Consider the following 55,853-nt stretch of genomic DNA (forward strand, 5'->3'; position numbering starts at 1 on the left):
GGATTCGACGAGTACGGCGCGATCAGCACCCAGCGCCAGAGCAGTACGCAACTGCTCTTGAGCAGTGGATGGCCCTACGGAAACGACGACGATTTCAGTCACAACGCCTTTTTCTTTCAGGCGTACGGCTTCTTCCACGGCGATTTCGCAGAAAGGGTTCATCGACATTTTGACGTTAGCCAGATCGACGCCGGAATTGTCCGCCTTGACGCGAACTTTCACGTTGTAATCGACAACGCGTTTGACAGCTACAAGAACCTTCATGGATTCCTCGTTACTCTCCGGTGAAAAGGAAGCCGCCCGGATAAACCTGGCGGTAGATGCTCAACGGCGCACAAGGGCACCTCTAAAAACGCAGGCCGTCATGACAGGTAACGTTGCACGTACTCAATAATAAAGACCGTTCGTCAGCGGTGACTGACAAGTCATTCATCGTCGCAACGTGTAAACTGCGCGCCTGCATTACGTGCGCGTCAACCTGTCGAAGCAGTGCCTTGTCTTTGGACGTGGCCTTGAAACCGGCAGTCCGCCTACGAGAAGCGCAAAACCGACCGTATATTGACCGGAACACCTTTTCCGGTCAATACAGCAAAATGGTCAGATATAAGCCGCGTTGCTTTGATTTACCTAGCTCGCGGGCAATTCAAACAAACGTTTGTATTGGACGCTGAGAGTGGTGTAGATATAATGCGCCACCTAGAGAGAAAGGTGGGTCGTCCCCTGCCCTTTTGTAAGAAATTGGCGCAGAAGACGACAGATAAAACACCGAACCTCCACCCATTAGAAAAAAAACTGTTGAGCCTTGAGTAGGAGATAGCCTGTGGAACGCGAATACATGGAATTCGACGTGGTCATCGTCGGCGCAGGGCCGTCGGGCCTGTCTGCCGCCTGCCGACTGAAGCAGAAGGCCGCCGAAGCCGGTAAGGAAATCAGCGTCTGCGTGGTCGAAAAAGGCTCCGAAGTCGGCGCACACATCCTGTCCGGTGCCGTGTTTGAGCCACGCGCCCTGAATGAATTGTTCCCAGACTGGAAAGAGCTGGGCGCCCCGCTCAATACCCCAGTCGTGCGCGACGACATCTATGTACTGCGCAGCAGCGACAGCTCCACCAAGGTTCCAGATTTCTTTGTGCCCAAGACCATGCACAACGAAGGCAACTACATCATCTCCCTGGGCAACCTGTGCCGCTGGCTGGCCCAGCAGGCCGAGAACCTGGGCGTGGAAATCTACCCAGGCTTCGCCGCCCAGGAAGTGTTGTTCGACGAAAACGGCGTAGTGCGTGGGATCATCACCGGCGACCTTGGCGTGGACCGTGAAGGCCAGCCAAAAGACGGCCTGTACACCCCCGGCATGGAACTGCGCGGCAAGTACACGCTGTTCGCCGAAGGCTGCCGTGGGCACCTGGGCAAGCAACTGATCCAGCGCTTCAACCTGGACAGCGACGCTGACGTGCAGCACTACGGCATCGGCCTCAAGGAAATCTGGGAAATCGACCCGGCCAAGCATCAGCCAGGCCTGGTGGTCCACACCGCCGGCTGGCCGCTGGACATCATGAGCAACGAGAACACCGGTGGCTCTTTCCTCTATCACCTGGAAAACAACCAGGTGGTCGTAGGCCTGATCGTCGACCTGTCCTACAGCAACACCTTCCTGTCGCCGTTCGATGAGTTCCAGCGCCTCAAGCATCACCCGGTGCTGGCCCAGTACCTGGAAGGCGGCAAGCGCATCAGCTACGGCGCGCGCGCCCTGGCCAAGGGCGGCATCAACTCGCTGCCGAAGATGATATTCAAAGGCGGCGCCTTGATCGGTTGTGACCTGGGCACCATGAACGTGGCCAAGATCAAGGGCAGCCATACCGCAATGAAGTCCGGCATGCTCGCCGCCGACGCCGTGGCTGATCGCCTGTTCGCCGAGTCTGAAGGCGGCGATGAACTGACCGCCTACGTCGACAGCTTCAAAGCCAGTTGGCTCTACGAAGAACTGTTCGCCACCCGCAACTTCGGCCCGGCGATGCACAAGTTCGGCCCGATCATCGGTGCTGGCTTCAACTGGTTCGACCAGAACATCCTCGGCGGCAAAATGCCGTTCACCCTGCATGACACCAAGCCGGACTACGCCTGCCTCAAGCTGGCCAAGGACAGCCAAAAGATCGACTACCCAAAACCCGACGGCAAGTTGAGCTTCGACAAGTTGAGCTCGGTGTTCCTCTCCAGCACCAACCATGAAGAAGAACAGCCGTGCCACTTGAAACTCAAGGACCCGAGCATCCCGATCGGCACCAACCTGCCGCTTTACGATGAACCGGCGCAGCGTTACTGCCCGGCCGGCGTGTACGAAGTCATCACCAAGGAAGACGGTGAGAAGCGCTTCCAGATCAACGCCCAGAACTGCGTGCACTGCAAGACTTGTGATATCAAGGACCCTTCGCAGAACATCACCTGGGTGACACCGGAAGGCGCGGGCGGGCCGACATACCCGAATATGTAAGCCATCTGCTTGAACATGAGGCTCTCCACTGGAGAGCCTTTTTTTATGGCCGACACAAATCTAATGTGGGAGCGAGCAAGCCCCCACATTTAGATAGAGGCATCTACGGGATTTATGCGGCGCGTTCTTCACCCGGGTTACGCTCGAAATAGCGTTTATATTCCCGACTGAACTGCGACGTACTCTGATACCCCACGTTGTGCGCCGCCTGCGCCACGCCCATGCCGTCCACCAGCAACAGCTGTTGGGCCTTGAGCAGGCGCAGACGCTTGAGGTACTGCACCGGCGACAACAAGGTGCAACGTTTGAAGTGCTCATGGAACGTCGACGCACTCATATGCGCATAACCGGCCAAGGTCTCGATGTTCAGGGGTTCGGCGTAATGGGCATGCAGGTGGTTCAAGGACGTGGCAATCCGCGAGAACTGCCCCTGCTGCTCCACCAGGGCGCGCAGTACGTCGGCCTGAGGCCCACGCAGCGCAGTGAACAACAACTCCCGCACCCGCGCCGGCCCCATGATCCGGGCCTCCAATGGATCGTGCAGGCACTGCAACAGGCGCTCGACGCAACCGCGCATCGCGTCATCCAGTACCACCGAGCTCATCGACTCCAAGGTCTGCGCCGTCGGCGGTGGGCCAGCCTGCATGCCCATGGCCATCACCAACTCGCCCAACACCACCCGATCAATACCCACAGTCACCCCGTACAGTGGGGCATCGGCGGCCATGGCAAACGTCTCGCACTCGAACGGCACCGGCATTGCCTGGATCAGGTAATGCCCGGCGCCGTACTCCAGCGTCCTGGGGCCCAGGTAGGCGACCTTGCTACCCTGGGCCACGAACATCAGGCTCGGCTCGTAGATCTGCGGGCCGCGTGCTACGTCGCAACTGGCGCGCAACACCTTCACACCCGCCAGGTGAGTCGGGGAAAAACCATCGCGGGGCGTCAGCCCCTCAATCAAGGAAACCAGCGTGGCGTTGGCATCAAGATGGCGAGTCAACAACATGGCAAAAACTTCGCGAAAAAGGGATGAGAACATCATCGCAGGTCTGGCGGCCAATGAATCCAATCCAGGGGCACTCCCGGACGAATAGGCATGAGACTCGGAGCATTTGCCATGTTCGCCCACCGGGTCCGCGCGCAGAATTCGCCACCTTTCCCGTCCAAGCTTTTGCGAGGTTTTCACCATGTACACCGCCATCGGTTACGCCGCCCAGTCGGCCACCACTCCCCTCGCCCCCATGTCTTTCGAACGCCGCAGCCCGCGGGCCGATGACGTGGCAATCGAGATTCTGTACTGCGGCGTCTGCCACTCCGACATCCACCAGGCTCGCAACGAATGGGGCATCGCCGTCTACCCGCTGATGCCGGGCCATGAGATTGTCGGCAAGGTCACGGCCGTCGGCGCCAGCGTCAGCGCGCATAAAGTCGGCGACCTGGTCGGCGTGGGCTGCATGGTGGACTCGTGCCGCCACTGCGAAGCCTGCAAATCGGACCTGGAGCAATACTGCCTCGAAGGCCCGACCATGACCTATGCCACCCCGGATCGCGTGGACGGCAGCAACACCATGGGCGGCTACTCCGATAGCATCGTGGTCAGCGAGCACTTCGTGGTGAAGATTCCGGCCAAGCTCGACCTGGCCAGCGCCGCACCGATCCTCTGCGCAGGCATCACTACCTACTCGCCGCTCAAGCACTATGGCGTCAAGGCCGGCGACAAGGTCGGGATTCTCGGCATGGGCGGCCTGGGCCATATGGGCATCAAGTTCGCCAAGGCCATGGGCGCTGAAGTGACGCTGTTCACCCGCTCCGCGAGCAAGGCAGAAGAAGGCCGGCGCCAGGGCGCCGATCACGTGATCGTGTCAACCGATGCCGAGCAGATGAAAGCCGCCGCCGGGCATTTCGATTTCCTGCTGGACACCATTCCGGTGCAGCACGACCTCAACCCCTACCTCGATACCCTGCGCTTTGACGGCGTGCATATCCTGGTGGGTTTGATCGAGCCGGTAGACCCTCCGGTCAACGCCGCCAAGCTGGTGCTGGGCCGTAAAGTGCTGGCCGGCTCACTGATCGGCGGCATTGCCGAAACCCAGGAAGTCCTGGATTTCTGCGCCGAGCATGGCATTACCTGCGACATCGAAATGCTCGATATCCGCCAGATCAACGAAGCCTATGCACGCATGATTGCTGGTGACGTGAAGTACCGCTTCGTGATCGACATGACCACCCTGAAGGCTTGATCAGGCCTTCGCCCCCAACTCCGCTGACAGCCGTGCTGCAACCTGTTTGACCACAGGAATCAGCTCGGCCATTTTTTCCAGCGGCATGTAGGGCACCGTACTGGCGATGCTGATGCCGGCGACAATCCGCCGGCTGGCATCGCGCACGGGCGCGGCCACACAGCGGATCGACGGCTCGTTGTCTTCCAGGTCGAACGCATAGCCGCCCGCGACATATTCGCGCATGCGTTGCTCGAATTGCTCCCAGGATTGTTCCGGGTGCTGCGGCCAGTGCAGGTTTTTCCCGCCTACCGGCAAGCTGGCCTGATACAGGCGCTGCCATTCCTCTTGCGAATCATCGAGCAACAAGGCCTTGCCGATCCCGGTACGTGCCAGGGGCATGCGGTGGCCGACCCGCGAGCGCATTTCCGGGCCGTTGCGCCCAGGATTCTTGTGCAGGTACAGCACATCGTCGTATTCACGGATCGCCAGGTGGATGGTGTCGCCAGTCAGCGCCGACAGCTCATCCAGATAAGGCATCGCCAGCGTCACCAGCGGCAGTTCTTCCCGGGCCTGGAAGCCCAACTCGATCAGCTTGGGGCCCAGCAGGTAGCCGACTTGCGGCACTACCCGCAGGTAGCGCTCGTCCACCAGGCAACTGGCCAGGCGATGCGTGGTGCTGCGAGTGGTGCCGATGCGCCGGGCAATCTCCTTGAGATCCCGCGCCCCGGACGCCACCGCCTGCACCACGCCCAGGCCGCGCAATAGGGTCTGGGTGCCCGTGGGCGCGGAGTCTTTGGCGGGCGTCGGTGGGTTTTCCTGCATGTCGGAGCCTATCTGGAAATGCGAAAGCGGCGGCCATTATGGCAAATGCCGGGCCTCATAACAGGGCCGATCTCAGCCTTGGGCAAACTCACGCAACGCATCGCCTTCCATGCGATAGCGCACCCACTCTTCCTGGGGTTGGGCGCCGATGGATTTGTAGAACGCAATGGCCGGTTCGTTCCAGTCCAGCACGCTCCACTCAAAGCGCCCACAGCCATTGTCGTAGGCGATCTTCGCCAGGTGGCGCAGCAACTTCTTGCCCGCCCCACCCCCGCGCTGCTCCGGGTTGATGTACAGGTCTTCCAGATACAGGCAGTTGCTGCCAAGCCATGTGGAGTAGCTGAAGAAGAACACCGCAAAACCAATCGGCAAGCCATCGCGCAGGCAGATCAGGCCATGGGCGGTGGCACCTTCGCTGAACAGGCTGCGCTCGATATCCACCACGCTGGCGATCACTTCGTGGCGGGCTTTTTCGTACTCGGCCAGTTCAGTAATAAAGGTCAGGATCTGCGCAGCATCGCTGGGTACGGCGGGACGGATCTCGATGGTCATGAACAGGCCTGCGGCTAAAAAAGAAAGGACACATACTAAGGCGCTTTGATGACCGCTTGCAGGGATTTATGCACGCGATTACTCCGCTGCGCAGCAATGCTGACGCCAGTAACCACAGAACAAAGCACGGGGTGGCCCGTGGTAAAAAGTCCGCCATAAATCCAACAAACCCCAAGGCTTGCCCATGCGCCCCACTGCTCCAGTTGGCGGAACGCTCTTCGCCCTGTTCTGCCTTGCCAGCTACCTGCTGTCACTGTCGTATGGCTCGACGTTTTTGTTGTCGCTGCTGATCGATTCCAGAGGCGGCAATGAACACGACGCCGGCAGCGTGATTTCCATGGCGATGCTCAGTACGTTTATCGCGGTGATTGCATCCGGGCACCTGGCCGATGCCCTGGGTGCCGCGCGCTCAATTGCCTGCCTGGGGATCCTGCTGGTGGTGGCCTGCCTGGGCTTTGCCCTGACGCCGGGTTTTGGCCAGGGCCTGATGCTGTTCGGCCTGACCCTCGGGCTGGGCTGGGGCGTGTTCTACACCCTGGGCCCGATCATCGTGGCGATGCTGGTGGCGCCAAGCCACAGGGCCAAGTATTTCGCCTGGCTGTCGGGAAGCATGATGACCGGCATCGGTTCGGGCCCCCTGTTGGGGCGGGCGGCCAGCGCCATGGGCCTGCCTCTGGAAAGCGCATTTTATATTGCAGCTCTCGCCAGCCTGGTGGGCGTGCTGATGTTCTGGCGCCTGGGCAGCTATCTCAAGCAGCAACCCAACTTGCTGGGGACTGGCACCGTGTCGAAAATCTCCTGGGCCAGCACCCGGCGCGTACTGGGGTCGAAGGCGGCATTCGCGATCATCATGGTTGGCCTGGGCGGCTGTGTGTTTGGCGGGCTGTCGAGTTTCCAGACCAGCTACGCGGCAAGTCAGGGGCTGGATTACTCGCTGTTTTTCCTGGGTTTCATGGGCGCGGCGATCACCAGTCGATTGTTGATTGCCAGCGTGGTGGTCAAGCGGGATGCGTACTGGTCGGCCTGTGTGTTATCCGGATTGATGCTGGTGTCGATCCTGATGTTCAGCTTCGGCGTGCATGACAGCTTCAGCTACTTGCTGGCGGCTATCACCTTGGGAGTGGGTTACGGCCTGACCTATTCAGTGATCAACGGCCTGGCCGCCAACGAAGCGCCAACTGCCAGCACGCCCCAAGCCTTGCTGCTGTTCAGCCTGTCGTACTTTATCGGGGTGTTCGGGTTTCCGCTGCTGGCGGGCATGCTGATTGTCGAGCATGGCGTGCCAACCCTGCTCGCCAGTGTATTGGGCATCGCCTTGCTCAACTGGCTGATCACAGTGCTGCGCCTGATTTGGCGCCGGGTGTCGAAACACAAAATCTTACAGGTGACCTAGCACCGTTCGTCGTGATCCAGGCACCAACAATAAGAGTGGGCTGACCAACCTAAGGTAAGGACTTTATTCCTATGGAGGCTCCACCATGAATACTTCCAAAGTGACTGCCCTCGCGTTCGCTGGCTTGCTGTCTGCGGTGTCCCTGGCCAGTGTTGCGGCAACCGACCCTTCCACCGGCAAGACCGACCCTATTGGCAGCCCGCCCAACCCCGCCACCCAAGAAACCGAGAACTCCATGGGCACCGGGCTCGATACCAATGGCGGAGCCATCATCCAGGACGGCGCCGACCCACGCACCCGAGGCAATGACGGCAACCGCCAGGGCCTGGGCACCGATGTCGAGAACGGCAAGATCGGCCCCGGCAAGAATGCCACCCCAAGCGGCAACGATGACAACCTGCCCGGCGCGCCAAAACAGCCTTGAGCCACTGGCCGACAGACGAACACTACCCCACCACTGACCCTGAAGAGGTATGCATGAACGTCGATAAAAACCTTGAGAAAGAAGTCCTTACCCGCTTGCTGCACGCGCACCCGAATGGCTTGGGCAAGGAGGTGCTGGATAACTACCGGGGCGAAAAAGTCGTGGCCAGTACCCTGGCGATTCTTCAGGACCGCGGGTTGATCAAGGAAGGCCATGTGACCTGTAACGAGGCCGGCGAACACGCATTGCACCTGCCGATCAAACTGACAGCATCCGGCGTGGACGCGGCGCGCAAGCTCGAAGACGCGTAATAAACGGTTTGCCGGCGATAGCGGTGTACCTGGTGATGATCTAGCGCTAGGCAGGCCGTCATCGCTGGCAAGCCAGTTCCTATAAACATTCCAAACCTATGCAGGAGCCGGCTTGCCGGTATCAGTACCTGGGCTCCAGGCCTATCGGGAAGAACACCCCGCCACTCCAGACGCCCAGCCAACTCTCGCCGTCGATCCGGCGTGTTACTGCCAGTTCCACCAACTGGTAGAACACGTTGCGGTGGACCAGCGCCTCAAGGTTGTTGCGCACCAGCACGTAGGGCGAAGGCTCCTGAGTGTCTGGATCAATCACCACCCGCAACGGATGCGCCGGGCCGGCTTCGATCAGGTCCTCGACATTGGAGGTAAACCGTAGGAGCTGGTTCTCGCCATCGCCCTCGACCTCCAGCGACACGGCCACAAAGGGCGCGTCGTCCACCTTGATCCCGACCTTTTCCACCGGCGTGATCAAGAAGTAATCATCGCCATCGCGACGGATGATGTTGGAGAACAGCTTGACCATCGGTTTGCGCCCGATAGGCGTGCCCAGGTAATACCAGGTGCCATCACGGGCGATGCGCATGTCGATATCGCCACAGAAATCCGGGTTCCACAGATGAACCGGCGCCGGTCCCTTGCCCTTGGGCAACTGCGCCAACAAATCATTGGCCTTGGCCGAATCCGTCATGCTGTTCTCCTCTGAATTACTGGTCGCTCATGCCCAACAGGCTGCGGGCGTACTGGCGCAGCGGTGGGCCAAGCAGATCTTCGGGTTTGTTGTCATGGAACGTCAGTAAACCGCCACGACTGCGAATCCGTGCAGTATCGATCAAATATTGGGTGCTGGTCTCGATCAACATGATCTGGATGACCCCGCTGTCGACGCCCAGTCGGTCCAGGGCTTCCTGATCGGCCCACTCATCTGCATTGCCGATACGATCATCGGCCTTGGCGAACCGCGTATACAACAGGTAATGGGCGCCTACCTCGCGGGCTTCGGCCATGGCCTGCTCCAGCCCTTGCGGGGCGCGGGCGCGGCGGACCATGGGGAAGTATTCGATAAAGCCATTGAAGGCTTCCTCGGCCACCACATTGGGACGCGGATAGGCGCTGCCCGGCGGCGTGAACGCGCCCTGGGCGATGAATACAAACGAATCGGGCTGTATGCGAACCGAGTTGGAACGACGGGTGTCGCTGTGATCCAGCAAACCGGCATCGCTCATCTGATAGCGAGTGCCTTCGGCCATATCGCTGACTGTCATGCAGCCACCCAGCGCGAACGACGCCAGCAACAAAACCAGACTACGCATCCTATCCTCCAGGAGCCGGTGACGGAAAACCGGCGAATGGGCACCAGATGCAGATTTTGCGCCAGCTTGCCTGGCTACCCGCCAATGATCTTCATCACGGTCGCCCCGCCGGAAAACGCCACTTCCTGCTTGTCGCCCAAGGCCTTGACCAGCAGACGCTGCAACGCCGGCAGGGCCTGGTGGCGCGGCTTGTCCAACAGGTCGCCGACATAGTGGCGGTTGCTCGACGACAGGCAGCCGTGCAACCAGCCGGTCGAGGAGAGGCGCAGGCGCGAACAGGTACGGCAAAACGGCACGCTTTCATTGGCGATCACGCCGAAGAAGCCCTGACCGGGAATTTCATAGCGCACGGCCGTGGCATCTACCGGAGCGTCAGCCTGCAGGTATTCGTGATGTTCGCCAATCAGGCTCAACAGTTGCTGCAGGCTGACGAACTGTTGCAGGAACGCGTTGGAGTCACTGGCAAGGTGGCCCATGCGCATCAACTCGATGAAACGCAGTTCATAGCCGCGCTCCAGGCAATACTCCAGCAGGGGCATGACCTGGTCGAGGTTCTGCCCGCGCAACGGCACCATATTGACCTTGATCTTGATTCCCGCCGCACGCGCCTGGTCCATGCCATCGAGGACCGTGGCCAGGTCGCCCCCCCTGGCGATCCCGCGAAAGGCAGCGGCATCGAGGGTGTCGAGGGAAACATTGATACGGCGAATACCGGCATCGACCAGTAATGGCAACTTGCGCGCTAGTAACTGGCCATTGGTGGTCAAGCTGATATCGCTCAAGCCCATCTGCCCGACGGCCTGCATAAAGGTTTCGAGCTTGGGACTGACCAGCGGCTCGCCGCCGGTGATGCGCAGACGATCGATGCCCGCAGCCTCGATCAGGTAGGCCACCCCACGGGCCATGGCCTCGGCCGAGAGCTCGTCCTGCGCAGCCACCAACCGCTTGCCGTTGGGCACGCAGTAGGTACAGGCGTAATTGCAGGCTGAGGTCAGGCTGATCCGCAAATTGCGAAAACGCCTGCCTTGACGATCAACGATCATGGATCACTCCGGCAGCGGATAATTCGGGCGCGCTAAAACCTGACTCATAAATCAGATTTTAGCAAGGTCCTTGCCTGAGTATATTCCTGGGTTACTACATACGGCAGTAAATCAACCGGCCATTGTCCGGATGAATGCCTTATGTGGCAGGCGTCTCGGGGTTCGGCAGGTCGGTGCTGTGCTTGCGCTTGTTGCCCATGCGTACGCCGATGTCCATCAGGAACTGGAAGAAGCCTTCCTGATCTTCCAGCACATTGCTCCAGAATGGCGAGTGGTACAGCGCCACGGCACCATGCACCAACGCCCAGGCGGCGCAGTAGTGGAAGTAAGGCGGCACATCTTCCAGCTTGCCTTCACTGATCCGGCCCTTGATCAGCAGGGTCAGGCGCTCGAAGTTCGAAGCACGGATCTTGTGCAACTCCTCGACCATTTCCGGCACTTGGTGGCCCTTGACCACCTTTTCTTCGAGGCGGTCGAACAGGCGGTAGCGCTGCGGGTCACGCATGCGGAACTCAAAGTAAGCCCGGGACAGCGCTTCCTTGTCTTTGTCGACATCGGCCGAGTGCAGCAGCTCGTTCAAATCGCGCTCGTAATCGAGCATCAGGCGCAAGTAGATCTCGGCCTTGGACTTGAAGTGCTTGTAGATCGTGCCTTTGCCGATACCCACGGCATCCGCAATCATCTCGACGGTGACGCTGTCTTCACCCTGTTCGAGGAACAATTTGAGCGCGGTGTCGAGAATTTCCTGCTCACGGCGGCGAAACTCACGGACCTTACGGGGTTCTTTGTGCATAGAAAGAGGTCTGCAGAGGTCAGTATTGGGAGGGTTGAATGCCCCGATGACGGAACGTTTTACCCGGTGCGAGGGATTATCCCGACTGGGCGGTCGTTGGGCAACGTCTATATGAACAACCCATACACTAAACTTACAGCCCGCCAACGAATCAAGCGATATGGGTCAGAAATAAAACACAGGTTCGCGCAATGTATTGCCGCTCAATGAGAACTCAAGCGAAGCGCACGTATTCCAAATCTGTTTAAAAAACGATCAGATGCGGCTGGACTGCACGGGATACTGATCAATACTTCATCTGTCGGTGTGACATCTCCCCCAAGTGAAACACCGATAGGGGTACCAATGGACCGCGTACCTTTATTTACTCCTAATGGTCTTAACCCGGATTCACCCCCCAGAACCCGGGTTTTTTTTGCCTTGGATTCAGCGAACGTGCGCCAACGGGAACAGGCGCTTGAAGTTCTCGGTGGTCTGCTCGGCAAAACGCTCGACAGACTCGCCGCGCAGCATCGCCAGGTAATCCGCCACATCCCGCACATATTCCGGGAGGTTCGGTTTACCGCGATGGGGGATTGGCGCGAGGTAAGGCGAATCGGTTTCCACCAGCAAACGATCCGCCGGCACCTGGCGCGCCACATCCCGCAGGGCATCAGCATTGCGGAAGGTGACAATCCCCGACAGGGAAATATAGAACCCCAGGTCGAGCGCCGCCTTGGCCATCTCCCAGTCTTCGGTAAAACAATGCAACACGCCCGCCTGGGGCAGTGCCGCCTCGCGCAGCAAGGCCAGGGTGTCGGCACGGGCGCCACGGGTATGGACGATCACTGGTTTACCGGTCTGCTGCGCCGCTTGCAGGTGCAGGCGGAACGAGGCCTGCTGCAAATCGGCGGCTTGCGGCTCGTAGTGGTAATCCAGGCCGGTCTCGCCAATGGCCACCACTCGCGGGTGATTGAGTTCGCCCAGCAGCCAGTCGAGGGCCGGGGCTTCGCCAGGCTTGAGGTCCAGGGGATGGATGCCTACCGAGCAATCCACGTCGGCATAGCGCTCAGCCAGGGCCTTGACGTCGGCGGCGTTCTCGGCGCTGACACCGATGCACAGGAAATGCCCGACGCCACGCTGGCGTGCGGCGTCGAGGGCGGCATCCAGGGAGCCGCCGTGGGCGGCGAGGTCGAGGCGATCAAGGTGGCAATGGGAATCTACGAGCATAAGAAGTTACAACTTGCGTCACAGGAAGTGTCTGGCCAACGAGACATCCGTCGGCCCCGAGAATATCAACGTCGGCCGAGTAACCCGACCCACTGCACCAACAGTGCCTCAAGCAACAGCACCCGGTTCAGGTTGGCCTTGCCCAGGACCTTCTGGCGCTGGGCGAGGATCCAGTCCTGAATGTTCAAAACCTTGTCCTGGGCGCTCTTCTGCGCCAGGTACTGCACGACCTTGCGCATGTCCATCAAGCCCAGGCCGCTCTCGTCCTGGGTCAGTTGATAGCGCAGGATCAAGCTGGACCAATCACAGAACCAGTCAAACAGCAGCAACAGCGGCACGTCTTTCCAGCCCTCGGCCAGTTGCGTGGCAGACTGCTCTTGCTTGAGCAGCTTCTTCACCCCATCGACCACCAGCGCACGCTGCTCGCGTACGCCCTGGGCCTGCAGGCTGACCGCCGCCAGGGGTGAGCCGGCCGCCAGGGTCAGCAATTCAACCCGTTCCTGCTCACTGCACTCCGGCAAGGCCTGGCCCAGCCATTGCAAACTCATGGACTCGCTCGGCAGCGGGCAGGCCTGTTGCACGCAACGACTGCGAATCGTCGGCAGCAAACGGCTGGACTGATGACTGACCAGCAGCAGCACGGTGTCGCCCGAGGGCTCCTCAAGGCTCTTGAGCAAGGCGTTCGCGGCGTTGATGTTCATCGACTCCACCGGCTCGATCAGCACCACCTTGCGCCCGCCCATCTGCGCGGTCTGCACCACGAAGCTCACCAGGTCACGCACCTGGTCGACCTTGATCGCCTTGTCGGCCTCTTCAGGCTCCAGCACGTAGTTGTCCGGATGGCTGCCGGCCTTGAGCAGCAGGCACGATTTGCATTTTCCGCACGCCTCCAGCCCTGCTGGCTGCTGACACAGCAGGCGAGCCATCAAGCGCTCGGCCAAGGCGCGCTTGCCGATGCCTGCCGGCCCATGGAGCAGATAGGCATGGGCATGCTGGGCACGTCCGGCCAATTGCTGCCATAGGCTGTCCTGCCACGGATAGGCTTCAGCCACGGTAAAGCTCCAACAGTTTCGGGAGCAGCGCATCGATCGCCTGTTGCACTTGCTCCAGCGGTTGCGCGGCATCCAGCAAGCAATAGCGCGACGGTGCAGCTTCGGCACGCTGGAGGTACGCCGCGCGCACCGCTTCAAAAAATTCCCGGCCTTCCAGTTCGAAGCGGTCCAGGCGACCACGGGCGCTGGCCCGCGCCAGGCCGACGTCCACCGGCAGGTCGAAGACCAGGGTCAGGTGCGGGCGCAGATCGCCCTGGACAAAGGTCTCCAGGGTCGCGATGCGCTCCAGGGACAAGCCACGGCCGGCGCCTTGGTAGGCGTAGGTAGAATCGGTAAAGCGGTCGCAGATCACCACCGCACCACGGGCCAGCGCCGGCCGGATCACTTCGGCCAGGTGCTGGGCACGCGCGGCAAACACCAGCAACAACTCGGTGTCCGGGTTCATGACCTCGTCGCCAGTGGCCAGCAACACCTCGCGGATCTTCTCCGCCAGGGGCGTGCCGCCGGGCTCGCGGGTCAGCAGCACCTCGATCCCTGCGGCCCGCAAGCGCTCGGCCAGGTATTCACGGTTGGTACTCTTGCCGGCGCCTTCCGGGCCTTCCAGGGTAATAAACAAGCCAGTCACAGGCAGTCCTTAATCAGAGTCATTGCGGGCTTTGCGCGGGCGCAGCTTCAGGCGCGACAGGCTCAACGGTCGCAGGTGTGGCCGGCGCAGGGCTGGAGCGATAATCGGCGCGACGCTTGAGTTGGTACTCGCGCACCGCCGCATTATGGGCATCCAGGCTATCGGAGAAAATATGGCTGCCATCGCCCCGCGCCACGAAATACAGGCTGCTGCCCGGTACCGGATTCAACGCGGCATGGATCGCTTCGCGGCCGACCATGGCAATCGGCGTCGGTGGCAAGCCGCTGATCATGTAGGTGTTATAGGGCGTGGCTTCTTTCAGGTGCGCGCGCGTCAACTTGCCGTTGTAGCGCTCGCCCATGCCGTAGATCACGGTGGGGTCGGTCTGCAGCAGCATGCCGATCTTCAGGCGCCGCACAAACACCCCGGCAATCTGCCCACGCTCTTCAGGCACGCCGGTTTCCTTCTCGACCAGCGATGCCATGATCAGCGCCTGGTAGGGGTCGGTATAGGGCGCATCCGGGGCACGTCGGCTCCATTCCTGCTCAAGTACATCGTCCAGGCGGTTGTAGGCTTTCTTCAGGAACTCGACATCGGTCATGCCGCGCACGAAACGGTAGGTATCAGGGAAGAACCGCCCTTCCGGGAAGACGTCGGGATGGCCGATTTTTGCCATCACCTCGCGGTCACTCAAGCCCGTCAGGGTCTGCTCGATCTTTTCGTGCTTGGCCAGCGCACTGCGCACCTGGCGGAAGTTCCAGCCCTCCACCAGCGTCAGGCTGTACTGCACCACTTCACCGCGTTGCCACAGGCCGATCAGGCCCTGGGCCGTCAGGCCTGGCGTCATGCGGTACTCGCCACTGTGCAGTGGCTGACCCTCAAGATTGAAGCGCCAGTAAAGGCGCAGCCAGAAGGCATCCTCAAGTACACCGTCGTTTTCCAGACGATTGAAAGTACCGGTAGGGGTCGCACCAGCCGCTACATCCAGCAATTGCTCCTGGGACAGATTTAGCGGCTGCTTCAAGGCCGAGTCCAGCTTCCAGGCCGAAAAGCCCAGCAGCAAACCCGCCAGGACCAGACCGATCTCCAGCAGCAATACAATTTTACGTCTCAAATCAAACACCCAATAGCGCGCGAACAATGCCCTGCAGTTTACGGGTGAGCGGCCCAGCCGACCAGCTCATTGGCCCACATCCAAGCACCGGCCAAATGCCATATACGCTGTTGCAGACGAACACTTCATCAGCCTGCTGCAACTGCGCAAGGCTGATATCGGCAACGGTGGTGACAATGCCCAACCCCTCGGCCCTGGCCAACAGCTCGGCACGCATGACGCCGGCCACGCCGCAACGGCTCAGGTCGGCCGTCAGCAACTGGCCGTCATGCACCAGGAACAGGTTGCTGAACACGCCTTCGATGACGCGCCCGGACATATCCAGCATCAATCCTTCCACGTGATCGGGATCTTGCCACTCGGCGCGAGCCATGACCTGTTCGAGGCGGTTTAGGTGCTTGAGACCTGCGAGCAAAGGTTGCTCGGACAAACGGGTAGCGCATGGGAACAGGCGAACGCCTGAAGAACCATGAGCCTGGGGATAGGTGGCAGGCGGGCTGCCTTGCAGAATACGGCGCACCGAGGCGCCAGCGTTGATGCCATAACCCCGCTGGCTATCGCCACGGGTGAGGATCAACTTGAGTACGCCATCGCCCAGGGCTGCGGCAAAGGCCAGCACTTCGCTGCGGACCAGTTCCTGGTCTGCGGCAAGCGCAAGGCGCCTGCAACCCTCGTCGAGGCGTTGCAGGTGACGATCAAGCAGCACGGGCTGCCCGGCCTTGACTGCGATGGTTTCAAACAGACCATCGCCGTAGGCCAGGCCGCGATCTTTCAGCGGCACGGCGTCCGCTGGCTGACCGTCGACCCAGCTGTGCATCACTCGGCGAACCGGCGGAACACCAGGGAACCGTTGGTACCGCCAAAGCCGAACGAGTTGGACAACACCACGTCGATCGGCATTTTCTGCGGCTCGTGAGGCACGAAGTTCAGGTCGCAGCCCTCATCTGGTTCATCAAGGTTGATGGTCGGCGGCGCGACCTGATCCTTGATTGCCAGCACGCTGAAAATCGCTTCGACCGCACCTGCCGCACCCAACAGGTGACCGGTCATGGACTTGGTGGAGCTGACCGCCAGCTTGTAGGCGTGCTCGCCGAATACCGACTTGATGGCCTGGGCTTCCGCCAGGTCGCCCGTCGGCGTCGAGGTGCCGTGGGCGTTGATGTACTGCACTTGATCGACGTTGATCTTCGCGTCGCGCAGGGCATTGCTGATGCAACGCGCGGCGCCCGCACCATCGGCAGGGGGCGAGGTCATGTGGTACGCATCGCCACTCATGCCAAAACCGATCAGTTCGGCATAGATCGTCGCGCCACGGGCCTTGGCGTGCTCCAGCTCTTCGAGGACCAGGGCACCGGCACCGTCGGACAGTACAAAGCCATCACGGCCCTTGTCCCACGGACGACTGGCGCGGGTCGGCTCCTCATTGCGCGTCGACAGCGCACGGGACGCGCCGAAGCCACCCATGCCCAGGCCGCAGGCGGCCATTTCGGCGCCACCGGCGATCATCACGTCAGCCTCGTCATAGGCGATATTGCGCGCCGCCATGCCGATGCAGTGAGTGCCCGTGGTGCACGCCGTGGAAATGGCGTAGTTAGGCCCCTGGGCACCCAGATGGATGGACAGGAAGCCGGAAATCATATTGATGATCGAGCCCGGGACGAAGAACGGTGAAATTCGACGAGGGCCGGATTCGTGCAAGGTACGGCTGGTTTCTTCGATATTGGTCAAACCGCCAATACCCGAGCCCATGGCCACGCCAATGCGCTCACGGTTGGCATCGGTCACTTCCAGGCCGGCGTTACGCACCGCCTGAAAACCGGCTGCCAGGCCGTATTGAATGAACAGGTCGAGTTTGCGGGATTCTTTGATCGAGAGATATTCCTCGACATTGAAGCCCTTTACCGAGCCGCCAAAACGGGTGGAATAGGCAGAAAGGTCCGTATGTTCAATCAGACCAATACCACTGTGGCCAGCCAGAATGCCCTGCCAACTGCTCGGCACATCCGTACCCAGTGGCGACAACATACCCATACCGGTGACTACGACGCGTCTACGCGACACAGCACTCTCCTTTTTCTTGATGACGACACTTGAGCTGACTTTTCATCAGAGCTAATGAAAAAACCGCACGCCGTTATAGCAGTGCGGTTTTTCCATAACAGCAAGCGACGATTACAAACTATTACGCCTGGTGGCTAGTAACGTAGTCGATAGCAGCTTGAACAGTAGTGATTTTTTCAGCTTCTTCGTCCGGGATTTCGGTCTCGAATTCCTCTTCCAGAGCCATCACCAGCTCAACGGTGTCAAGGGAATCGGCACCCAGGTCTTCTACGAAGGAAGCAGTGTTGGTCACTTCTTCTTCTTTAACGCCCAGTTGCTCGGCGACGATTTTCTTGACGCGCTCTTCGATGGTGCTCATACCTTGTTTAACTCCTAATGGACAAATTCAGGCAGCTGGCCAGTGGGTAAGTGTATAGAAAGGCTTTTCAGCTTTTCAACTGAAAGCTTCACCCTCGTACCCTACCGACCACCTGTCTATAAATAGATTGCAGCTTTATAACGGATTTTAGACAGCTCGTATGACATTTTTTTGAAGCGATCCGTCACAATTTAACTCATGTACATCCCGCCGTTCACCGGGATTGTAGCCCCAGTCACGTATGCCGCACCGTCAGACGCCAGGAAAGAGACCACATTGGCGATCTCTTGGGCCTGGCCCAGACGGCCCAGCGGAATTTGCGTCAGCAACGCTTCACGCTGCGCTTCAGGCAATTCGCGGGTCATATCGGTATCGATAAACCCTGGAGCCACCGAGTTGACCGTAATCGACCGCGAGCCGACTTCACGCGCCAGGGCACGGCTGAAACCTTCCAGGCCGGCCTTGGCAGAGGCGTAGTTTACTTGGCCTGCGTTGCCCATGGCACCCACTACGGAGCCAATATTGATAATTCGACCCCAACGCGCCTTGGTCATGCCGCGCAAAACACCCTTGGACAGGCGAAACAGACTGTTCAAGTTGGTATCGACCACGTCGTACCACTCGTCGTCTTTCATGCGCATCATCAGGTTGTCGCGGGTAATACCGGCGTTGTTCACCAGAATGGCTGGCGTCCCGAACTGTGCAGTGATCTGCGCCAGCACGGCAGCCACGGACTCATCGCTAGTCACGTTGAGTTCCAGGCCAGTGCCCTGCACGCCGTTTTCCTTGAGGGTTGCCGCGATACGCTCGGCGCCGGAGGCGGAGGTCGCAGTACCGATCACTACCGCGCCCTGACGGCCCAGTTCCAGGGCAATCGCCTGGCCAATGCCACGGCTTGCGCCGGTAACCAGTGCAACTTTACCTTGCAGACTCATGCAGGCTTCTCCTTAGTTCAGGCCAGTGCGGCGCGGGCGGCTGCGAAGCCATCCGGGGTATTGAGATTGGAAGTCGACACGCCTTCGGCGCAGCGCTTGTTGAGGCCGGCCAGGACTTTGCCCGGACCACACTCAACCAGTTGAGTAGCGCCCTTGGCAGCCAGGGTCTGAACCGACTCAACCCAGCGCACCGGCTTGTACAGTTGCTCCAGCAGGTCACGCTTGAGGGTTTCGAGGTCGGGAGCCACGTCGGCGCTGACGTTTTGTACCAACGGGATCTGCGGCGCCTGCCAGTTGATGGCTGCGATGGACTCGGCGAAACGCTCGGCCGCCGGGCGCATCAACTCGCAATGGGATGGCACGCTGACCGGCAGTGGCAATGCACGTTTGGCACCGCGGGCCTTGCAACCTTCGATGGCACGCTCAACCGCAGCCTTGGCACCGGCGATCACCACCTGGCCAGGGGAGTTGAAGTTCACCGCGCTGACCACGTCGCCCTGGGCCGCTTCGGCACAGGCTTCGATCACCACGGCGTCGTCCAGGCCCAAAATAGCGGCCATGCCGCCCTGCCCGGCCGGAACAGCCTCTTGCATCAGTTGACCACGGCGCTCTACCAGCTTGACCGCCTCAGCGAGGGTCAGGCTGCCTGCGGCGACCAAGGCGCTGTACTCGCCCAGGCTGTGGCCGGCGACAAAAGCCGGGCGTGCGCCGCCTTCAGCTAGCCAGACACGCCACAGCGCGACAGAAGCCGTCAGGATCGCCGGCTGGGTTTTATCGGTTTGGTTGAGCAGTTCTTCCGGCCCGTCCTGGGTCAATGCCCAAAGGTCGTAGCCCAAGGCAGCGGAAGCTTCCTTGAATGTTTCCAGGACGAGCGGGTATTGCGCGCCCAGCTCGGCCAACATGCCGAGGGACTGCGAACCCTGCCCTGGAAAGACGAATGCGAGGGATGTAGACATGTAACAAGCCCCTAATGATCTGGTCGTCGGTGAATTGACGCCCCACAGCTGGGAGCGCAAGAAACTGACAGATTGGATGGTCAATTGAACTGGCCGGTCACATTTAAGCATTCCCGGCCCGATTCGCCTAAGGCAACAGATCCTCAAGACGGCCATGCAAGCGCTGCGGCAGGTTCTCCTGGATCTCGATCAGCGCGCGCGCAATGGCACTCTGAAAGCCCTGGACCCCTGCCGAACCGTGGCTTTTTACCACAATGCCCTGCAACCCGAGGAAGCTTGCGCCATTATGCCGCGCCGGGGCCAGGTCCGCCTGCAGGCGCCGCATCAAGGGTAGCGCCAGGGCACCCACCAGCCGGGAAGCCAGGTTGCGCTTGAACAACGCCTCGATCCGCGCGGCAATCATCGTTGCCAGGCCTTCACTGGACTTGAGCAGAATATTTCCGACAAAACCGTCACAAACCACCACATCGGCCTCGCCGCGATACAACCCATCGCCCTCGACAAACCCGATGTAGTTCAAGCCCCGCGCCTGTTGTAACAGGCTGGCGGCCAACTTGACCTGCTGGTTGCCCTTGATGTCCTCGGTACCGATGTTCAGCAACGCCACGCGCGGACGCACCACACCCAGCGCTTCGGCCGCAACCGACCCCATCAGGGCAAAGTGCAACAGGTGCTCGGCGCTGCAATCGACATTCGCTCCCAGGTCCAGCAACTGACAGTAGCCACGCTGTGTCGGGATCGCCGCGACCATCGCCGGCCGATCAATACCCGGCAGGGTTTTCAGCACATGACGGGACAAGGCCATCAAGGCCCCGGTGTTGCCGGCACTGACACAGGCCTGGACCTTGCCATCACGCAGCAACTCAAGGGCTACGCGCATGGAGGAATCGGGCTTGCCACGCAGGGCCTGGGCTGGCTTTTCATCCATGCCGATGGTTTCGCTGGCTGGCGTTATCGTCAGGCGCGCGCGATCCACAGCCGGATGGCTGGCAATCAGTTCTTCAAGTAGGGAAGGTTGACCGACAAGGGTCAGGTGCAGCGAGGGCGTAGCGGACAGGCTGGCAATGCACGCCTGAACAATGCTGCGGGGACCGAAGTCCCCGCCCATTGCGTCAATCGCGATGACTTGAGCAGACAAGTGATTACTCGTCAGCGCCCTTGTCGATCACTTTACGGCCACGGTATACGCCTTCTGGCGATACGTGGTGACGCAGGTGAATTTCACCGGTGGTTTTTTCTACAGACAGAGTGCTTGCCGTCAGGGCATCGTGGGAACGACGCATGTCACGGGCAGAGCGGGATTTTTTGTTCTGCTGAACAGCCATAATTGATTAACTCCTAAACGTTTGGGTCACGCTTTAACTGCGCCAATACACTGAACGGGTTGGACCGCGTTACCTCGTCCTCGCTCGGTTCGGACTCGTCATCGAGCCCCGCCGGCTGCTGGCATTCTTCCGGATGATGAGCAGGCACAATGGGCAAGGCGAGCAGAAGCTCCTCCTCGATCAGTGCATGCAGATCCAAAGGATCTTCGCCCAGTTCCAGCACGTCATAACCTTTCGGCAACGACTGGGTATTCGCACCCTCTTTCACCACAGCATAACTGCATTCGCTGTGGATCGGCAGGGTGACCAGCTCAAGACAACGCTGGCAAACCATTTTGACCTCGGTGTCGATAAAGCTGTGAATTACCACAGATTTACGTTCATCTCGTTCAAAAACGAATTTAGCCTGCACCGTACCGACATTGTCGGAAAGCGGGTCGCAGAGTCTCTCCAAATCGGCCAGCAACACTTCACCTTGAAGGGTGGTGCCACGATCAGCCAATTTGCGCGGGTCAACGTGAGGTGGAATCGGGTCATTCAACATAGGCGCAGCATTATAGGGATGCACCCGCCCATGTCAAAGGAAATTCAGCCCTGTGCGCCAGACTGCCCACTCGCTAGAATCCGCGACTGCCTTGAGGAGAGCCACATGTTGCCTTTATTACTCGCTTCCAGCTCGGTTTATCGCCGGGAACTGTTGAATCGCCTGCAGCTGCCGTTCATCTGCAGCTCTCCGGATATCGACGAAAACCATCGTGCAAATGAGTCCGCGGTCGACCTGGTCAAGCGCCTGGCCGAAGAGAAAGCCCGCGCCCTCGCCAACAGCCACCCAGGGCACCTGATCATCGGCTCGGACCAGGTCGCGGCGCTGGATGGCCAGATCATCGGCAAGCCCCACACCTTTGAAAAGGCCCGTGAACAATTGCTGGCGGCCAGCGGCCGACGGGTCAGCTTCCTCACCGGCCTGGCATTGCTCAATAGCGAGACCGGGCGCTGCCAGGTGGACTGCGTCCCCTTCACCGTCACAATGCGCCAACTGGAGCCGGCGCAGATCGAGCGCTACCTGCGGATTGAACAGCCCTACGATTGCGCTGGCAGCTTCAAGGCTGAAGGGCTGGGGGTGAGCCTGTTTCAAAGCACCGAAGGCCCGGACGCCACCAGCCTCATCGGCCTACCGCTGATTCGCCTGGTAGATATGCTGCTGGCCGAAGGTGTGCAGGTACCGTAGACCACCACAAAACCTATGTGGGAGCGGGCTTGCTCGCGAATGCGGCGTGTCAGATACACAGCCAGTAACTGACACTGCACATTCGCGAGCAAGCCCGCACCACATTTTGAGCTATGCCAACCTGAGATCAGCGCAGGGTCGGGCCCTGGAAGCCCATATACAGCGCCAGCTTCTCCGCCACACTGGCACCCAGACGCTTGGAGAAGCGATCGAACGGCGATTCCTGGACGGTGAAGTCCACCAACTCCTTCTCGCCAATCACATCCCGCGCCACCGAACTGGCACTGCCCAGGCCATCGATCAAGCCCAATGGCAAGGCCTGTTCGCCAGACCAGATCAGCCCGGAGAACAACTCCGGATGTTCTTTATCCTTGAGCCGCTCACCGCGCCCCTGCTTGACGCTCGCAATGAACTGGCGATGGGTGGTGTCGAGCACGCTCTGCCAGAACTGGGTTTCGTCAGCCTTTTGCGGCTGGAACGGGTCGAGAAACGACTTATGCTCGCCCGAGGTGTAGGTACGCCGCTCAACCCCCAGCTTCTCCATGGCCCCGACAAACCCGTAGCCGGCCGCCGTCACGCCAATGGAACCCACCAGGCTGGCCTTGTCGGCGTAAATCTGGTCGGCGGCACTGGCAATGTAATAGGCGCCCGAAGCCCCCAGATCAGAGATCACCGCGTACAGCTTGATCTCAGGATGCAACGCGCGCAGGCGGCGGATTTCGTCATAGACATAGCCCGATTGCACCGGACTGCCACCCGGGCTATTGATGCGCAGCACCACACCCTTGACCTTGGGATCCTCGAAGGCGGTGCGCAGGCTGCTGACGATATTGTCGGCGCTGGCAGACTCCTTGTCGGCAATCACCCCGCGCACCTCGATCAGCGCGGTGTAGCTGCCGCTGCGGCCGGCGCTTTTTTCCATATCCACCAAGGGACTGAACAGCACCAACATGCCGATCAGGTAGGTAAAGGTCAGGAGCTTGAAGAAGATCCCCCAGCGCCGCGCACGACGCTGCTCCTGGACACCCGCCAGCAGGGTTTTTTCCAGCAGTTTCCAGCTTTTATCATCGCCATTGTCGGCAGCGGCCTTGGTCGGCGCCTTCCACTCATCGGTCATGCCATCTACCCCAGCAAAAACTTAACGGGCCTGGTTGAGCCAGGCGTGCAATTGGGAAAACCTGTCAATCGTCAGGCGCGGCTCGTAAGCCTGCAGCGCTTGCGGGGACTGGGCGCCATAACTGACGGCAACACTGTCCATGCCGGCATTGCGCGCCATCAGCAGGTCAAACGAGGCATCGCCGACCATCAACGACTCACGGGCAGAAACGCCGCAATGGGCCATGATCTGCTCCAGCATCAACGGATGAGGCTTGCTCGCGGTTTCATCGGCGGCCCGTGTGACGTCGAAGTAATCTTCCCAGCCATTGGCCTTGAGCACCCGATCCAGCCCGCGCCGGGCCTTGCCGGTCGCCACTGCCAGGTGATAGCCCTGCTCACGCAATGCCGCCAGGAACTGCACCACCCCATCGAACAAAGGCGAAGGTTCGGACTCAAGGGCAATGTAGTGATCGGCGTAGTGCTCGCGGAACGCTACCAGTTCACTGTCGGATATCTGCGGGTACAAGGTACGAATGGCTTCGGGCAAACCCAGGCCAATGATGCCCTTGACCGCCAGGTCACTGCACAGCTCAAAGCCGGAGCGGGTCGAGGCCATATGCATGGACTCGACAATCCGGCCAATGGAATCGCACAGGGTGCCATCCCAGTCAAAAATCAGCAGTTTATAGTCAGGGCGCGACACTCAGGCGCTCCACGGTCTTGGCCCACATCTCATCGACGGGCGCCTGTAACTTCAATTCACCACCATCTGGCAACGGCACCGTCAGCATGTAGGCGTGCAGGAACAGGCGCTTACCGCCCAGATCACGGATTTCCTTGGAGAACCCCTCGTCGCCATACTTGGTATCACCAGCAATACAGTGGCCGGCGTGCAAGGTATGTACGCGAATCTGGTGGGTACGCCCGGTCACCGGCTTGGCCTCGACCATGGTCGCAAAGTCGCCGAAACGCCGTAGCACCTTGAACAGGGTCAGCGCCTCCTTGCCCTCCTCGTCCACCTCGACCATACGCTCGCCGGAGCGCAGGTTGCTCTTCTGCAACGGCGCACGCACGCTCTTGATCGACGATGCCCAATTGCCACGCACCAGGGCCATATACCGCTTGTCCACGCCATCGCCGCGCAAGGCGGTATGCAGGTGGCGCAACATGCTGCGCTTCTTGGCGATCATCAGCAGGCCGGAGGTATCGCGATCCAGGCGATGGACCAACTCCAACTCCTTGGCATCCGGACGCAACTGACGAAAGGCTTCGATCACCCCGAAATTCAGGCCGCTGCCGCCATGAACCGCAATGCCACACGGCTTGTTGATCACGATCAGCTTGTTGTCTTCGAAGACAATCGAGGCTTCGAGGCGTTGCAACAGGCCCTGGGCCAGCGGCACGGGCTCGTCACGCTCAGGCACCCGCACAGGCGGCACCCGGACGATATCGCCCGCCTGCAGCTTGTACTCGGGCTTGATCCGACCCTTGTTCACCCGCACTTCGCCTTTACGCAAAATGCGATAAATCAAGGTCTTGGGCACGCCTTTGAGCCTGGCCAGAAGAAAATTGTCGATGCGTTGGCCGGCATATTCCGGCGAGACCTCAAGCAGCTGGACGCTGGGGGTCGGGGGGGTGGTAGTCGTCATGGCGGGAATGATAACAATTTTTTATGGAATTGAAGCACTTAATCATTGCTGCTATAGTCGCGAACGCCGCCAAAAGCGGCCTGGACAGAGGACTCGCGGCAAACTGCCGCCCCTGACCATCGCAATTCATCAGGACGCGAGGCCGTCCTACGGGGCTCTTGCCACACTGGAAGGCTCAAGATTGTAACAAGCGCAGGTGACATGAGGCCTGAAGCGAGTGCGATAAGCAGAGTGATTACTCGCCTATTGCGCCGATATTTACGGCCAGTTCACAAAGTGCAGTCAGTCTTGTACCAGACCACGGCGAATGCTTCGGAAACAACGCCTGTTATTAGCCATGAGCGTGAACTCCCCATTGGAGAACACGGTAAATGCCAACCCGCTGCGGATTCTGCGCGCGGCAGCACCCGAATTATCAGGGATACGTGTAGGGTGGAGATGCACAACCGTCGGACTGTGTAGCACTAGGCTTATATTTAGACGCTTCATCTCGTCCACAGTCGCCGGTTGATTCCTCCTCCTGACTGAGTGCTTATTAAGTCACCACAGCAAGCAGGACGCGTAAGTCGCGATACCAGCCCAATTGGCCGGTATTGCTGGACACTGGAGTGGCCAACCACTCTTGACGCACCTGACACCGACCGTGAGAAGTCGTGTGTGCCGAACGCCGTTTCCGGCAGCCCGGAAACCGACGGTACAACATGAAAAGAATGCTGATTAACGCAACTCAACCCGAAGAGTTGCGTGTTGCACTGGTAGATGGCCAACGCCTCTACGACCTGGACATCGAGTCCGGTGCACGCGAGCAGAAGAAGGCCAACATCTATAAAGGCCGGATTACTCGCATCGAGCCAAGCCTTGAGGCTGCCTTTGTCGATTTTGGCTCTGAGCGCCATGGCTTCCTGCCCCTCAAGGAAATCTCCCGCGAATACTTCAAGAAAGCCCCTGAAGGCCGCGTGAACATCAAGGACGTCCTGAGCGAAGGCCAGGAAGTCATCGTCCAGGTCGAAAAAGAAGAACGTGGCAACAAGGGCGCAGCCCTGACCACTTTCATCAGCCTGGCTGGCCGTTACCTGGTCCTGATGCCGAACAACCCGCGTGCCGGCGGCATCTCCCGTCGCATCGAAGGCGAAGAGCGCAACGAACTGCGTGAAGCGCTGAACGGCCTGATCGCCCCGGCCGACATGGGCCTGATCGTGCGCACTGCCGGCCTTGGCCGCAGCAGCGAAGAAATGCAGTGGGACCTCGATTACCTGCTGCAACTGTGGACTGCTATTAAAGAAGCATCCCTGGACCGCTCCGCGCCATTCCTGATCTATCAGGAAAGCAACGTGATCATCCGCGCCATCCGCGACTACCTGCGCCAGGACATCGGCGAAGTGCTGATTGACAGCGTTGAAGCCCAGGACGAAGCCCTGACCTTCATCCGCCAGGTGATGCCGCAGTACGCCAGCAAGATCAAGCTGTACGAAGACAGCGTACCGCTGTTCAACCGTTTCCAGATCGAAAGCCAGATCGAAACCGCCTTCCAGCGCGTAGTCGAACTGCCTTCCGGTGGCTCCATCGTCATCGATCCGACCGAAGCCCTGGTGTCCATCGACATCAACTCGGCGCGCGCCACCAAAGGCAGCGACATCGAAGAAACCGCCCTGCAGACCAACCTGGAAGCAGCCGAAGAGATCGCTCGCCAACTGCGCCTGCGTGATATCGGCGGCCTGATCGTGATCGACTTCATCGACATGACCCCAGCCAAGAACCAGCGCGCCGTGGAAGAAAAAGTCCGCGAATGCCTGGAAGCCGACCGTGCCCGCGTGCAAGTTGGCCGCATCTCGCGCTTCGGCCTGCTGGAAATGTCCCGTCAGCGCCTGCGTCCATCCCTGGGCGAGAGCAGCGGCATCGTCTGCCCGCGTTGCAACGGCACCGGCATCATCCGTGACGTTGAATCGCTGTCCCTGGCGATCCTGCGCCTGATCGAAGAAGAAGCCCTGAAAGACCGCACCGCCGAAGTCCGCGCGCAAGTGCCGATCCCGGTCGCCGCGTTCCTGCTCAACGAAAAACGCAACTCGATCACCAAGATCGAACTGCGCACCCGTGCCCGCATCGTGATCCTGCCGAACGATCACCTCGAGACGCCGCACTTCGAAGTCCAGCGCCTGCGTGACGACAGCCCGGAAGCCCACAGCGGCCAGTCCAGCTACGAAATCGCCGCGGCGGCTGCCGAAGTCGAAGAAGTCCAGCCAGCCGCCGCGACCCGCACCCTGGTTCGCCAGGAAGCTGCCGTCAAGACCGCGCCGGCCCGTGCCAATGCACCCGTGCCGGCTGAAGCCGCTGCCCCGGTTGCCGCGCCTGCTTCCCTGCCGGAACCAAGCCTGTTCAAGGGCCTGGTGAAGTCGCTGGTCAGCCTGTTCGCCACCAAGGAAGAGCCTGCTGCTCCAGCCGTGGTCGAGAAGCCTGCTGCTGAACGGCCTGCACGCAACGAAGAGCGTCGCAACGGTCGCCAGCAGAGCCGTAACCGCAACGGTCGCCGTGACGAAGAACGCAAGCCTCGCGAAGAGCGTGCACCGCGTGAAGAACGCGCACCACGTGAAGAGCGTCAACCGCGCGAAGCCCGTGAAGAAACTCCGGCCGTAGCCCGTGAAGAACGTGCTCCGCGTGAAGAGCGTGCGCCACGTGAAGAACGCGCACCGCGCGCGCCTCGCGCCCCACGTGAAGATCGCAAGCCGCGTGGCGAGCGTGAAGAACGTGTACGTGAACTGCGCGAGCCACTGGACGCCGCTCCAGCCGTGGCCGCCGCTGGTGCTGTTGCAGTGGATACCGCGACCGAAGAACGTCCGGCCCGCCAGCCCCGTGAAGAACGCGCCCCACGCCCACCGCGTGAAGAGCGTCAACCACGTGCCGAGCAAGCTGCCGCCGCCAGTGAAGAAGAACTGCTGAGCAACGACGAACAACCACAGGAAGATGGCCAGGACAACGCCGAAGGCGATCGTCCACGCCGCCGCTCCCGTGGCCAGCGTCGTCGCAGCAACCGTCGTGAGCGTCAACGTGATGCCAACGGCAATGTGATCGAAGGCTCGGAAGAGACCGGCGAAGCCACTGAAGAAGCAGCCAACAACGAGCCGACCAGCACCGAACTGGCTGCCGGCCTGGCCGTTACCGCAGCGGTTGCCAGCTCGATCATCAGCGCCCCTGCCGAAGCCGAAGCCAACCAGCAGGCCGAACGTGCCACCGCTGCCGTGCAGGAAACTGCCGTCGTCGAAGCACCGGTTGTCGAAGCCACCACCGTGGTCGAAGCACCTGCCGCTCCAGAAGTGGAAGTTGCGCCGGTTCACGAAGCCCAGCCTGAAGCTGAAGCCGAAGTCGTGGCCGCACCTGCGGTCGTGGTTGAGCCACAGCCTGCGGTTGAAGCGGTTGTCGAAGCGCCAGCTGCCGAGCCAACCCCAGAAGTGCATGAAGTTCGCGAAGAACAGACCGCCTTCCAGTGGACTGCCGAGCCAGCCGTCGTCGCCGAAGCACCAGCCCCGGCTCCGGTAGAGGAAGCTCCAGCACCTGTCGCCGAACCTGCGGTGGTTGCAGAACCAGTCGTGGTTGCCGAGCCGACTCCGGTGGTGGTGGAAACCCCAGTGGTAGCCGAAGTGGCCGCCCCAGTGGTCGAAGCCCCTGCCAGCGCCCTCACCGAAAACGGCCGTGCGCCTAACGACCCGCGTGAAGTGCGTCGTCGCAAGCGTGAAGCCGAGCGCCTGCAGAAAGAAGCCGAAGAAGCAGCGGCAGCGGCCCCGGCCGTAGTCGAGGCCGTTGCGCAAGCACCGGCCATCGAAGCTGAAGTTGAGCACACTGCCCCGGTCATCGACGAGAACCTGCGTTCCGTTGAAGAAGTGGTAGAGCACAACCCCAAAGCCCTGGAAGAAGAGCACGAGCCTAAACCCCTCGCCTGATTCCAACGGCAACTAAAAAGCCCCGCCTGAGCAATCAGGCGGGGCTTTTTTATGCGTTCCATTCAACGACAGAAATCAAATGTGGGAGCGGGCTTGCCCGCGATGGCGGTAGAGAGAGGCGCGGTGAGCTTGAGGCCGCCATCGCTGCCAAGCCAACCCCTACCTGAATTCCAGTGCTTGCGGCACATCCACATCCCACAACACCCCGGGATCATCCACCGGCACCTGCCGAACATCAGCCTGGGCAAACAGGGCCTTGGCACCACGATCCCCCGTCAGTTCCATCAAGGCGAGCCCCAATGCCTGGCCAAATGCAACGGGATGGCCCTGCCGGCCGGCGTGCACCGGCACACTGATCCCATCCACCCGCTCTATCACCCGCTCAATGCTCGACGCCTGAATAAACGGCATATCCCCCAACACCACCAGCCAACCCGCTGCCGGGGCACTGGCCGCCACCGCTGCCGCGATGCTGTCCCCCATGCCTGCCGACTCCAGCAGCAACACTTCGCAGCCATGATCCGTGGCCAGACGGATGACCTCGCTGCACGCTGGCGATGTAACGACCCACCGCCGAGTGATGCTGGCCGGCAGATTGAGCAGCACATGCTCGAAGACCGGCCGTGTCACTCCATCACGCCCCACACAATGAACCAGCAGTTTGTCCTGCCCGCTTTGCGCACGGAACCGGCTGCCCTGCCCCGCCGCCAGGACGATTGCGGTGATCGCACTCGTCAACTGACCGCCTCCCGTACGGGTTTGGCTTGCAACACTTCCACACCGTTCTTGATCGCGACGATGTGCGCCATCAGGGACAAGGCGATCTCTGCCGGCGTATGACTGCCAATATGAAGACCGATCGGGCCGTGCAGCCGCGCAATTGCCTCGGCCCCCAGGCCCAGTAACGCGAGGTTTTCCCGACGCTTGCGGCTATTGAGCTGTGAACCCAGGGCACCGATGTAGAACGCCCGGGAGTTCAACGCGGTCAGTAGCGCCATATCGTCCAGGCGCGGATCGTGGGTCAGGGCAACAATGGCCGTGCGCTCGTCCGTCTGGATATTGAGCACCGCCTCATCGGGCATTCCCGGCACAAAGCGCCCGTGCTGTTCTTCCCAGCCATGCACAAACTCCGCACGGGGATCGCAGATCAGTACTTCAAAATCCAACAGCCGCGCTATTTCTGCCACATAACGCGACAACTGGCCCGCACCGATCAGCAGCAGGCGCCAGCGCGGACCGTAGATGGCCCGCAAACGCTCACCGTCAAAACTGACGATGTCGGACTTGCTCGCCACGCTCAAGCGCACACTGCCCGTCGCCAAATCCAGCTCCCGCGCCACAATTTCATGGGCCTCACAACGCGCCAGCAACTCCGCCACCCAGGCATATTCCTCCACCCGCTCCTCCGTCAGGCGCAAGGTACCGCCGCATGGCAGACCAAAGCGCGCCGCTTCGTCGCGGGTGACGCCGTAGGTCACCAACTGCACCGGCGGCCCATTGTCTGGCAGGCGGCCATCGTGCAGACGGGCGATCAGGTCATCTTCGATGCAGCCACCGGATACCGAGCCGATCACCACCCCGTCGCCACGCAGGGCCAGCATCGCCCCCGGCGGCCGTGGTGCGCTGCCCCAGGTCTGGACCACGCTGTACAGCACCACCTGTTGCCCTGCGCGGCGCCACTCCAGCACGCTGCGCAGGACATTCAGATCCACGCTGTCCATCAGGCCTGCGCCTCCTGCTGCCAACCCTGCAACTGATAACGCACCGGCAGGTTACGGATGCGCTTGCCGGTGGCGGCAAATATCGCATTGCACAGCGCCGGCGCAATCGGCGGCACGCCCGGCTCACCCACACCGCCGAGGGGGACCTCGCCTGCCGGTGTGACCAAATGTATGGCAATTTCCCGGGGAGCCAGGGACATGCGCGCCACTTCGTACATATGGAAGTTGTCCTGCTGGACCTTGCCATCCTTGAAGCTGATTTCTCCCAGGACCGCATTCCCCAAGCCCATGACGCAAGCGCCCTCGAACTGCGAGCGGATGCGCTCCGGGTTGATTTGCGGGCCGCAATCCACGGCGATATCCGCCTTGTGCACGATCAACGTGCCATCGCCCTTGACCTCCACCTCGATCACCGCCGCCACATACGTCACAAAGCTGTAGTGCACCGCCAGCCCCAGGCCGCGCCCCTTGGGCAGCGTGCGCCCCCAGCCGGCAGCCTTGGCCGCGGTCTCGAGCACGCCACGCATGCGCGCCGTATCAATCGGGTAACGCTCGGGTGACTCGCCGTAGTTCCACTCTTCACTCAAAGTGCGTGGATCGATCTGACGATCCGGGCCCAGCAGCTTGAGCTGATATTTCAGCGGATCCTGGCCAGCCTTGTGCGCCAGCTCATCGACAAAGCTCTGGATGGCAAAACCATGGGGGATGTTCGACACCGAACGGTACCAACCCACACGGGTGTGGGCGGCGGCCTCGGGGTTTTCCAGGCGCACATTGGGAATGGCGTAGGCCATGTTGGTAAAGCCCATGCCCAATTCAAACGCGGCCTCATGGTTCATGCCCGGCGCAAACAGCGCGGTGATGCTCGGCGCCACGGTGCGGTGCAGCCAGGCGGAGGGCATGCCGTCCTTGTTCAGGCCGGCCTTGAGGTACTCGGCAGACACGGTGTGAAAGTAGGAGTTATGGATATCGTCTTCACGGGTCCACTGCACGCGCACGGCCTTGCCGGGAAACTCCTTGGCCAGCACCGCAGCTTCAATGATGAAGTCCGGCTTGGACTTGCGCCCAAAGCCGCCGCCCAACAGGGTGACGTGGATCGTGACGTTATCGAATGGCAAACCAAGGCGCTCGGCGACCCGCTCCCGCGTGACCTGCGGCGCCTGGCTCGGCGCCCAGGCCTCGCATTGCCCGTCTTGATAACGGGCCACGGCAACCATCGGCTCCATGGGCGACTGCGCCAGGTGTGGCAAGTAATACGCGGCTTCCAGGGTGCTGTCGGCATCGCTCAGGGCCTGGTCGATGCTGCCGGTATTGCGCACCACTTTGCCGGGCTCAAGGGCCGCGGCTTCCAGGGTCTTGCGGTAGTCGATGGAGTTGTAGCCGGCATTGACGCCGTCCTCCCAGACAATCTGCAGCGCTTCACGCCCCTTGATCGCCGCCCAGGTATTGCTGGCAACCACCGCTACACCGCCCAAGGGCTGGAACTCCGAGGGCACGGGCCGGCTTTCGATTTGCAGGACCTTGATCACCCCGGGGACTTTCAACGCCGCGCTGGCATCGAACGACTTGACCTTGCCGCCATACACCTTGGGCCGCGCAATGGTCGCAAACAACATGCCGTCAAAATGCACATCGGCGCCGTACACCGCCCGGCCGTTGACGATATCGGCACCGTCGATGGCCTTGGTGGCCTCCTTGCCGATATAGCGAAACTCCGATGGCTGCTTGAGCCGTAGGCTGTCCCGCGCCGGCACCGCCAGCGCACCGGCGGCTGCAGCCAGGGCGCCATAGCCCAGCTCACGGCCGCTGGGCTGGTGAATCACTTTATGCAACTGCGCACGGCACTCGCCCAGCGGCACTTTCCACTGCTCGGCGGCGGCCTGTTCCAGCATGCTGCGCACGGCTGCGCCGCAACGGCGCATCGGTTCATACCAGTGGCGCATGCTGCGCGAACCGTCGGTATCCTGGTTGCCAAAACGCACTTCATCGCCCGGGGCCTGCGCAACCTTCACCAGCGCCCAATCGGCCTCCAACTCGTCGGCCACCACCATGGTCAGGCTGGTGCGCACGCCTTGTCCCATTTCGGAGCGGTTGCAGATCACGGTGACAGTGCCATCGGTGGCGATGCTGACATACACCTTGGGGTCATCGATCACGCCGTTGGGCATGGCTGCCCCGCCGTATTGCTTCACCTCCTCGGCAAAAGCCTGGGGCAGGCCCCAACTGGCGGCCACCACCAGCGCACCGGTCGCACCGACGCCCTTGAGGAAACCACGACGGCTCAGGTTGTTCAGGGCGAAATTGCTTGGCAACTGGCTCATGCCTTGTCCCCCTGCAGATGCGTCGCGGCCTGGCGGATCGCTGTCTTGATACGGTTGTACGTGCCGCAGCGGCAGATGTTGCCGACCATGGCCTCTTCAATCTGCGCATCGCTGGGATTGGGGTTGGTTTTCAGCAGTGCCGTAGCCGACATGATCTGCCCACCCTGGCAGTAACCACACTGGGCCACTGCCGTGTCCAGCCACGCTTGCTGCACAACCTGGCCAACCGGGTCATTGTGCAGGTTATCGATGGTGCTGACGTTCTGCCCTTTGACCGAGCCAATAGGCGTGATGCAACTGCGGGCCGGCGAGCCATCGATATGGATAGTGCAGGCGCCGCACAGGCCCATGCCGCAACCGAATTTGGTGCCGTTGTAACCCGCCACATCGCGGATCGCCCACAACAGGGGCATGTCCTCGGTGACATCCAGCGGATGATCTTGACCGTTGAGTTTGAGAGTAATCATGGGCACGCCCGCATAGTGATTGGATTATGGGGTCGAGCTATCTGCCGCTTTCAGGGGAGCGGAGTTGGTTCACGCAGATGGCTCAGGCTAATCGGGCTCTCTTGTGAAGACAGGTGTTGCGTCAGGGAATGTGCATCACTGTAGGAGCGAGCCTGCTCACGAAAAACGCCAGGACACCACGTTGATTCAGAGCGCCCACGTCATCGTTGACGATCTTCGCGAGCAAGCTCGCTCCTACCATTCCCTGCACGAACAACACCGACCTTTCACCGGGCCTTTGATAAACAGTATCTATAAAACGATAAACAGGCATCGTTAGCCTGCTAAGTTAACCCAGCATTAACAAAAAAGCCCTGCAATGCAGGGCTTTGTTCAACACGCTAGAAGCGTAGCTCAATAACGATTGGGCTCCATTTCCAGATCGACCTTGAAGCGCTCGGCGATATCGCGCTGGATGCGTTGGGCCAGGCTGGAAATCTCCAGGCCCGTGGCCGCGCCGTAGTTGACCAGCACCAGCGCCTGCAAGCGATGCACACCAGCATCACCGTCGCGAAAGCCTTTCCAGCCGGCCTTTTCAATCAACCAGCCGGCCGCCAGTTTCACTTGGCCATCGGCCTGGGGGTAAGCCACCAGATCGGGATACTGCAGCTTCAATTGCGCCGCCAGCACCTGGGGCACCAGCGGGTTCTTGAAGAAACTACCGGCGTTGCCCAAGACCGCAGGGTCTGGCAGTTTCTCACTGCGAATGCTGCAAATGGCCCGGCTGACATCGCTCGGTGTCGCCTGGGTAATGCCCTGCTCAGCCAGGCGTTGTTGCACCGGGCCATAGCCGAGTTGCAAGTGCGCCACGCGGCTCAAGGTAAAGCGTACGCGCAGGATCAGCCAGCGCCCCACTTCGTGCTTGAACAGGCTGTCGCGGTAGGCGAAGTTGCATTCTGCCAGGCTGAAATCCCGCAACTCGCCGGTCTGGCGGTCGAGGGCGGTCAGGCCGGCGAACACATCCTTGATCTCGACCCCGTAGGCGCCAATGTTCTGCATCGGTGCCGCACCGACCGTACCGGGAATCAGGCTGAGGTTTTCCAGGCCAGAGAACCCTTGTGCAAGGGTCCACAGCACAAAGGGATGCCAGGCCTCCCCCGCCTCGGCTTCCACCACAACCTGCTGGCCGTCGTCGTGCAGCACCCGGATACCCTGGGTTGCCATGCGCAATACCAACGCCGGGATGTCCTGGGTCAGCAGCAGGTTGCTGCCGCCCCCGATCACCAGCAACGGCAGCTGTTGCGCCGCCGCATAGGCCAGGGCCTCACGCACATCGGCATCGTTATGGGCTTCGGCGAACAACTGCGCACGCACATCAATGCCAAAACTGTTGAAGGCCTTCAGGGAAACCTGGGGCTGTACATCCAGGCTCATAAACGCCCCTTCAATTCGATCACCAGCAAATCACAGGCGGCCTCGATCAGGTCCAGGACCTGCTCAAAACCTTGCTCGCCGTCGTAATACGGATCCGGCACTTCATCCACCGCCGAGTCGTAGCGGCGCAGGAACAGGTCCAACTCTGCCTTGCCCTGGGCCGGTTGCATGGCCTTGAGGTTACGCAGGTTGCTCTGGTCCATGGCCAGGATCAGGTCATAACGCGCAAAGTCGGCGCGCGACACCTGCTGGGCACGCTGGGCCGACAAGTCGTAGCCACGGCGCAGCGCCGCTTGCTGGCTGCGCTTGTCCGGCGCCTTGCCGATATGCCATTCGCCGGTGCCGGCGGAGGCCACCTCGACCTGGTCGGCCAGCCCGGCAGCCCGCAATTTATGGCGCAGGACGCCTTCGGCGGTGGGTGAGCGGCAGATATTGCCCAGGCAAACAAACAGGACTTCCATCAAGCCCCCAGCAACCGACGCACGCGCTCAAGGTCTTCCGGCGTATCGACGCCGGCCGGCGGGGCTTCCATGGCATCGTCGACATGAATGCGCACGCCGTGCCACAGGGCCCGCAGTTGCTCCAGGGCCTCGGTGTTTTCCAGCCAGCATGGGCCCCAACTGACGAAGTCATGCAGGAAACCGGCGCGGTAGGCGTAGATGCCGATATGGCGGCGATACGGCACGCCGGCCGGCAAGACGTCACGTTGCCTGGCGAATTCATCGCGCGCCCAGGGCAGGGTCGAACGGCTGAAGGTCAAGGCCAGGCCATTGATGTCACTGACCACCTTGACCACATTGGGGTTGAACAAGGTCTCAATGTCTTCGATCGGTTCGGCCAGGGTCGCCATGCGCGCTTCGGCATGGGCGGCCAGGTTGGCGGCGACCTGGTCGATGACACACGGCGGGATCAGCGGCTCGTCGCCTTGCACGTTGACCACGATGGCGTCCGGCGCCAGGCCCAGGTGCGTGGCGACTTCCGCCAGGCGGTCGGTGCCGGAGTTGTGGTCTTCACGGGTCAGCACCGCTTCGGCGCCAAAACCCTTGCAGGCCTCGATGATCCGCAGGTCATCAGTGGCCACCACAACGCGCTGGGCGCTGCTTTTGCAGGCCTGTTCCCAGACCAGTTGGATCATCGGCTTGCCGCCGATCATCTGCAAAGGTTTGCCGGGCAGGCGGGTGGAGGCATAGCGCGACGGGATGACAACAGTGAAGGCAGTGGTCATTTATCCAGGCGCTCGTCGGTCGTCAGGGTACGGGCTTCGCTTTCCAGCATCACCGGGATGCCGTCGCGGATCGGGTACGCAAGGCCTGCGCCTTTGCTGATCAGCTCGGTCTTGTCGGCGCTGAGCTTGAGCGGGCCTTTGCAGATCGGGCAAGCGAGGATATCGAGCAGTTTGGTGTCCATGGGGGTTTCCTGGATAAAAGCGTTTTAAGGCAAAAGTCGAGCCGGCAGCAGGCGCATCAGTTGCGTGTCGAACCAGGCGATAAACGCCGGTGACGGTGCCGCATCGACTGCAAGGTACCACCAGTGTGCCTGGGCAAAGGCGCGGCACTTCACCGCGTCCTTTTCGGTCATGACCAGCGGCAGTGACGGCGTAAAATTCAGGACCTCGGCGCTGTAGGGCGCATGGTCGGCAAACGCATGGGGTATCGGCAGCCAGTGTAGCGTTTCAAGGGTATTGAAGAAACGTTGCGGGTTGCCGATGCCGGCGACCGCATGCACCCGCTGCCCCTGCGGAAAATGGTCCAGTGGCTGGCGCTCGCCGGTCAGCAGGTTGACCAGGGTGGTGGGTAGCAGGCGGAAGGCAAAGCCATCCTCGCGATCAGCCCCGGCGCCGTTGTAGAGCAGCGCATCGACGCTGCGCAGGCGCTCGACCGGCTCGCGCAGCGGCCCGGCGGGCAGGCAGCGGCGATTGCCCAGGCCGCGGGCGTTGTCGATCAGCACCAGTTCAAGGTCACGGGCCAGGCGGTAATGCTGCAGGCCATCGTCGGACAGGATCAGGTCCAGGGTGTCGCTGGCGAGCAGGGCCTGCACCGCACGGCTGCGATCAGGGTCGATCACCAGGGGGACGCCACTGCGCTGCACGATCAGCAAGGGCTCGTCACCGGCCACTTGCGCGCTATCGCTGGCTCGCACCCGCCAGGGCAACTGCGGCGGCTTGGCCCCGTAGCCACGGCTGACCACGCCAACCCGCAGGCCACTGCGCTGGCAATGGTCGATCAACCACAGGATCAACGGCGTCTTGCCCGTGCCGCCCACGGTGATATTGCCGACCACGACGATGGGCACCGGTGATTGGTAGATCGTCCCCTCGCCCGCCAGGAACCGGTCGCGCTTGCGCTTGACCACCCGGCGATAGAGCGCCTCCAACGGTTGCAGAAGCTTGAGCGCCGGATGGCCCTCGTACCAGGCCTTGAGCAAACGATCGGACAAGGCCATCAAGGCTGCCCCGCCGCCTCGACGGTGGTCATGCGCAAATGGCTGAAACCGAGCTTGCCGGCAGCATCCATTGCGGTGATCACGGCCTGGTGCGGGGTCTTGCCATCGGCGCTGATGGACAGCGGCATTTGCGTATCACCGCCGGACTCCTTCTGCAGCGCGTCCATTACGCTGGCCACGTCGTTCTTCTCAAGCAACTGGTTGTTCACCGAAAACACCCCTTCGGCGCTGATGGTGATCTCCAACTGCTTGAGCTGCTGGTCTTCGGCCGGCGAGCCGCTGACGGCTTCCGGCAGTTCGACCCGCAGTTGGGTTTCCCGGGTAAAGGTGGTGGTGACGACAAAAAACAACAACAGGATAAACACCACATCGATCAACGACGCCAGGTTGATATCGACGGTTTCCCGAGGCTTGCGGCGAAATTTCACGCTTTGCCCTCGACCAGGTCGACGTCACGGTCGCCCTGGACCACTTCCACCAGCTTGATCGCCTCCTGCTCCATACCCACCACCAGTTCATCGATGCGGCGCTGCAGGAAGCGGTGGAAGAATACCGCCGGGATACCCACCATCAAGCCCGCAGCCGTGGTGATCAAGGCCTTGGAAATCCCCCCGGCCAATACCGAGGCGTTGGTGGTCATGCCCGAACCGGTAAAGGCGCTGAAGATATCGATCATGCCCAGCACCGTGCCAAGCAAGCCGAGCAACGGTGCCATCGCGGCGATGGTGCCCAGGGCATTGATATAGCGCTCCAGCTCGTGGATGACCCGGGCGGCGGCTTCTTCAATGCATTCCTTCATGATCTCGCGACCGTGCTTGGAGTTGGCAAGGCCGGCGGCGAGGATCTCGCCCAGGGGGGAATTGGCCCGCAATTCCTTGAGTTTTTCCTTGTCCAGTTGCTTGTCCTTGATCCAGCGCCAGACCTGCCCCAGCAGATGATCAGGGGTCACGCGGCTGGCACGCAGGGTCCACAGGCGTTCGGCAACGATGCCGAGTGCGGCGATGGAGCTCAGAATGATCGGCAACATCATCCAGCCGCCGGATTTGACCAATTCCCACACAGTGAATGTCCCCTCGAAAAAGTGCGCCACTTTAGCATATAGGCTGACGAGGAAGGGCCTGCCCGCCGACAGCCATCATGTCGCAGGCACCGGCCTTTGGTAACTGTCAATGACAGGCGCGCGCCAGAAACGACGCTGGCTGCGTGCCATGACCGGCGCCTGGAAAGCCCCCAGGCGCAGGCGGATGGCGCCCTGCTCGGCGCTGTCATAAATGGCGCTGCGCAAATACCGGTAACGCGCCAGTACTTGCGGGTGCGGATGGCCAAAGGAGTTGCCACGCCCGCGGGAGATCAGCACGGCCTTGGGGGCGACTCGCTGGACGAACGGCCATGACGAGGAACTGCGACTGCCATGATGGGGCGCTTGCAGCCAATCGGTGGCGACCGCCAGGGGCGTGCCGAGCAAGGCCCGCTCGGCCTCGCGGTCTATATCGCCGGTCAGCAGCAGGCGCTCACCATTGGCCTGGACTTGCAGCACGCAGGACTTCGCATTGCCGCTGCTGGCATCCGCCCATTGCCACAGTTGGAACGCCACACCGTCCCATTCCCATTGCTCACCGCTGACACAGGCCTGGGTCTGGAGGAACGCTGGCAGGCCCTGGGTTTCCCCGCCCACCACCCGTTTGACCGGCAACCCCCGCGCCACCGCCGCAGCGCCCCCGGCATGGTCGGCGTCGGCGTGACTGAGCAGCATCAAGTCCACTTGGCCAACCCCCAGCTTGCGCAGCGCCGGCAGTACCACGCGCTCACCGAGGTCGAACTCCCCAAGCCGCGGACCGGCGTCATACAAAAGCACGTGGTTGCGGGTGCGCAGCACTATCGACAGGCCCTGGCCGACATCCAGTTGCTCCACCGCTACCTGCCCCAACGGGATCGATTCGCGGGGCGGGAACACCGCCAGCAGCAACATGGGCCAACCCAGCAGGCGAAAGGGAATGCCCTTGGGCATCAATAACAGCAGTGCCCCCAGCAGGCTCAGCAACCAGTAGCCAACGGGCACCTCGGCAGGCATCCAGGCCGGTACGCGCTCGGCCAGCATGGCCAGGGCCATGAACAGCCAATCCAGTGCGCCACCCGCCAGCCACAGCAGGCCGCCGCCCAGCCACGGCAGCGCCAGCAACAGCGTGCCCGCCAGCGCCAACGGCAGCACCAGCAGGCTGATCCACGGCACGGCAAACAGATTGGCCAGCGGCGCGCTCAAGCTGATGGGCAGGCCGAGGATCAGCAGCAGCGGGAACAGACCAATAGCGATCAGCCATTGGGCACGGGTCCAGGCAAGCCAGGCGCGCCATGGCCCCAGGCGGCCGCCGAAGGCCAGCACCAACACGGCCACGGCGGCAAACGACAGCCAAAACCCCGGTTGCAGGCTGGCCAGCGGCTCGATGACCAACACCGCATTCAGGGCCAGCAGTAGTGGCCACCAGATCCCCAGATGGCGAAACCGCAAGCGCCACAGCAGCACCAGCCCCACCATTACACAGGCCCGCTGCACCGGCACTTCAAAACCGGCCAGCACGCCATAGGCCAGCGCCCCGGCAAATGCCAGGCCGCAGGCCCAAGGCAGCCAGGGCAAGCGCCTGGGCCAGCCGCCGTAGCGGGCCAGCCCGGCCACCAGGGCGTAGATCAAGCCCGACAACAGGCCGATATGTTGACCGGAGATGACCAATAGATGCACGGTGCCAGTGGCCTGCAAAATGCGCCAGTCCTCGGCGGCCAGACCGGAGCCGTCGCCCAGCACCAGTGCAGCCAGCCCGGCTTCGCGGCCCTGGGCATCGACTGCCAACAACTGCTGGCGGATCCCATCGCGCCAGGCATGCCGGGCCGGCGCCAGGCGCTGGCCATCCTTGACCGAACCGATCGCCCCCACACGCTGGGCCAACAGCCAGGCCTCCTGGTCGAAGCCATGGAAATTCAGTAGGCCGGCGGGACGCTTGAGGGTCACCGCCAAACGCCAGCGCTCACCGCTGCGCACTGCGGGGCCACCCTGCCAGCTCACGCGGATACGCTGGGGCAGCCGGTCCTGACGTGACCGGCTGTCGCTCAACTCGAAGCGCACCACCCCATTGGCCTGCTGCGCCAGCCCGCTGACGCGCCCTTCCAGCCAGCGGGTCTGGCCGTCCAGCGCGGGGCTGAGCCGATCGTCGAGGGCTCGTTGCGCGCTGAAACAGGCCCACCCCAGGCCCAACAGGAAAAATGCCAGCGGATAAGTTCGAAATGGCAGCAGCATCAACGCCACCACCGGCAACACCAGCAACCAACCGACCGGCGGCAAGGCAGGCAGCAGGCGCAACGCCAGCAGCCCCAACGCCAGCGCAAACATCCCTGTACGCATGGATCATTCCTTGAAAGTGACCCATTGAGTGTTAGCCGAGTGGTTCCGGGCGGACTATGATTTTTTGTCACAAAGTCTGAATTTCCCGTTCGTAGAATACGGGCATACTTGCCCCTCGAACTGACCTGGACCCCCTATGCCACGGCGCTTATTCAAACGGTACATGCCCGATCCGACCAGCATTCGGGAACACAAGTCCTTACGCTTTCTCGGGACGCTGCTCCATGACCCCAACCTTTGGCACCTCAACCGGCACTCGGTTGCCCGGGCCATGGCTGTCGGCCTGTTTGCCGCCTTCATTCCCATCCCCTTGCAGATGCTGCTGGCGGCCGTCCTCGCCATCTGCGTGCGCGGCAATATGCCCATTGCCGTGAGCCTGGTATGGCTAACCAACCCAATCACCATGCCGGTGGTGTTCTTCTGCACCTACATGACCGGCACCTGGCTGATGAACATCCCACCGCGCACCCTGCCCGACGAACTGACCTGGGAATGGATTAGTGGGCAACTGTCGACCATGTGGCAGCCGTTCCTGCTGGGCTCGGTGGTGATGGGGCTGGTCTTGGGCGCGCTGGCGTACTGCCTGACGATGGTGTACTGGCGGTGGTGGGTGGGTCATCAATGGAAAAAGCGCCAGCAGCGTAATCGATAGAAGGCGGCCCCTCAGTTCAGGAGCAGAGATGTCCCGGCGGGCGCCATCGCGAGCAAGCCAGCGCCTACCGAAGTACGCGTACGCTTTGACGATCAGGGAGGCAGCGATACCCGCCGTTACTGCCGCTCAATAATCCCGCCATCGCCCTCTCAAGCATTTTTTGCAAGATTCCAAGCCCCTCATATGGCTACACTGCGCAGGTAGCGCGGGCCGGATGCCTGCGTAGAATGTCGACATCAGTGTGGTAGCGGGAGAGTGGCGTGCTAAGAAGAATGGGGATAAAAGGCCGCGTACTGTTGCTGACCTTGTTGCCTACCAGCCTGATGGCGTTGCTGCTGGGCGGTTATTTCACCTGGATGCAGCTTTCGGACCTGCAAACCCAGCTGCTCAATCGCGGCGAGATGATCGCCGAACAGTTGGCGCCGCTGGTGGCACCGGCACTGGGCAGCAAGAACATCGATCTGCTGGAGCGCATCGCTACCCAGTCCCTGGAACAAGTCGATGTGCGGGCCGTGTCCTTCCTGGCGCCCGACCGCTCGTCCCTGGCCCATGCCGGCCCGACCATGCTCAACCCACCGCCCATCGGCAACAGCTCCCACCTGTTGCAACGCACCGACAATGACGCCACCCGCTACCTGCTGCCCGTGTTCGGCCGCCATCGCAACCTCGCCGGCGAGCTGATTCCCGACGAAGCCGACCGCCTGCTGGGCTGGGTCGAGCTGGAACTGTCGCACAACGGCATGTTGCTACGCGGCTATCGCAGCCTGTTCGCCAGCCTCCTGTTGATCGCCGTCGGCCTGATCTGCAACGCAGCCCTGGCACTGCGCATCAGCCGCACGATCAACTCACCCATCGGGCAGATCAAGCAAGCGGTGGCGCAGCTCAAGGATGGCAACCTGGAAACCCGTTTGCCGCCCTTGGGCAGCCAGGAGCTGGATCAACTGGCGTCCGGTATCAACCGCATGGCCGAAACCCTGCAAAACGCCCAGGAAGAACTGCAACACAGTATCGACCAGGCCACCGAAGATGTGCGCCAGAACCTGGAAACCATCGAGATCCAGAACATCGAGCTGGACCTGGCCCGCAAGGAGGCCCTGGAAGCCAGCCGCATCAAGTCGGAGTTCCTGGCCAATATGAGCCATGAAATCCGCACGCCGCTCAACGGCATCCTCGGTTTTACCCACCTGCTGCAGAAAAGCGAACTGTCGCCCCGTCAGTTGGATTACCTGGGCACCATCGAAAAATCCGCCGACAACCTGCTGGGTATCATCAACGAAATTCTCGACTTCTCGAAAATCGAAGCCGGCAAGCTGGTACTCGACAATATTCCGTTCAACCTGCGCGACCTGCTGCAAGACACCCTGACCATTCTCGCCCCGGCCGCCCACGCCAAACAGCTGGAGCTGGTGAGCCTGGTCTACCGCGATACGCCCCTGTCCCTGGTGGGCGACCCGTTGCGTCTCAAGCAGATCCTCACCAACCTGGTGAGCAATGCCATCAAGTTCACCCGCGAGGGCACTATCGTGGCCCGGGCCATGCTTGAAGACGAGCAGGAAGACAGCGTACAACTGCGCATCAGCGTGCAGGACACCGGCATCGGCCTGTCCAACCAGGATGTACGCGCCCTGTTCCAGGCCTTCAGCCAGGCCGATAACTCACTGTCCCGCCAGCCCGGCGGCACGGGGTTGGGCCTGGTGATCTCCAAGCGCCTGATCGAGCAGATGGGCGGTGAAATCGGCGTCGACAGCACGCCGGGCCAGGGTTCGGAGTTCTGGATCAGCCTCAACCTGCCCAAGACCCGCGACGATATCGAAGACCTGCCCTCCCCGCCGCTGCTGGGCCGGCGCGTGGCGGTGCTGGAGAATCACGAACTGGCGCGCCAGGCCCTGCAACACCAGTTGGAAGACTGTGGCCTGGAGGTCACGCCGTTCAACAGCCTGGAGAACCTCACCAACGGCATCACCAGCGCGCACCAGACCGAACATGCCATCGATCTGGCGGTGTTGGGCATCACCGCCAATGACATTCCGCCGGAACGCCTCAACCAACACCTGTGGGACCTCGAACACCTGGGCTGCAAAGTCCTGGTGCTGTGCCCGACCACCGAGCAATTGCTGTTCAACCTGTCGGTGCCCAACCCCAACAGCCAGCTGCAGGCCAAACCGGCCTGCACCCGCAAATTGCGCCGGGCACTGTCCGACCTGATCAGCCCGCGGCCGTTGCGCAGCGAGCCCGGCGAACCGTTGTCCAGCCGCGCACCACGGGTGCTGTGTGTCGATGACAACCCGGCCAACCTGCTGCTGGTGCAGACCCTGCTCGAAGACATGGGCGCCAAGGTCCAGGCCGTGGAAAGCGGCTATACCGCCATCGAAGCGGTGAAAAAAGAAGCCTTCGACCTGGTGCTGATGGATGTGCAGATGCCCGGTATGGACGGGCGCCAGAGCACCGAGGCGATTCGCCAGTGGGAAAGCGAGCGCCATGGCACACCGCTGCCTATCGTCGCGCTGACGGCCCATGCCATGGCCAATGAAAAACGCGCCCTGCTGCAAAGCGGCATGGATGACTACCTGACCAAACCCATCAGCGAGCGGCAACTGGCCCAAGTGGTGCTGAAATGGACCGGCCTGGCCTTGCGCAATCAAGGCCCGGAGCGCGCCGTCGAAGGCCACGGCCCCGCCGCCCAACTGCCAGTGCTGGACCATGAGGAAGGCCTGCGCCTGGCGGCCGGCAAGGCAGACTTGGCCGCCGACATGCTGGCCATGCTGCTGGCGTCCCTGGAAGCCGACCGCGAGGCGGTGTGCATCGCCCGCGAAGCCAACGACAATAACGCGCTGATCGAACGGGTCCACCGCCTGCACGGCGCCACCCGCTACTGCGGCGTGCCGCAATTACGCGCCGCCTGCCAGCGCGCCGAAACCTTGCTCAAGCAAGATGACGCCAAGGCCATCGCCGCCCTTGATGAGTTGGACATGGCGATTGCCCGCCTTGCCAGCGAAGCCCGGGTCAACGCCTGACACAGAACAACACGCCAACCCCCCATGACGGGCAACATACCTGTAGGAACCGGCTTGCCGGCGCCTACAGGTACCACACGCTATCTTGCAGGGAGCCCTTTGATGCGCATCATTGTATTCAGCAGCCAGACCTATGACCGCGACAGCTTTCTCGCCGAACCGCTGCCCGCAGGCATGGAGCTGCAATTCCAACCGGCACGCCTGAACCTCGATACCGTGGCCCTGGCCGACAAACACGAAGTGGTCTGTGCCTTTATCAACGACGACCTCAGTACAGCGGTGCTCGAACACCTCGCCGCCGGTGGCACGCGCCTGATCGCCCTGCGCTCGGCCGGCTACAACCATGTGGACCTGGCCGCCGCCAAACGCCTGGGCCTGACCATCGTGCGGGTGCCTGCCTACTCGCCCCACGCGGTGGCCGAACATGCCGTGGCCCTGGTGCTGGCCCTCAATCGTCGCCTGCACCGCGCCTACAACCGCACCCGCGACGGCGACTTCAGCCTGCACGGCCTGACCGGTTTCGACCTGGTAGGCAAGACCGTTGGCGTAGTGGGCACCGGGCAGATCGGCGCGACCTTTGCCAAGATCATGGCCGGTTTTGGCTGCACCTTGCTGGCCTACGACCCCTATCCCAACCCGCAGGTCGAAGCCCTTGGCGCGCGCTATGTCGACCTGCCCCAGTTATTGGCCCAGGCGCAGATCATCAGCCTGCACTGCCCGCTGACCGCCGACAGCAAGCACTTGATCAATGCCCAATCCCTGGCCCATATGCAGCCCGGGGCGATGCTGATCAATACCGGGCGCGGCGGCCTGGTGGATACCCCGGCGCTGATCGAAGCGCTCAAGGACGGGCAATTGGGCTACCTGGGCCTGGATGTGTACGAGGAAGAAGCCCAACTGTTTTTTGAGGACCGCTCGGACCTGCCGTTGCAGGACGACGTGCTGGCGCGCTTGCTGACCTTCCCCAATGTAATCATCACCGCGCACCAGGCATTCCTGACACGCGAAGCGCTGGCGGCGATTGCCGGGACCACCCTGGCCAATATCCAGGCCTGGGCCAGCGGTCAACCGCAAAACCTGGTGCACGGATGATCAACGGTCACATACCGCGCGCATGGTAAACAGGCGAGCGTGATAGGATGCCGCGCCTATTTGGAGGATCCATGGCCGAACACGATTTCCGCTTCAGTTTGCTGAGCCCACAACACACCCTGATCGAATGCCGCGCCCTGGTGCCGGGTCGTTACCAAGTCACCGGCAATGGTGGCTCGATCAAGCATGGCGACGTGCTGATCGTCACCTTGCGCGGCAGCAAGACCCTGTCGATGCGCCTGACCGTCGAAGGCGATGCGCGCTACTCCATCCGCCCGGCCGGGCAATGGGTCGCCATGGCGCAAGGGCCGAAGTTCGGCGAGCTGGAAATTCACACCTGGAAGGTCAACTGCGACAGCTGCGACGCGGTGCTGGAGTTTGAGTTCTCGGTGGAGACCAAGCTGACCAAGGAGCCACTGCAACCGGCGGCCACCGCGCGCATTGCCGAGCTGGGCTGGGCCACTGTCGGTGATAAACACCGTTGCCCGAAATGCCAGAAGGCCGCGCAATGAAGCGCCTGCTGGTGCTCGCCGCGCTGGGCGTCGGCCTCGCCGGCTGCGCTAGCGATGAGGTCAAGCTCAAGCAGGATCACAGCTACATCGTCGAATGGATCGGCGAACGGCCGCTGATGGATTACGCCCACCTGACCGTGACCCTCGGCGCCGATGGCCGGGCCTATGGCAATGGCGGCTGCAACCACTGGTTCGCGCCCTACAGCCTGGACGGTGACAAGCTCAGCTTCGGCAAGATCGGCAGTACCCGCAAGCTGTGTGCCGAAGCCCTGATGGAGCAGGAGCAGCGCTTCTTCAAGGCCCTGGAAACCGTGCAGCGCTGGGATATCTCGCCCATCGAGCAAACCCGCTTCTGGCCTGCCGAGGGCAAGCCTCTGCGCCTGTGGCTGGAAGAAGGCTGACCCAACGCCTGTAGGAGCGAGCTTGCTCGCGAAGAACGTCAACAAAAACCCGTGCATCCAGGATGAACGCGGTGCCTGTGAGTGCTTCGCGAGCGAGCTCGCTCCTACAGAGATCGCGAAGCTTCAGCCGCGCAACTCTTTGAGCTTGGCCAGTACACCTTCCGCCGTCTGCTCACCCAACATCTGCGCCCGCACCTTGCCCTTGTCATCGATGATGTAGGTCACCGGCAACGCTTCGCTGCGCGGGATATCAAAAATCGCCTCGGGGTTCTGTGCCAACACGGTGAACTTGATGCCCAGCTTCTCGCTCGCGCTCTTGAGTTCTTCACCCTGCACGTTGTCGAAGTTGACGCCGAACACACTCACCGGCTGGCCCTTGAGCTGCTCGGCCAGGGCGTTGAGCTCAGGGATTTCGATGCGGCACGGACCACACCACTCGGCCCAGTAATTGACCACCAGCCATTGCTTGTCGACGCGTTCGGACGCGACTTTCTGACCGTATTGGTCGACGCCATAATCATTGCCGCAGCCACTGAGCAGGAGGGTGGTGATAACTGCCAGTGCGCCTATCAGTCGCCGTGTCATGGGGTAATCCTTAGCAAAAATGAACGTGGGCTGCGGCCGATCGCCTCTTACGGTTTAAGCACAAGCCGCAGCGCAGGTAGAATACCCGCCACCTTACGCAAGATGCGACCCGCACATGACCGATCTGACGCTTTATCACAACCCGCGCTGCTCGAAATCCCGCGGTGCGCTCGAACTGCTGCAAGCCCGTGGCCTGGCGCCCAACGTCGTGCGTTACCTGGAAACCCCGCTGGACGCCGCGCAACTTGAAGCCCTGCTCGGCAAACTGGGGATCAGCGCCCGGCAACTGCTGCGCACCGGCGAAGACGAATACAAGACCCTCAACCTGGCCGACGCCAGCCTCAGCGAGGCGCAATTGATTGCTGCCATCGCCGCCCACCCCAAGTTGATGGAACGGCCGATCCTGGCCACCGCCGACAAGGCCGTGATTGGCCGCCCGCCGGAAAATATCCTGGAGATCCTGCCGTGAGCGCGCCCTACGTCCTGGTGTTGTATTACAGCCGCAACGGCTCGGTCAGCGAAATGGCCCGGCAGATTGCCCGAGGCATCGAGCAAGGCGGCCTGGAGGCGCGCCTGCGCACGGTACCGGCAATCTCCAGCGAGTGTGAGGCCGTAGCGCCGAGCATCCCGGCCGAAGGTGCGTTGTACGCCAGCCTCGACGACCTGAAGAACTGCGCGGGCCTGGCCCTGGGCAGCCCGACGCGCTTTGGCAACATGGCCGCGCCGTTGAAGTATTTTCTCGACGGCACCAGCAACCTGTGGCTGACCGGCGCCCTGGTCGGCAAGCCAGCCGGGGTGTTCACCTCGACCGCCAGCCTGCACGGCGGCCAGGAAACCACCTTGATGTCGATGCTGCTGCCACTGCTGCACCACGGCATGCTGATCACCGGCCTGCCCTACAGCGAACAGGCGTTGCTCGACACCCAGGGCGGCGGTACGCCCTACGGCGCCAGCCACCATTCCGGCGCTGACGGCAAGCGTGCCCTGGACCCCCATGAAATCGCCCTGTGCCGCGCCCTCGGCCTGCGGCTGGCGAAGACGGCAGCGAAACTGGAGAGTGGCCGTGGCCAAGAAGCCTAAAGTCCTGCCGCCCCAGGCCTGGCTCGAACCCCGGGTCAAGGTGGCACGGGCCTTGAGCCTGCTGGCGTTTTTTGGCCTGGTAGGCCTGCTCTGCGTTTACTACCTGCTGGTCGCCGACCTGCATGGCGCCCGGCCCTGGGTGATCCTGCTGATCGAACTGGTGCCGCTGCTGATCCTCGCGCCAGGCATGCTCATGGGCAGTGCGCGCGGGCATTCGTGGATGTGTTTTGTGGTGAACCTGTATTTCATCAAGGGCGCCCTGGCGGCCTATGACCCCAACCGCCAGTGGTTTGGCGTGCTGGAGATGCTGGCGAGCGTGGCAGTGTTCTGCACGGCGCTGCTGTATGTGCGTTGGCGGTTCCAGCTCAATCGGCGGTTGGCCATGTAGGAGCGAGCTTGCTCGCGGAAAACGTTAACGATGACGCGGGCATTCAGAATGCACGCGGCGCCCTCAGGTTTTTCGCGAGCAAGCTCGCTCCTACAGGTCAATGGTTGACGGTATAGGCCAGCATCATCGACAACTGGCACATCGGCCGCCCGCTCTCGGCGTGCCACTGGTTGAACGCCGCCTGCACCGTCGCCAGGTCCCGCAGGCTGGTGGGGGCCTTGTCGACAATCTTCTGCGCATTGAGCGCCGCGACCACGTCATAGCTCGGCACAAAAGTGTCCTTGCCTACCATGCGCAAGAAGCGCGGCGCGGACAACCCGCCCAACTGGTGGCCGTGTTTGCTCAGGTATTTCCACAGTCCAACGATATCGGTCACCGGCCAATCGGCGATCAGTGCGCCGAAGCTGCCCTTTTCCTGCGCGACGTCGAGAATCATCTGCGCATTGCGTGGCACGCTCTTGAGTTTGCCCAGGTGGCGGATGATCCGCGTGTCCTGCATGAGGCGCTCAAGGTGCTCGGCGCCCATCAACACGACTTTTTCTGGATCAAAACCAAAGAACACCTGCTCGAACGCCGGCCACTTGGCGTCCACCACACTGTGCTTGAGCCCGGCGCGGAATACCCGCAGCGACAGGGTCGACAGGTAGCGGTCATCGCTGATCTGGCGCAATTGCGCTGGCGTCTTGGGCACCGGCAGGTGGGCTTCCAGCTCGGCCGCCGAACCAAAGCGGTTCAGACAGTATTCGTGCAGCCATTTGTAATCGCGCATGCCCTCTCCTACGGGTTGAAATGAAAACGGCGCCCATGAGCGCCGTCTGTCAGAGCCTGGAAAAGGCTCAGAGGTTCACAATGTTGACGAAGCGCGAAGCGGCGGTTTCATCGATGCGCAGGCTGGTGAAGTCGAACAGGTTGCGGTCGGCCAACTGCGACGGGATCACATTCTGCAGGCTGCGGAAGATGCTTTCGGTGCGCCCCGGCGTCTTGCGCTCCCACTCCTGGAGCATGTCCTTGACCACCTGGCGCTGCAGGTTCTCTTGGGAGCCGCAGAGGTTGCAGGGGATGATCGGGAACTGCTTGAAGTCGGAGTAGGCCTGGATGTCCTTCTCGTTGCAATACGCCAGCGGGCGGATCACCACGTTGCGCCCGTCATCGGCACGCAGCTTGGGCGGCATGGCCTTGAGGGAGCCGTTGAAGAACATATTGAGGAAGAAGGTCTCGACGATGTCATCACGATGATGACCCAAGGCCATCTTGGTCGCGCCGATTTCATCGGCAAAGGTGTACAGGGTGCCACGACGCAGGCGCGAGCACAGCGAGCAGGTGGTCTTGCCTTCCGGGATCAGTTCCTTGACCACCGAATAGGTGTCTTTCTCGACGATGTGGTATTCGATGCCGAGAGTCTTGAGGTAGGCCGGCAGCACATCCTCGGGGAACCCGGGTTGTTTCTGGTCCATGTTGACGGCAACGATGTCGAACTTGATCGGCGCGACCTTCTGCAGGTGTATCAGCACGTCCAGCATGGTGTAGCTGTCTTTGCCGCCAGACAGGCAGACCATGACCTTGTCGCCCTCCTCGATCATGTTGAAGTCAGCGACAGCCTCACCGGCCAGGCGCCGCAGGCGTTTTTGCAGTTTGTTCTGATTGACGGTAAGGGTGCCCATGGCGCTTGGATCCGCGAAAAGGTGTGTGACGAAAAGCCGGGTATTTTAGCGGTATGGAGCACCGAGTTCCAATGTGGGAGGGGGCTTGCTCCCGATGGCGGTGGATCGATCAATAAATCCGCTGCCTGACCTACCGCTATCGCGGGCAAGCCCGCTCCCACAGGGGACTGCATTCCACGTCACAGACCCAGGCGCGATTAAGCCCAGTGTTTACAGTGCAATTTGCTCTAAAGCCACACACTTTTTCCGGTCATCACTTCCTATACTGCGACTTGAGGTCGCACATATATCCAGACCTTTCAGGCCACTTGGCCGGCGGGCGCTCCGCTTGGGGGGCGATGGTAATAACGACAGGAGTGACTGGCATGATCCATCACGTCGTGGGGCTTTTCACCCATCCCGACCAGGAATGGCGGGAAATTCGTGGCGATAAAGAAGAAAGCATCGGCCACATGTACCTCACTCACACGCTGATTCTCGCGGCGATCCCCGCCATATCGGCTTTTATCGGCACCACCCAGGTTGGCTGGGTCATCGGCAATCGCTCCCCGGTCATGCTGACCCAGGACAGTGCGTTGTGGATGACCATCATGTCGTACCTGGCGATGCTCGGCGGCGTCGCGGTGATGGGCGCCTTCATTCACTGGATGGCGCGCACCTATGACGCCAATCCAAGCATGGCGCGCTGCGTCGCGTTCGCCACCTACACCGCCACGCCGCTATTTATCGGCGGGCTGGCGGCGTTGTATCCACATATGTGGCTGGGCATGGTGGTGGGCACGGCGGCGATTTGCTACACCGTCTACCTGCTGTACGTGGGGTTGCCGACCTTCATGAGCATCGACCCGGACGAAGGCTTCCTGTTTTCCAGCTCGGTGCTCGCGGTAGGCCTGGTGGTACTGGTGGCGATCATGGCCTTTACCGTGATTGTCTGGGGCCTGGGCGTGGGGCCGATCTACACCAACTGACGCGCTTTCAACCGCAGGAAAAGCCACCGCAAGGTGGCTTTGTGCGTTATGCATGACCATTCGGCGCCTGACAGATTCGGAAATACCCTTGGATGCGGCATACTGGACGTCTCTGGAGATATGTACAGCATGCCCGAGCAACTCAATACCCGCGTCGAAGATTGTTTCCTGCAAGCCGAATCCTTTTTCAAACGAAGTTTCAAACGCCCCCAGGTCAGCCTCAAGCTGCGTGGGCAGAAAGCCGGTGTCGCGCATTTGCACGAGAACCTGCTGCGCTTCAACCCCCAGTTGTACCGAGAAAACAGCCAACACTTCCTCAAACAGACGGTGGCCCACGAAGTGGCGCACCTGATCGCCCACCAATTGTTCGGCGAGCGCATCCAGCCCCATGGCGAGGAATGGCAACTGATCATGCGCGGGGTCTACGAACTGCCGCCTGATCGGTGCCACACCTATGAGATCCAGCGACGGCGCGTGACCCGTTATATCTACCGGTGCCCGTGTGCCGACAGTGACTTTGCGTTCTCGGCCCAGCGCCATGGGTTGGTGAACCAGGGGCGGCGGTATTTGTGCCGGCGCTGTCGAGAGACGTTGGTGTTTACTGGGGAGACGCGGGTGGAGTGAGGTTTTGGGGTGCCTGTTCTGGCCCCATCGCGGGCAAGCCCGCTCCCACATTCTGAATGTATTCACAAATCAAAATGTGAGAGCGGGCTTGCCCGCGATGGGGCCAGAACAGCCACTACCCCACCACCTTGGCCCCCCGCAGTTCGGCAATCCGCTGAAGACTGAAACCCAACTCCCCCAACACCTCATCACTGTGCGCCCCCACCGCCCCCCCAATATGCCTCGGCGCCGGCAACCCCTCGGAAAACTTCAGCGGGCACGCCATCTGCGCCTGGAACGAACCATCCCCGCGGGGCACCTGGCTCACCAGCTCCCGGGCCTGTAACTGCGGGTGTTCAAGGGCTTCGCCCAAACTGAGGACCGGTTCCACGCAGGCATCCACCCCAGCGAACAACGCACACAGCGCCTCAAAACTGTGCCGTTCAAACTCGACCTGCAATGCCTGCTTGAGTGCCTTTTGCTGCTCGGGCTTGGGCGACAACCCCAGGGCCGCCAGTTCCGGGCGCCCCAGCGCGCCACACAGTTGCTGCATAAACCCTGGTTCCAGGCTGCCCACCGACAGCCAGCGGCCGTCCCGCGAGCGGTAGTAATCGTAGAAGCTGCCGCCATTGAGCACCTGGTCTTCGCGCCCGGGCTCCACGCCACAGGCCAGGTAGGCCGCGCCGGCCATGGCGTTGAGGCTGAAGGCGCAGTCGGTCATGCTCACATCCAGGTACTGGCCCACCCCGCTGTGCTGCCGGGCAATCACCGCCGCGAGCAGGCCGACCACGGCGTGCAACGAGCCACCGCCCACATCGGCCAATTGCACGCCGAGGGGCAGCGGGCCGCTGTCCTCACGCCCGGTGTAGCTGGCGACGCCAGACAGTGCCAGGTAATTGATGTCATGCCCGGCGCGATCCTTGTAGGGGCCCGTCTGGCCGTAGCCGGTGATGGACACATAGATCAGCTTCGGGTTGATCGCCTTCAGCGCCTCATAACCCAAGCCCAGGCGCTCCATGACCCCGGGGCGGAACTGCTCCAGCACGATGTCGTAGTCGGCCACCAGTTGCCGCACGATCTCCAGCGCCTCGGGCTGCTTGAGGTCCAGGGCCAGGCTGCGCTTGTTGCGGTTGAGGTAGGCATGGCTGGCCGACACGCCACGGTCGTGGGGCGGCAACACGCGCAACAGGTCCATGCGCGTCGGGGATTCGATGCGCAGTACCTCGGCGCCCATGTCCGCCAACAGCAACGAGGCAAAAGGCCCCGGCAACAAGGTCGAGAAATCCAGCACTTTGAGGGACGCCAAGGGGCCTGACATGGGAGCTCCGATTCCAGTTCGATGGGGCACAGAGTAGTCAGCCTTGGGCGCCAGCGGCAATTACCGTAACCATCATCGACAGTGACCGTTGTGCTCGTGCGCCCATAAAAAAACCCATCCGAAGATGGGTTTTTTAGTGTGCCTCAGCGTTTACTTGATCGCTGGCGCCGGGCCTTCGGCTACGCCCAGGTCATCCAGTTCGCGGGTTTCGGAGATACCGGTACCGCCGGAAGCCAGCTCGCTTTGCAGCTTGTCGGTGTCCAGTTCCTTGACCCACTTGGCAACGACGATGGTTGCTACGGCGTTACCCACCAGGTTGGTCAGGGCGCGGGCTTCGGACATGAAGCGGTCGATGCCGAGGATCAGCGCCAGGCCGGCAACCGGCAGGTGGCCAACAGCCGACAAGGTTGCGGCCAGTACGATGAAACCACTGCCGGTCACGCCTGCAGCGCCTTTGGAGGACAGCAACAGCACCAGCAACAGGGTGATCTGGTGGGTGATGTCCATGTGGGTGTCAGTCGCCTGGGCGATGAACACGGCAGCCATGGTCAGGTAGATCGAAGTACCGTCGAGGTTGAAGGAGTAGCCAGTCGGGATAACCAGGCCAACCACCGACTTCTTCGCGCCCAGGCGTTCCATCTTGATCAGCATGCGCGGCAGTGCGGATTCAGAGGAGGAAGTACCCAGTACGATCAGCAGTTCTTCACGGATGTAGCGCACCAGTTTCAGGACGCTGAAGCCGTGGGCGCGGCAGATGCCACCCAGTACTACCAGCACGAACAGGATGCAGGTGATGTAGAAGCAGATCATCAACTGGCCCAGTTGCACCAGCGAGCCAACACCGTAGGCACCGATGGTGAACGCCATGGCGCCCAGGGCACCGATTGGCGCGAGCTTCATGATCATGTTGATGATGTTGAACATCACGTGGGCGAAGCGATCGATGAAGTCCAGCACCGGCTTGCCATAGGCACCCAGGCGGTGCAGGGCGAAACCGAAGATCACCGAGAACATCAGCACTTGCAGGATATCGCCGTTGGCGAAGGCGCCGACGATGGTGTTCGGGATCACGTTGAGGATAAAGCCGACGATGCTCTGGTCTTTACCGGCGGTGACATAAGCAGCCACTTTCGAAGCGTCCAGGGTGGCGACGTCGATGTGCATGCCAGCACCTGGCTGTACCACGTTGACCACGACCAGGCCGATCAACAGGGCGATGGTGGAGACGATTTCGAAGTACAGCAGCGCGTAGCCGCCGGTCTTGCCCACCGACTTCATGCTCTGCATGCCGGCGATGCCGCTGACAACGGTACAGAAGATGATCGGGGCGATGACCATTTTGATCAGCTTGATAAAGCCGTCACCCAATGGCTTGAGGGCCACACCGGTCTGCGGGTAGAAGTGACCGAGCAGGATACCGATAACGATGGCAACGATTACCTGGAAGTACAGGGTTTTGTAGAACGGCTGACGAGTCGTCATTGCAAAGTTTCCTCAAGAGTCCCGTGGGGCAAATATCCGCCATTGCCCACGACACTTGAATTGCGAACCCTCCTGCACTGGAGGGATTTGTTTTGGCGATCTGCTGGCTGGCAGGTCTGTACTCCTTATCGCAAACCGCGTGCCACTTTCCTGAAAAACCCTGTAACCCTTGGCTCATGGGGGCTGACGGAAATTCATGGCTGTTTCAGAGGGGGCCGCAGGTGGCGGATATCCGCCCACCCGCCCAATCTCGTCCTACAATTTGGCGGATATCCGCCTTGTCCAGCCCAGACATGATGGCTACCATCGGCCACTCAATGGACGAGGCCCCTGCATGCGCGAACGCACCATCGCCAGTCATTACGCCCGCGCTGCCTTGGGCGGTGCGCACCGGGCCGGGTACGACTGCTCGACGCTGCTGCAGCAACTGGGCATTACCCCGCAATTGCTGGCAGAGCCCCGCGCACGCATCGCGCCGGAGCAGTTCACGCAGCTGTTGCAGAGGCTGTGGCTGGCCCTGGATGACGAGTACCTGGGTTTCGCCGATGGGCCGAGCAAGCGTGGGACCTTCGCCATGATGTGCCACGCGCTGATTCACTGCCGCACCCTGGAGAAGGCGCTGGAGCGCGGCCTGTTGTTCTATAGCCTGTTCCCCCAGGGGCCGCGCTGGCGCCTGAGCCGCGAAGGCGATATGGCCTGCCTGAGCCTGGATGACTCGCAACTGTGGGACCCGGATCACTTTCTGAGCGAGTCCCTGCTGGTGATCTGGCATCGCCTCGGCAGTTGGTTGATTGGCCAGCGTATCCGCCTGGAGCAAGCGACGTTCAGCTACCCGGCGCCGGCCCATGCCAGTGAGTACGACCTGCTGTTCCCTTGCCCCCTGGTGTTCAGCGCAGCCCGCAGCAGCCTGGTGTTCCATAGCCGCTACCTGAGCCTGCCGCTGCTGCAGGACGAGCGCACCCTCAAGCATTTCCTCGAACGCTCCCCCGCCGACCTGCTGTCGCGACCGGACGAAGGCGACAGCCTGAGCAGCCAGTTGCGGCGCCTGTTAAGCCGCGACCGCACACCCTGGCCCGACCTGGAAGCCGTGGCGCAGCACCTGCACATCAGCCCACAGACCCTGCGCCGGCATTTGCGTGAGGAAGGCACCAGCTTCCAGGCACTCAAGGATGAGCTGCGGCGGGATATTGCGATTTTTCATTTGGGGCGGGCGGATCTGTCGTTGCAGGAGATTGCCGAGCAGTTGGGGTTTTCCGAGCCGTCGGCGTTTCACCGAGCGTTCAAGAAGTGGACGGGGGTGACGCCGGGGGCTTATCGAGCGCAGGAGAGTTGAGGATGTATTGTTTGGACGGGCGCCATCGCAGGCAAGCCAGCTCCCACATTTGACTGTATTCACCAATCAAAATGTGGGAGCTGGCTTGCCTGCGATGCGGCCGGTCAATCCA

57 protein-coding genes and 1 pseudogene are annotated in these 55,853 nt (G+C 61.5%); 18 read left to right on the forward strand and 40 right to left on the reverse strand.

Annotated elements, in window-relative coordinates:
* Positions 1–264, reverse strand: a pseudogene (locus BHC62_RS27300) (electron transfer flavoprotein subunit beta/FixA family protein); the annotation flags it as partial.
* Between the two features lie 556 nt (positions 265–820).
* Between BHC62_RS27300 and BHC62_RS07300 the strand changes: the two are divergent.
* The gene (locus BHC62_RS07300) at positions 821–2,485 is read left to right on the forward strand and encodes an electron transfer flavoprotein-ubiquinone oxidoreductase (protein ID WP_070994632.1); all 1,665 of its coding nucleotides are present in this window, start codon (positions 821–823) and stop codon (positions 2,483–2,485) included.
* 112 nt (positions 2,486–2,597) lie between these two features.
* On the opposite strand, the gene BHC62_RS07305 is transcribed toward BHC62_RS07300, so the two are convergent.
* Complete coding sequence (locus tag BHC62_RS07305; protein ID WP_070994685.1) at positions 2,598–3,491, reverse strand: AraC family transcriptional regulator; 894 nt, start codon at positions 3,489–3,491, stop codon at positions 2,598–2,600.
* Positions 3,492–3,672: 181 nt separating this feature from the next.
* Here BHC62_RS07305 and BHC62_RS07310 point away from each other — a divergent pair, with 181 nt between their 5' ends.
* Positions 3,673–4,725: an NAD(P)-dependent alcohol dehydrogenase gene (locus BHC62_RS07310; RefSeq protein ID WP_070994633.1), complete on the forward strand. Its 1,053-nt coding sequence runs from the start codon at positions 3,673–3,675 to the stop codon at positions 4,723–4,725.
* Here BHC62_RS07310 and BHC62_RS07315 read toward each other — a convergent pair whose 3' ends face one another.
* Both BHC62_RS07315 and BHC62_RS07320 read right to left on the reverse strand, forming a co-directional pair.
* Positions 4,726–5,529 (reverse strand): IclR family transcriptional regulator, encoded by an 804-nt coding sequence (locus tag BHC62_RS07315; protein WP_029299664.1) that lies wholly within the window; start codon positions 5,527–5,529, stop codon positions 4,726–4,728.
* A gap of 72 nt (positions 5,530–5,601) precedes the next feature.
* Complete coding sequence (locus tag BHC62_RS07320) at positions 5,602–6,081, reverse strand: GNAT family N-acetyltransferase (RefSeq protein ID WP_029299666.1); 480 nt, start codon at positions 6,079–6,081, stop codon at positions 5,602–5,604.
* A gap of 184 nt (positions 6,082–6,265) precedes the next feature.
* On the opposite strand from BHC62_RS07320, the gene BHC62_RS07325 reads away from it, so the two are divergent.
* From BHC62_RS07325 to BHC62_RS07335, 3 genes are all read left to right on the forward strand, one after another.
* Entirely contained in the window at positions 6,266–7,474 is a 1,209-nt protein-coding gene (locus BHC62_RS07325) for an MFS transporter (RefSeq protein ID WP_070994634.1), read from the forward strand.
* A gap of 85 nt (positions 7,475–7,559) precedes the next feature.
* Positions 7,560–7,898, forward strand: a complete 339-nt coding sequence (locus BHC62_RS07330) for a hypothetical protein (RefSeq protein WP_070994635.1) — start codon at positions 7,560–7,562, stop codon at positions 7,896–7,898.
* Positions 7,899–7,951: 53 nt separating this feature from the next.
* Positions 7,952–8,209 (forward strand): hypothetical protein, encoded by a 258-nt coding sequence (locus BHC62_RS07335; protein WP_029299672.1) that lies wholly within the window; start codon positions 7,952–7,954, stop codon positions 8,207–8,209.
* 121 nt (positions 8,210–8,330) lie between these two features.
* Here BHC62_RS07335 and BHC62_RS07340 read toward each other — a convergent pair whose 3' ends face one another.
* The 16 genes from BHC62_RS07340 to BHC62_RS07415 all read right to left on the reverse strand — a co-directional run bounded on the left by BHC62_RS07340 (position 8,331) and on the right by BHC62_RS07415 (position 21,534).
* Entirely contained in the window at positions 8,331–8,897 is a 567-nt protein-coding gene (locus BHC62_RS07340) for a DUF1285 domain-containing protein (protein ID WP_070994636.1), read from the reverse strand.
* 16 nt (positions 8,898–8,913) lie between these two features.
* On the reverse strand, positions 8,914–9,519 hold the full coding sequence (locus BHC62_RS07345; protein ID WP_029299675.1) for a DUF4823 domain-containing protein: 606 nt from the start codon (positions 9,517–9,519) through the stop codon (positions 8,914–8,916).
* Positions 9,520–9,593: 74 nt separating this feature from the next.
* On the reverse strand, positions 9,594–10,562 hold the full coding sequence (locus BHC62_RS07350; protein ID WP_029299677.1) for a GTP 3',8-cyclase MoaA: 969 nt from the start codon (positions 10,560–10,562) through the stop codon (positions 9,594–9,596).
* A gap of 139 nt (positions 10,563–10,701) precedes the next feature.
* Positions 10,702–11,355: a TetR/AcrR family transcriptional regulator gene (locus tag BHC62_RS07355; protein ID WP_029299679.1), complete on the reverse strand. Its 654-nt coding sequence runs from the start codon at positions 11,353–11,355 to the stop codon at positions 10,702–10,704.
* Between the two features lie 426 nt (positions 11,356–11,781).
* On the reverse strand, positions 11,782–12,564 hold the full coding sequence (locus BHC62_RS07360) for a TatD family hydrolase (protein ID WP_029299680.1): 783 nt from the start codon (positions 12,562–12,564) through the stop codon (positions 11,782–11,784).
* 65 nt (positions 12,565–12,629) lie between these two features.
* Complete coding sequence (locus BHC62_RS07365) at positions 12,630–13,616, reverse strand: DNA polymerase III subunit delta' (RefSeq protein ID WP_070994637.1); 987 nt, start codon at positions 13,614–13,616, stop codon at positions 12,630–12,632.
* On the reverse strand, positions 13,609–14,241 hold the full coding sequence (gene tmk / locus BHC62_RS07370) for a dTMP kinase (protein WP_070994638.1): 633 nt from the start codon (positions 14,239–14,241) through the stop codon (positions 13,609–13,611). The genes BHC62_RS07365 and tmk overlap by 8 nt, the downstream gene beginning before the upstream one ends.
* A gap of 19 nt (positions 14,242–14,260) precedes the next feature.
* Positions 14,261–15,355 (reverse strand): endolytic transglycosylase MltG, encoded by a 1,095-nt coding sequence (mltG, locus tag BHC62_RS07375; RefSeq protein WP_029299684.1) that lies wholly within the window; start codon positions 15,353–15,355, stop codon positions 14,261–14,263.
* A gap of 1 nt (position 15,356) precedes the next feature.
* Positions 15,357–16,172, reverse strand: a complete 816-nt coding sequence (gene pabC, locus BHC62_RS07380; protein WP_029299685.1) for an aminodeoxychorismate lyase — start codon at positions 16,170–16,172, stop codon at positions 15,357–15,359.
* Positions 16,172–17,416 carry a beta-ketoacyl-ACP synthase II gene (gene fabF / locus BHC62_RS07385; protein WP_070994639.1) on the reverse strand — a complete coding sequence of 415 codons (1,245 nt, stop codon included), beginning with the start codon at positions 17,414–17,416 and terminating at the stop codon, positions 16,172–16,174. The genes pabC and fabF overlap by 1 nt, the downstream gene beginning before the upstream one ends.
* Before the next feature lie 121 nt (positions 17,417–17,537).
* Entirely contained in the window at positions 17,538–17,774 is a 237-nt protein-coding gene (acpP, locus tag BHC62_RS07390; protein WP_010165887.1) for an acyl carrier protein, read from the reverse strand.
* 191 nt (positions 17,775–17,965) lie between these two features.
* Positions 17,966–18,709: a 3-oxoacyl-ACP reductase FabG gene (gene fabG / locus BHC62_RS07395; protein WP_029299688.1), complete on the reverse strand. Its 744-nt coding sequence runs from the start codon at positions 18,707–18,709 to the stop codon at positions 17,966–17,968.
* A gap of 17 nt (positions 18,710–18,726) precedes the next feature.
* Complete coding sequence (gene fabD / locus BHC62_RS07400) at positions 18,727–19,665, reverse strand: ACP S-malonyltransferase (RefSeq protein ID WP_070994640.1); 939 nt, start codon at positions 19,663–19,665, stop codon at positions 18,727–18,729.
* A gap of 127 nt (positions 19,666–19,792) precedes the next feature.
* Positions 19,793–20,803, reverse strand: a complete 1,011-nt coding sequence (gene plsX / locus BHC62_RS07405) for a phosphate acyltransferase PlsX (protein WP_071610008.1) — start codon at positions 20,801–20,803, stop codon at positions 19,793–19,795.
* A gap of 4 nt (positions 20,804–20,807) precedes the next feature.
* Positions 20,808–20,990, reverse strand: coding sequence for a 50S ribosomal protein L32 (rpmF, locus tag BHC62_RS07410; RefSeq protein WP_008152339.1), 183 nt, complete (start codon positions 20,988–20,990; stop codon positions 20,808–20,810).
* Between the two features lie 13 nt (positions 20,991–21,003).
* Positions 21,004–21,534 (reverse strand): YceD family protein, encoded by a 531-nt coding sequence (locus tag BHC62_RS07415; protein WP_029299696.1) that lies wholly within the window; start codon positions 21,532–21,534, stop codon positions 21,004–21,006.
* A 105-nt stretch (positions 21,535–21,639) separates the two neighbouring features.
* Between BHC62_RS07415 and BHC62_RS07420 the strand changes: the two genes are divergently transcribed.
* Positions 21,640–22,218, forward strand: a complete 579-nt coding sequence (locus BHC62_RS07420) for a nucleoside triphosphate pyrophosphatase (protein ID WP_070994642.1) — start codon at positions 21,640–21,642, stop codon at positions 22,216–22,218.
* Between the two features lie 127 nt (positions 22,219–22,345).
* Here BHC62_RS07420 and BHC62_RS07425 read toward each other — a convergent pair whose 3' ends face one another.
* From BHC62_RS07425 to rluC, 3 genes are read right to left on the reverse strand one after another with little or no spacing between them, the layout of a single operon-like run.
* Positions 22,346–23,335 (reverse strand): S49 family peptidase, encoded by a 990-nt coding sequence (locus tag BHC62_RS07425; RefSeq protein WP_070994643.1) that lies wholly within the window; start codon positions 23,333–23,335, stop codon positions 22,346–22,348.
* 21 nt (positions 23,336–23,356) lie between these two features.
* Positions 23,357–24,019 (reverse strand): HAD-IA family hydrolase, encoded by a 663-nt coding sequence (locus BHC62_RS07430; protein ID WP_070994644.1) that lies wholly within the window; start codon positions 24,017–24,019, stop codon positions 23,357–23,359.
* Positions 24,006–24,965 carry a 23S rRNA pseudouridine(955/2504/2580) synthase RluC gene (gene rluC / locus BHC62_RS07435; RefSeq protein ID WP_005790558.1) on the reverse strand — a complete coding sequence of 320 codons (960 nt, stop codon included), beginning with the start codon at positions 24,963–24,965 and terminating at the stop codon, positions 24,006–24,008. Before rluC ends, BHC62_RS07430 begins: the two co-directional genes overlap by 14 nt.
* A gap of 701 nt (positions 24,966–25,666) precedes the next feature.
* On the opposite strand from rluC, the gene rne reads away from it, so the two are divergent.
* Complete coding sequence (gene rne / locus BHC62_RS07440) at positions 25,667–28,897, forward strand: ribonuclease E (RefSeq protein ID WP_070994645.1); 3,231 nt, start codon at positions 25,667–25,669, stop codon at positions 28,895–28,897.
* A 159-nt stretch (positions 28,898–29,056) separates the two neighbouring features.
* On the opposite strand, the gene BHC62_RS07445 is transcribed toward rne, so the two are convergent.
* The 12 genes from BHC62_RS07445 to BHC62_RS07505 all read right to left on the reverse strand — a co-directional run bounded on the left by BHC62_RS07445 (position 29,057) and on the right by BHC62_RS07505 (position 40,652).
* The gene (locus BHC62_RS07445; RefSeq protein WP_070994646.1) at positions 29,057–29,635 is read right to left on the reverse strand and encodes an NTP transferase domain-containing protein; all 579 of its coding nucleotides are present in this window, start codon (positions 29,633–29,635) and stop codon (positions 29,057–29,059) included.
* Positions 29,632–30,618: an XdhC family protein gene (locus BHC62_RS07450; protein ID WP_070994647.1), complete on the reverse strand. Its 987-nt coding sequence runs from the start codon at positions 30,616–30,618 to the stop codon at positions 29,632–29,634. The genes BHC62_RS07445 and BHC62_RS07450 overlap by 4 nt, the downstream gene beginning before the upstream one ends.
* The gene (locus tag BHC62_RS07455) at positions 30,618–32,939 is read right to left on the reverse strand and encodes a xanthine dehydrogenase family protein molybdopterin-binding subunit (protein ID WP_070994648.1); all 2,322 of its coding nucleotides are present in this window, start codon (positions 32,937–32,939) and stop codon (positions 30,618–30,620) included. The genes BHC62_RS07450 and BHC62_RS07455 overlap by 1 nt, the downstream gene beginning before the upstream one ends.
* On the reverse strand, positions 32,936–33,406 hold the full coding sequence (locus BHC62_RS07460; RefSeq protein WP_029299710.1) for a (2Fe-2S)-binding protein: 471 nt from the start codon (positions 33,404–33,406) through the stop codon (positions 32,936–32,938). Before BHC62_RS07460 ends, BHC62_RS07455 begins: the two co-directional genes overlap by 4 nt.
* Before the next feature lie 393 nt (positions 33,407–33,799).
* On the reverse strand, positions 33,800–34,819 hold the full coding sequence (murB, locus tag BHC62_RS07470) for a UDP-N-acetylmuramate dehydrogenase (RefSeq protein WP_070994650.1): 1,020 nt from the start codon (positions 34,817–34,819) through the stop codon (positions 33,800–33,802).
* Positions 34,816–35,280: a low molecular weight protein-tyrosine-phosphatase gene (locus BHC62_RS07475; RefSeq protein ID WP_029299713.1), complete on the reverse strand. Its 465-nt coding sequence runs from the start codon at positions 35,278–35,280 to the stop codon at positions 34,816–34,818. The genes murB and BHC62_RS07475 overlap by 4 nt, the downstream gene beginning before the upstream one ends.
* Positions 35,280–36,044: a 3-deoxy-manno-octulosonate cytidylyltransferase gene (gene kdsB / locus BHC62_RS07480; RefSeq protein ID WP_070994651.1), complete on the reverse strand. Its 765-nt coding sequence runs from the start codon at positions 36,042–36,044 to the stop codon at positions 35,280–35,282. Before kdsB ends, BHC62_RS07475 begins: the two co-directional genes overlap by 1 nt.
* Positions 36,041–36,226: a Trm112 family protein gene (locus tag BHC62_RS07485; RefSeq protein WP_003174668.1), complete on the reverse strand. Its 186-nt coding sequence runs from the start codon at positions 36,224–36,226 to the stop codon at positions 36,041–36,043. Before BHC62_RS07485 ends, kdsB begins: the two co-directional genes overlap by 4 nt.
* Before the next feature lie 24 nt (positions 36,227–36,250).
* Positions 36,251–37,261, reverse strand: coding sequence for a tetraacyldisaccharide 4'-kinase (gene lpxK / locus BHC62_RS07490; protein ID WP_070994652.1), 1,011 nt, complete (start codon positions 37,259–37,261; stop codon positions 36,251–36,253).
* A complete protein-coding gene (locus BHC62_RS07495) occupies positions 37,261–37,689 on the reverse strand; it encodes a biopolymer transporter ExbD (RefSeq protein ID WP_029299722.1) in 429 nt (142 codons plus the stop codon). The genes lpxK and BHC62_RS07495 overlap by 1 nt, the downstream gene beginning before the upstream one ends.
* Positions 37,686–38,321: a MotA/TolQ/ExbB proton channel family protein gene (locus BHC62_RS07500; RefSeq protein WP_029299724.1), complete on the reverse strand. Its 636-nt coding sequence runs from the start codon at positions 38,319–38,321 to the stop codon at positions 37,686–37,688. The genes BHC62_RS07495 and BHC62_RS07500 overlap by 4 nt, the downstream gene beginning before the upstream one ends.
* Before the next feature lie 75 nt (positions 38,322–38,396).
* A complete protein-coding gene (locus BHC62_RS07505; protein ID WP_256324283.1) occupies positions 38,397–40,652 on the reverse strand; it encodes a DNA internalization-related competence protein ComEC/Rec2 in 2,256 nt (751 codons plus the stop codon).
* A gap of 136 nt (positions 40,653–40,788) precedes the next feature.
* On the opposite strand from BHC62_RS07505, the gene BHC62_RS07510 reads away from it, so the two are divergent.
* The 5 genes from BHC62_RS07510 to BHC62_RS07530 all read left to right on the forward strand — a co-directional run bounded on the left by BHC62_RS07510 (position 40,789) and on the right by BHC62_RS07530 (position 46,323).
* Positions 40,789–41,304 (forward strand): DUF2062 domain-containing protein, encoded by a 516-nt coding sequence (locus BHC62_RS07510; protein ID WP_029299728.1) that lies wholly within the window; start codon positions 40,789–40,791, stop codon positions 41,302–41,304.
* Between the two features lie 260 nt (positions 41,305–41,564).
* Positions 41,565–44,318 (forward strand): response regulator, encoded by a 2,754-nt coding sequence (locus tag BHC62_RS07515; protein WP_070994653.1) that lies wholly within the window; start codon positions 41,565–41,567, stop codon positions 44,316–44,318.
* A 102-nt stretch (positions 44,319–44,420) separates the two neighbouring features.
* Entirely contained in the window at positions 44,421–45,410 is a 990-nt protein-coding gene (locus tag BHC62_RS07520; protein WP_029299732.1) for a 2-hydroxyacid dehydrogenase, read from the forward strand.
* 71 nt (positions 45,411–45,481) lie between these two features.
* On the forward strand, positions 45,482–45,922 hold the full coding sequence (locus tag BHC62_RS07525; protein ID WP_029299734.1) for a hypothetical protein: 441 nt from the start codon (positions 45,482–45,484) through the stop codon (positions 45,920–45,922).
* A complete protein-coding gene (locus tag BHC62_RS07530) occupies positions 45,919–46,323 on the forward strand; it encodes an META domain-containing protein (RefSeq protein ID WP_029299736.1) in 405 nt (134 codons plus the stop codon). The genes BHC62_RS07525 and BHC62_RS07530 overlap by 4 nt, the downstream gene beginning before the upstream one ends.
* Positions 46,324–46,446: 123 nt before the next feature.
* On the opposite strand, the gene BHC62_RS07535 is transcribed toward BHC62_RS07530, so the two are convergent.
* Positions 46,447–46,908, reverse strand: a complete 462-nt coding sequence (locus tag BHC62_RS07535; protein ID WP_029299738.1) for a TlpA disulfide reductase family protein — start codon at positions 46,906–46,908, stop codon at positions 46,447–46,449.
* Positions 46,909–47,023: 115 nt separating this feature from the next.
* Here BHC62_RS07535 and arsC point away from each other — a divergent pair, with 115 nt between their 5' ends.
* The 3 genes from arsC to BHC62_RS07550 are packed head-to-tail and all read left to right on the forward strand — an operon-like array spanning position 47,024 to position 48,376.
* A complete protein-coding gene (gene arsC, locus BHC62_RS07540) occupies positions 47,024–47,377 on the forward strand; it encodes an arsenate reductase (glutaredoxin) (RefSeq protein ID WP_070994654.1) in 354 nt (117 codons plus the stop codon).
* Positions 47,374–47,988, forward strand: a complete 615-nt coding sequence (wrbA, locus tag BHC62_RS07545; RefSeq protein WP_029299742.1) for an NAD(P)H:quinone oxidoreductase — start codon at positions 47,374–47,376, stop codon at positions 47,986–47,988. Before arsC ends, wrbA begins: the two co-directional genes overlap by 4 nt.
* Positions 47,972–48,376: a DUF2069 domain-containing protein gene (locus BHC62_RS07550; protein WP_029299744.1), complete on the forward strand. Its 405-nt coding sequence runs from the start codon at positions 47,972–47,974 to the stop codon at positions 48,374–48,376. Before wrbA ends, BHC62_RS07550 begins: the two co-directional genes overlap by 17 nt.
* 97 nt (positions 48,377–48,473) lie before the next feature.
* On the opposite strand, the gene BHC62_RS07555 is transcribed toward BHC62_RS07550, so the two are convergent.
* Both BHC62_RS07555 and ttcA read right to left on the reverse strand, forming a co-directional pair.
* Positions 48,474–49,145 carry a DNA-3-methyladenine glycosylase I gene (locus BHC62_RS07555; protein WP_032861540.1) on the reverse strand — a complete coding sequence of 224 codons (672 nt, stop codon included), beginning with the start codon at positions 49,143–49,145 and terminating at the stop codon, positions 48,474–48,476.
* Positions 49,146–49,212: 67 nt separating this feature from the next.
* The gene (gene ttcA, locus BHC62_RS07560; RefSeq protein WP_070994655.1) at positions 49,213–50,037 is read right to left on the reverse strand and encodes a tRNA 2-thiocytidine(32) synthetase TtcA; all 825 of its coding nucleotides are present in this window, start codon (positions 50,035–50,037) and stop codon (positions 49,213–49,215) included.
* Positions 50,038–50,402: 365 nt separating this feature from the next.
* On the opposite strand from ttcA, the gene BHC62_RS07565 reads away from it, so the two are divergent.
* Together BHC62_RS07565 and BHC62_RS07570 are read left to right on the forward strand one after the other, a co-directional pair.
* Positions 50,403–51,005: a Yip1 family protein gene (locus BHC62_RS07565; protein ID WP_029299750.1), complete on the forward strand. Its 603-nt coding sequence runs from the start codon at positions 50,403–50,405 to the stop codon at positions 51,003–51,005.
* Between the two features lie 129 nt (positions 51,006–51,134).
* On the forward strand, positions 51,135–51,629 hold the full coding sequence (locus BHC62_RS07570; protein WP_029299752.1) for a SprT family zinc-dependent metalloprotease: 495 nt from the start codon (positions 51,135–51,137) through the stop codon (positions 51,627–51,629).
* A gap of 115 nt (positions 51,630–51,744) precedes the next feature.
* Here BHC62_RS07570 and BHC62_RS07575 read toward each other — a convergent pair whose 3' ends face one another.
* Together BHC62_RS07575 and BHC62_RS07580 are read right to left on the reverse strand one after the other, a co-directional pair.
* On the reverse strand, positions 51,745–52,926 hold the full coding sequence (locus BHC62_RS07575) for a CaiB/BaiF CoA-transferase family protein (RefSeq protein WP_070994656.1): 1,182 nt from the start codon (positions 52,924–52,926) through the stop codon (positions 51,745–51,747).
* Positions 52,927–53,076: 150 nt separating this feature from the next.
* The gene (locus BHC62_RS07580) at positions 53,077–54,408 is read right to left on the reverse strand and encodes a dicarboxylate/amino acid:cation symporter (RefSeq protein WP_029300714.1); all 1,332 of its coding nucleotides are present in this window, start codon (positions 54,406–54,408) and stop codon (positions 53,077–53,079) included.
* Positions 54,409–54,742: 334 nt separating this feature from the next.
* Here BHC62_RS07580 and BHC62_RS07585 point away from each other — a divergent pair, with 334 nt between their 5' ends.
* Positions 54,743–55,741 (forward strand): AraC family transcriptional regulator, encoded by a 999-nt coding sequence (locus BHC62_RS07585; protein WP_029300716.1) that lies wholly within the window; start codon positions 54,743–54,745, stop codon positions 55,739–55,741.
* The last annotated feature ends 112 nt before the right edge of the window (positions 55,742–55,853 follow it).

The organism is Pseudomonas sp. 06C 126, from assembly GCF_001855215.1.
In the GTDB taxonomy this organism is placed as follows: Bacteria; Pseudomonadota; Gammaproteobacteria; order Pseudomonadales; family Pseudomonadaceae; genus Aquipseudomonas; species Aquipseudomonas proteolytica.

What these genes read in the sequence shown, in the direction of transcription:
- BHC62_RS07305 (WP_070994685.1), bottom strand. Translation starts at nt 3,491, where the DNA reads ATGTTGTTGACTCGCCATCTTGATGCCAACGCCACGCTGGTTTCCTTG.
- BHC62_RS07310 (WP_070994633.1), top strand. Translation starts at nt 3,673, where the DNA reads ATGTACACCGCCATCGGTTACGCCGCCCAGTCGGCCACCACTCCCCTC.
- BHC62_RS07315 (WP_029299664.1), bottom strand. Translation starts at nt 5,529, where the DNA reads ATGCAGGAAAACCCACCGACGCCCGCCAAAGACTCCGCGCCCACGGGC.
- BHC62_RS07320 (WP_029299666.1), bottom strand. Translation starts at nt 6,081, where the DNA reads ATGACCATCGAGATCCGTCCCGCCGTACCCAGCGATGCTGCGCAGATC.
- BHC62_RS07325 (WP_070994634.1), top strand. Translation starts at nt 6,266, where the DNA reads ATGCGCCCCACTGCTCCAGTTGGCGGAACGCTCTTCGCCCTGTTCTGC.
- BHC62_RS07330 (WP_070994635.1), top strand. Translation starts at nt 7,560, where the DNA reads ATGAATACTTCCAAAGTGACTGCCCTCGCGTTCGCTGGCTTGCTGTCT.
- BHC62_RS07335 (WP_029299672.1), top strand. Translation starts at nt 7,952, where the DNA reads ATGAACGTCGATAAAAACCTTGAGAAAGAAGTCCTTACCCGCTTGCTG.
- BHC62_RS07340 (WP_070994636.1), bottom strand. Translation starts at nt 8,897, where the DNA reads ATGACGGATTCGGCCAAGGCCAATGATTTGTTGGCGCAGTTGCCCAAG.
- BHC62_RS07345 (WP_029299675.1), bottom strand. Translation starts at nt 9,519, where the DNA reads ATGCGTAGTCTGGTTTTGTTGCTGGCGTCGTTCGCGCTGGGTGGCTGC.
- BHC62_RS07350 (WP_029299677.1), bottom strand. Translation starts at nt 10,562, where the DNA reads ATGATCGTTGATCGTCAAGGCAGGCGTTTTCGCAATTTGCGGATCAGC.
- BHC62_RS07355 (WP_029299679.1), bottom strand. Translation starts at nt 11,355, where the DNA reads ATGCACAAAGAACCCCGTAAGGTCCGTGAGTTTCGCCGCCGTGAGCAG.
- BHC62_RS07360 (WP_029299680.1), bottom strand. Translation starts at nt 12,564, where the DNA reads ATGCTCGTAGATTCCCATTGCCACCTTGATCGCCTCGACCTCGCCGCC.
- pabC (WP_029299685.1), bottom strand. Translation starts at nt 16,172, where the DNA reads ATGCACAGCTGGGTCGACGGTCAGCCAGCGGACGCCGTGCCGCTGAAA.
- acpP (WP_010165887.1), bottom strand. Translation starts at nt 17,774, where the DNA reads ATGAGCACCATCGAAGAGCGCGTCAAGAAAATCGTCGCCGAGCAACTG.
- fabG (WP_029299688.1), bottom strand. Translation starts at nt 18,709, where the DNA reads ATGAGTCTGCAAGGTAAAGTTGCACTGGTTACCGGCGCAAGCCGTGGC.
- fabD (WP_070994640.1), bottom strand. Translation starts at nt 19,665, where the DNA reads ATGTCTACATCCCTCGCATTCGTCTTTCCAGGGCAGGGTTCGCAGTCC.
- rpmF (WP_008152339.1), bottom strand. Translation starts at nt 20,990, where the DNA reads ATGGCTGTTCAGCAGAACAAAAAATCCCGCTCTGCCCGTGACATGCGT.
- BHC62_RS07415 (WP_029299696.1), bottom strand. Translation starts at nt 21,534, where the DNA reads ATGTTGAATGACCCGATTCCACCTCACGTTGACCCGCGCAAATTGGCT.
- BHC62_RS07420 (WP_070994642.1), top strand. Translation starts at nt 21,640, where the DNA reads ATGTTGCCTTTATTACTCGCTTCCAGCTCGGTTTATCGCCGGGAACTG.
- BHC62_RS07425 (WP_070994643.1), bottom strand. Translation starts at nt 23,335, where the DNA reads ATGACCGATGAGTGGAAGGCGCCGACCAAGGCCGCTGCCGACAATGGC.
- rluC (WP_005790558.1), bottom strand. Translation starts at nt 24,965, where the DNA reads ATGACGACTACCACCCCCCCGACCCCCAGCGTCCAGCTGCTTGAGGTC.
- rne (WP_070994645.1), top strand. Translation starts at nt 25,667, where the DNA reads ATGAAAAGAATGCTGATTAACGCAACTCAACCCGAAGAGTTGCGTGTT.
- BHC62_RS07450 (WP_070994647.1), bottom strand. Translation starts at nt 30,618, where the DNA reads ATGGACAGCGTGGATCTGAATGTCCTGCGCAGCGTGCTGGAGTGGCGC.
- BHC62_RS07455 (WP_070994648.1), bottom strand. Translation starts at nt 32,939, where the DNA reads ATGAGCCAGTTGCCAAGCAATTTCGCCCTGAACAACCTGAGCCGTCGT.
- BHC62_RS07460 (WP_029299710.1), bottom strand. Translation starts at nt 33,406, where the DNA reads ATGATTACTCTCAAACTCAACGGTCAAGATCATCCGCTGGATGTCACC.
- murB (WP_070994650.1), bottom strand. Translation starts at nt 34,819, where the DNA reads ATGAGCCTGGATGTACAGCCCCAGGTTTCCCTGAAGGCCTTCAACAGT.
- BHC62_RS07475 (WP_029299713.1), bottom strand. Translation starts at nt 35,280, where the DNA reads ATGGAAGTCCTGTTTGTTTGCCTGGGCAATATCTGCCGCTCACCCACC.
- kdsB (WP_070994651.1), bottom strand. Translation starts at nt 36,044, where the DNA reads ATGACCACTGCCTTCACTGTTGTCATCCCGTCGCGCTATGCCTCCACC.
- BHC62_RS07485 (WP_003174668.1), bottom strand. Translation starts at nt 36,226, where the DNA reads ATGGACACCAAACTGCTCGATATCCTCGCTTGCCCGATCTGCAAAGGC.
- lpxK (WP_070994652.1), bottom strand. Translation starts at nt 37,261, where the DNA reads ATGGCCTTGTCCGATCGTTTGCTCAAGGCCTGGTACGAGGGCCATCCG.
- BHC62_RS07505 (WP_256324283.1), bottom strand. Translation starts at nt 40,652, where the DNA reads ATGCGTACAGGGATGTTTGCGCTGGCGTTGGGGCTGCTGGCGTTGCGC.
- BHC62_RS07510 (WP_029299728.1), top strand. Translation starts at nt 40,789, where the DNA reads ATGCCACGGCGCTTATTCAAACGGTACATGCCCGATCCGACCAGCATT.
- BHC62_RS07520 (WP_029299732.1), top strand. Translation starts at nt 44,421, where the DNA reads ATGCGCATCATTGTATTCAGCAGCCAGACCTATGACCGCGACAGCTTT.
- BHC62_RS07525 (WP_029299734.1), top strand. Translation starts at nt 45,482, where the DNA reads ATGGCCGAACACGATTTCCGCTTCAGTTTGCTGAGCCCACAACACACC.
- BHC62_RS07530 (WP_029299736.1), top strand. Translation starts at nt 45,919, where the DNA reads ATGAAGCGCCTGCTGGTGCTCGCCGCGCTGGGCGTCGGCCTCGCCGGC.
- BHC62_RS07535 (WP_029299738.1), bottom strand. Translation starts at nt 46,908, where the DNA reads ATGACACGGCGACTGATAGGCGCACTGGCAGTTATCACCACCCTCCTG.
- arsC (WP_070994654.1), top strand. Translation starts at nt 47,024, where the DNA reads ATGACCGATCTGACGCTTTATCACAACCCGCGCTGCTCGAAATCCCGC.
- BHC62_RS07555 (WP_032861540.1), bottom strand. Translation starts at nt 49,145, where the DNA reads ATGCGCGATTACAAATGGCTGCACGAATACTGTCTGAACCGCTTTGGT.
- ttcA (WP_070994655.1), bottom strand. Translation starts at nt 50,037, where the DNA reads ATGGGCACCCTTACCGTCAATCAGAACAAACTGCAAAAACGCCTGCGG.
- BHC62_RS07565 (WP_029299750.1), top strand. Translation starts at nt 50,403, where the DNA reads ATGATCCATCACGTCGTGGGGCTTTTCACCCATCCCGACCAGGAATGG.
- BHC62_RS07570 (WP_029299752.1), top strand. Translation starts at nt 51,135, where the DNA reads ATGCCCGAGCAACTCAATACCCGCGTCGAAGATTGTTTCCTGCAAGCC.
- BHC62_RS07575 (WP_070994656.1), bottom strand. Translation starts at nt 52,926, where the DNA reads ATGTCAGGCCCCTTGGCGTCCCTCAAAGTGCTGGATTTCTCGACCTTG.
- BHC62_RS07580 (WP_029300714.1), bottom strand. Translation starts at nt 54,408, where the DNA reads ATGACGACTCGTCAGCCGTTCTACAAAACCCTGTACTTCCAGGTAATC.
- BHC62_RS07585 (WP_029300716.1), top strand. Translation starts at nt 54,743, where the DNA reads ATGCGCGAACGCACCATCGCCAGTCATTACGCCCGCGCTGCCTTGGGC.